The organism is Cognataquiflexum nitidum, assembly GCF_022538055.1.
In the GTDB taxonomy this organism is placed as follows: Bacteria; Bacteroidota; Bacteroidia; order Cytophagales; family Cyclobacteriaceae; genus Cognataquiflexum; species Cognataquiflexum nitidum.
Map to the genome: position 1 here is coordinate 57,672 of NZ_JAKZAM010000003.1, position 57,671 is coordinate 115,342.

51 protein-coding genes and 1 tRNA gene (2 of these 52 cut by a window edge) are annotated in these 57,671 nt (G+C 39.7%); 28 read left to right on the plus strand and 24 right to left on the minus strand.

Translation table 11 applies throughout. The annotated features are described in order from the left end of the window. The 5 genes from atpD to hpf all read left to right on the plus strand — a co-directional run. A protein-coding gene (gene atpD, locus MMU07_RS02570; protein ID WP_241124271.1) for a F0F1 ATP synthase subunit beta crosses the window boundary here: on the plus strand, positions 1 to 571 show its 3' end. It extends 932 nt beyond the left edge of the window; 571 of the gene's 1,503 nt are visible here — the last part of the coding sequence; its start codon lies beyond the left edge, outside the window; the stop codon is at positions 569 to 571. Between the two features lie 42 nt (positions 572 to 613). Then, complete coding sequence (locus tag MMU07_RS02575) at positions 614 to 862, plus strand: FoF1 ATP synthase subunit delta/epsilon (RefSeq protein ID WP_241124272.1); 249 nt, start codon at positions 614 to 616, stop codon at positions 860 to 862. A 164-nt stretch (positions 863 to 1,026) separates the two neighbouring features. Continuing rightward, positions 1,027 to 1,221 (plus strand): 30S ribosomal protein S21, encoded by a 195-nt coding sequence (rpsU, locus tag MMU07_RS02580; protein WP_241124273.1) that lies wholly within the window; start codon positions 1,027 to 1,029, stop codon positions 1,219 to 1,221. Positions 1,222 to 1,442: 221 nt separating this feature from the next. Beyond that, positions 1,443 to 2,327, plus strand: coding sequence for a tyrosine-type recombinase/integrase (locus MMU07_RS02585; RefSeq protein ID WP_241124274.1), 885 nt, complete (start codon positions 1,443 to 1,445; stop codon positions 2,325 to 2,327). Positions 2,328 to 2,356: 29 nt separating this feature from the next. Next, positions 2,357 to 2,662, plus strand: a complete 306-nt coding sequence (gene hpf, locus MMU07_RS02590; protein WP_241124275.1) for a ribosome hibernation-promoting factor, HPF/YfiA family — start codon at positions 2,357 to 2,359, stop codon at positions 2,660 to 2,662. A gap of 440 nt (positions 2,663 to 3,102) precedes the next feature. Here the strand turns inward: hpf and chrA are convergent, their stop codons facing one another. Both chrA and MMU07_RS02600 read right to left on the minus strand, forming a co-directional pair. Continuing rightward, positions 3,103 to 4,302, minus strand: coding sequence for a chromate efflux transporter (chrA, locus tag MMU07_RS02595; protein ID WP_241124276.1), 1,200 nt, complete (start codon positions 4,300 to 4,302; stop codon positions 3,103 to 3,105). Between the two features lie 3 nt (positions 4,303 to 4,305). Continuing rightward, positions 4,306 to 5,286, minus strand: coding sequence for an isopenicillin N synthase family dioxygenase (locus tag MMU07_RS02600; RefSeq protein WP_241124277.1), 981 nt, complete (start codon positions 5,284 to 5,286; stop codon positions 4,306 to 4,308). Positions 5,287 to 5,361: 75 nt separating this feature from the next. On the opposite strand from MMU07_RS02600, the gene MMU07_RS02605 reads away from it, so the two are divergent. The 3 genes from MMU07_RS02605 to MMU07_RS02615 all read left to right on the plus strand — a co-directional run bounded on the left by MMU07_RS02605 (position 5,362) and on the right by MMU07_RS02615 (position 8,060). Continuing rightward, positions 5,362 to 6,129: a hypothetical protein gene (locus MMU07_RS02605; protein ID WP_241124278.1), complete on the plus strand. Its 768-nt coding sequence runs from the start codon at positions 5,362 to 5,364 to the stop codon at positions 6,127 to 6,129. An 84-nt stretch (positions 6,130 to 6,213) separates the two neighbouring features. Beyond that, on the plus strand, positions 6,214 to 7,491 hold the full coding sequence (gene serS / locus MMU07_RS02610; RefSeq protein WP_241124279.1) for a serine--tRNA ligase: 1,278 nt from the start codon (positions 6,214 to 6,216) through the stop codon (positions 7,489 to 7,491). 146 nt (positions 7,492 to 7,637) lie between these two features. Beyond that, the gene (locus tag MMU07_RS02615; protein WP_241124280.1) at positions 7,638 to 8,060 is read left to right on the plus strand and encodes a nuclear transport factor 2 family protein; all 423 of its coding nucleotides are present in this window, start codon (positions 7,638 to 7,640) and stop codon (positions 8,058 to 8,060) included. 185 nt (positions 8,061 to 8,245) lie between these two features. On the opposite strand, the gene MMU07_RS02620 is transcribed toward MMU07_RS02615, so the two are convergent. From MMU07_RS02620 to MMU07_RS02630, 3 genes are all read right to left on the minus strand, one after another. Then, a complete protein-coding gene (locus tag MMU07_RS02620; protein WP_241124281.1) occupies positions 8,246 to 10,360 on the minus strand; it encodes a glycine-rich domain-containing protein in 2,115 nt (704 codons plus the stop codon). A 474-nt stretch (positions 10,361 to 10,834) separates the two neighbouring features. Next, positions 10,835 to 12,310 (minus strand): hypothetical protein, encoded by a 1,476-nt coding sequence (locus MMU07_RS02625; protein WP_241124282.1) that lies wholly within the window; start codon positions 12,308 to 12,310, stop codon positions 10,835 to 10,837. Between the two features lie 161 nt (positions 12,311 to 12,471). Next, complete coding sequence (locus tag MMU07_RS02630) at positions 12,472 to 13,770, minus strand: hypothetical protein (RefSeq protein WP_241124283.1); 1,299 nt, start codon at positions 13,768 to 13,770, stop codon at positions 12,472 to 12,474. 37 nt (positions 13,771 to 13,807) lie between these two features. Between MMU07_RS02630 and MMU07_RS02635 the strand changes: the two genes are divergently transcribed. Further along, on the plus strand, positions 13,808 to 13,972 hold the full coding sequence (locus tag MMU07_RS02635) for a hypothetical protein (protein ID WP_241124284.1): 165 nt from the start codon (positions 13,808 to 13,810) through the stop codon (positions 13,970 to 13,972). Positions 13,973 to 14,715: 743 nt separating this feature from the next. On the opposite strand, the gene MMU07_RS02640 is transcribed toward MMU07_RS02635, so the two are convergent. The 7 genes from MMU07_RS02640 to MMU07_RS02670 all read right to left on the minus strand — a co-directional run bounded on the left by MMU07_RS02640 (position 14,716) and on the right by MMU07_RS02670 (position 25,430). After that, positions 14,716 to 17,196 carry a glycine-rich domain-containing protein gene (locus tag MMU07_RS02640; RefSeq protein WP_241124285.1) on the minus strand — a complete coding sequence of 827 codons (2,481 nt, stop codon included), beginning with the start codon at positions 17,194 to 17,196 and terminating at the stop codon, positions 14,716 to 14,718. Between the two features lie 301 nt (positions 17,197 to 17,497). Then, positions 17,498 to 19,129, minus strand: a complete 1,632-nt coding sequence (locus MMU07_RS02645; protein ID WP_241124286.1) for an LVIVD repeat-containing protein — start codon at positions 19,127 to 19,129, stop codon at positions 17,498 to 17,500. 86 nt (positions 19,130 to 19,215) lie between these two features. After that, the gene (locus MMU07_RS02650) at positions 19,216 to 21,330 is read right to left on the minus strand and encodes a T9SS type A sorting domain-containing protein (RefSeq protein ID WP_241124287.1); all 2,115 of its coding nucleotides are present in this window, start codon (positions 21,328 to 21,330) and stop codon (positions 19,216 to 19,218) included. 363 nt (positions 21,331 to 21,693) lie between these two features. Beyond that, entirely contained in the window at positions 21,694 to 23,523 is a 1,830-nt protein-coding gene (gene rho, locus MMU07_RS02655; protein ID WP_241124288.1) for a transcription termination factor Rho, read from the minus strand. 193 nt (positions 23,524 to 23,716) lie between these two features. Continuing rightward, entirely contained in the window at positions 23,717 to 24,409 is a 693-nt protein-coding gene (gene recO / locus MMU07_RS02660) for a DNA repair protein RecO (protein WP_336246159.1), read from the minus strand. Between the two features lie 106 nt (positions 24,410 to 24,515). Beyond that, on the minus strand, positions 24,516 to 25,097 hold the full coding sequence (locus MMU07_RS02665) for a thymidine kinase (RefSeq protein WP_241124290.1): 582 nt from the start codon (positions 25,095 to 25,097) through the stop codon (positions 24,516 to 24,518). A gap of 6 nt (positions 25,098 to 25,103) precedes the next feature. Then, complete coding sequence (locus tag MMU07_RS02670) at positions 25,104 to 25,430, minus strand: 2Fe-2S iron-sulfur cluster-binding protein (protein WP_241124291.1); 327 nt, start codon at positions 25,428 to 25,430, stop codon at positions 25,104 to 25,106. Between the two features lie 38 nt (positions 25,431 to 25,468). On the opposite strand from MMU07_RS02670, the gene MMU07_RS02675 reads away from it, so the two are divergent. Continuing rightward, a complete protein-coding gene (locus MMU07_RS02675; protein ID WP_241124292.1) occupies positions 25,469 to 26,626 on the plus strand; it encodes a hypothetical protein in 1,158 nt (385 codons plus the stop codon). Between the two features lie 584 nt (positions 26,627 to 27,210). Then, the gene (locus MMU07_RS02680; protein ID WP_241124293.1) at positions 27,211 to 27,795 is read left to right on the plus strand and encodes an HD domain-containing protein; all 585 of its coding nucleotides are present in this window, start codon (positions 27,211 to 27,213) and stop codon (positions 27,793 to 27,795) included. Here MMU07_RS02680 and rodA read toward each other — a convergent pair. From rodA to MMU07_RS02705, 5 genes are read right to left on the minus strand one after another with little or no spacing between them, the layout of a single operon-like run. Continuing rightward, positions 27,792 to 29,066, minus strand: a complete 1,275-nt coding sequence (rodA, locus tag MMU07_RS02685) for a rod shape-determining protein RodA (protein WP_241124294.1) — start codon at positions 29,064 to 29,066, stop codon at positions 27,792 to 27,794. The genes MMU07_RS02680 and rodA overlap by 4 nt on opposite strands. Position 29,067: 1 nt before the next feature. After that, positions 29,068 to 30,867 (minus strand): penicillin-binding protein 2, encoded by a 1,800-nt coding sequence (mrdA, locus tag MMU07_RS02690; protein ID WP_241124295.1) that lies wholly within the window; start codon positions 30,865 to 30,867, stop codon positions 29,068 to 29,070. Beyond that, on the minus strand, positions 30,867 to 31,388 hold the full coding sequence (locus tag MMU07_RS02695) for a rod shape-determining protein MreD (RefSeq protein WP_241124296.1): 522 nt from the start codon (positions 31,386 to 31,388) through the stop codon (positions 30,867 to 30,869). The genes mrdA and MMU07_RS02695 overlap by 1 nt, the downstream gene beginning before the upstream one ends. Then, a complete protein-coding gene (mreC, locus tag MMU07_RS02700; protein WP_241124297.1) occupies positions 31,381 to 32,214 on the minus strand; it encodes a rod shape-determining protein MreC in 834 nt (277 codons plus the stop codon). Before mreC ends, MMU07_RS02695 begins: the two co-directional genes overlap by 8 nt. Before the next feature lie 7 nt (positions 32,215 to 32,221). Next, complete coding sequence (locus tag MMU07_RS02705; RefSeq protein WP_084118681.1) at positions 32,222 to 33,250, minus strand: rod shape-determining protein; 1,029 nt, start codon at positions 33,248 to 33,250, stop codon at positions 32,222 to 32,224. A gap of 212 nt (positions 33,251 to 33,462) precedes the next feature. Here MMU07_RS02705 and MMU07_RS02710 point away from each other — a divergent pair, with 212 nt between their 5' ends. The 6 genes from MMU07_RS02710 to MMU07_RS02735 all read left to right on the plus strand — a co-directional run bounded on the left by MMU07_RS02710 (position 33,463) and on the right by MMU07_RS02735 (position 41,862). Beyond that, entirely contained in the window at positions 33,463 to 33,933 is a 471-nt protein-coding gene (locus MMU07_RS02710) for a ribosome maturation factor RimP (RefSeq protein ID WP_241124298.1), read from the plus strand. 5 nt (positions 33,934 to 33,938) lie between these two features. Further along, positions 33,939 to 35,183, plus strand: coding sequence for a transcription termination factor NusA (nusA, locus tag MMU07_RS02715; RefSeq protein WP_241124299.1), 1,245 nt, complete (start codon positions 33,939 to 33,941; stop codon positions 35,181 to 35,183). 65 nt (positions 35,184 to 35,248) lie between these two features. Beyond that, positions 35,249 to 38,194 carry a translation initiation factor IF-2 gene (infB, locus tag MMU07_RS02720; protein ID WP_241124300.1) on the plus strand — a complete coding sequence of 982 codons (2,946 nt, stop codon included), beginning with the start codon at positions 35,249 to 35,251 and terminating at the stop codon, positions 38,192 to 38,194. A 459-nt stretch (positions 38,195 to 38,653) separates the two neighbouring features. Next, complete coding sequence (locus MMU07_RS02725) at positions 38,654 to 39,094, plus strand: hypothetical protein (protein WP_241124301.1); 441 nt, start codon at positions 38,654 to 38,656, stop codon at positions 39,092 to 39,094. 293 nt (positions 39,095 to 39,387) lie between these two features. Beyond that, positions 39,388 to 40,308 (plus strand): transporter, encoded by a 921-nt coding sequence (locus MMU07_RS02730; RefSeq protein WP_241124302.1) that lies wholly within the window; start codon positions 39,388 to 39,390, stop codon positions 40,306 to 40,308. A 12-nt stretch (positions 40,309 to 40,320) separates the two neighbouring features. Next, positions 40,321 to 41,862: a vanadium-dependent haloperoxidase gene (locus MMU07_RS02735; protein WP_241124303.1), complete on the plus strand. Its 1,542-nt coding sequence runs from the start codon at positions 40,321 to 40,323 to the stop codon at positions 41,860 to 41,862. Positions 41,863 to 41,925: 63 nt separating this feature from the next. On the opposite strand, the gene MMU07_RS02740 is transcribed toward MMU07_RS02735, so the two are convergent. Beyond that, on the minus strand, positions 41,926 to 43,560 hold the full coding sequence (locus MMU07_RS02740) for a carbon starvation CstA family protein (RefSeq protein WP_241124304.1): 1,635 nt from the start codon (positions 43,558 to 43,560) through the stop codon (positions 41,926 to 41,928). A 226-nt stretch (positions 43,561 to 43,786) separates the two neighbouring features. On the opposite strand from MMU07_RS02740, the gene accD reads away from it, so the two are divergent. The 7 genes from accD (at position 43,787) to MMU07_RS21810 (ending at position 51,174) form a co-directional block, all read left to right on the plus strand. Beyond that, complete coding sequence (gene accD, locus MMU07_RS02745) at positions 43,787 to 44,629, plus strand: acetyl-CoA carboxylase, carboxyltransferase subunit beta (protein WP_241124305.1); 843 nt, start codon at positions 43,787 to 43,789, stop codon at positions 44,627 to 44,629. Between the two features lie 138 nt (positions 44,630 to 44,767). Then, positions 44,768 to 46,072 carry an NADH:ubiquinone reductase (Na(+)-transporting) subunit F gene (nqrF, locus tag MMU07_RS02750; RefSeq protein WP_241124306.1) on the plus strand — a complete coding sequence of 435 codons (1,305 nt, stop codon included), beginning with the start codon at positions 44,768 to 44,770 and terminating at the stop codon, positions 46,070 to 46,072. An 89-nt stretch (positions 46,073 to 46,161) separates the two neighbouring features. Next, entirely contained in the window at positions 46,162 to 47,313 is a 1,152-nt protein-coding gene (locus MMU07_RS02755) for a formimidoylglutamase (protein WP_241124307.1), read from the plus strand. Beyond that, positions 47,313 to 47,543, plus strand: coding sequence for a cytochrome b5 domain-containing protein (locus MMU07_RS02760; protein WP_241124308.1), 231 nt, complete (start codon positions 47,313 to 47,315; stop codon positions 47,541 to 47,543). The genes MMU07_RS02755 and MMU07_RS02760 overlap by 1 nt, the downstream gene beginning before the upstream one ends. 1 nt (position 47,544) lies before the next feature. Continuing rightward, complete coding sequence (locus tag MMU07_RS02765) at positions 47,545 to 48,387, plus strand: N-acetylglucosamine kinase (protein WP_241124309.1); 843 nt, start codon at positions 47,545 to 47,547, stop codon at positions 48,385 to 48,387. Further along, positions 48,384 to 49,199, plus strand: coding sequence for an N-acetylmuramic acid 6-phosphate etherase (gene murQ / locus MMU07_RS02770; RefSeq protein ID WP_241124310.1), 816 nt, complete (start codon positions 48,384 to 48,386; stop codon positions 49,197 to 49,199). The genes MMU07_RS02765 and murQ overlap by 4 nt, the downstream gene beginning before the upstream one ends. Before the next feature lie 109 nt (positions 49,200 to 49,308). Then, the gene (locus tag MMU07_RS21810) at positions 49,309 to 51,174 is read left to right on the plus strand and encodes a pseudouridine synthase (protein WP_418884500.1); all 1,866 of its coding nucleotides are present in this window, start codon (positions 49,309 to 49,311) and stop codon (positions 51,172 to 51,174) included. A gap of 70 nt (positions 51,175 to 51,244) precedes the next feature. Here the strand turns inward: MMU07_RS21810 and MMU07_RS02780 are convergent, their stop codons facing one another. The 6 genes from MMU07_RS02780 to MMU07_RS02805 form a co-directional block, all read right to left on the minus strand. After that, complete coding sequence (locus MMU07_RS02780; protein WP_241124311.1) at positions 51,245 to 51,838, minus strand: hypothetical protein; 594 nt, start codon at positions 51,836 to 51,838, stop codon at positions 51,245 to 51,247. Between the two features lie 427 nt (positions 51,839 to 52,265). Next, a complete protein-coding gene (locus MMU07_RS02785) occupies positions 52,266 to 52,745 on the minus strand; it encodes a DUF4252 domain-containing protein (RefSeq protein WP_241124312.1) in 480 nt (159 codons plus the stop codon). Positions 52,746 to 52,760: 15 nt separating this feature from the next. Further along, positions 52,761 to 53,297: a DUF4252 domain-containing protein gene (locus tag MMU07_RS02790; RefSeq protein ID WP_241124313.1), complete on the minus strand. Its 537-nt coding sequence runs from the start codon at positions 53,295 to 53,297 to the stop codon at positions 52,761 to 52,763. Beyond that, the gene (locus MMU07_RS02795) at positions 53,294 to 53,725 is read right to left on the minus strand and encodes a hypothetical protein (protein ID WP_241124314.1); all 432 of its coding nucleotides are present in this window, start codon (positions 53,723 to 53,725) and stop codon (positions 53,294 to 53,296) included. Before MMU07_RS02795 ends, MMU07_RS02790 begins: the two co-directional genes overlap by 4 nt. Further along, the gene (locus MMU07_RS02800) at positions 53,715 to 54,200 is read right to left on the minus strand and encodes an RNA polymerase sigma factor (protein WP_241124315.1); all 486 of its coding nucleotides are present in this window, start codon (positions 54,198 to 54,200) and stop codon (positions 53,715 to 53,717) included. Before MMU07_RS02800 ends, MMU07_RS02795 begins: the two co-directional genes overlap by 11 nt. Before the next feature lie 207 nt (positions 54,201 to 54,407). Further along, positions 54,408 to 54,480 (minus strand) — tRNA-Phe (locus tag MMU07_RS02805). A 105-nt stretch (positions 54,481 to 54,585) separates the two neighbouring features. Between MMU07_RS02805 and MMU07_RS02810 the strand changes: the two genes are divergently transcribed. The 4 genes from MMU07_RS02810 to MMU07_RS02825 form a co-directional block, all read left to right on the plus strand. After that, a complete protein-coding gene (locus MMU07_RS02810; protein WP_241124316.1) occupies positions 54,586 to 55,926 on the plus strand; it encodes a 4Fe-4S dicluster domain-containing protein in 1,341 nt (446 codons plus the stop codon). A gap of 227 nt (positions 55,927 to 56,153) precedes the next feature. Next, the gene (locus tag MMU07_RS02815; protein WP_241124317.1) at positions 56,154 to 56,945 is read left to right on the plus strand and encodes a (Fe-S)-binding protein; all 792 of its coding nucleotides are present in this window, start codon (positions 56,154 to 56,156) and stop codon (positions 56,943 to 56,945) included. A gap of 156 nt (positions 56,946 to 57,101) precedes the next feature. Beyond that, positions 57,102 to 57,593, plus strand: a complete 492-nt coding sequence (locus MMU07_RS02820; RefSeq protein WP_241124318.1) for a hypothetical protein — start codon at positions 57,102 to 57,104, stop codon at positions 57,591 to 57,593. A 52-nt stretch (positions 57,594 to 57,645) separates the two neighbouring features. Beyond that, positions 57,646 to 57,671, plus strand: partial view of a CHU_0125 family OmpA-like outer membrane integrity protein gene (locus MMU07_RS02825; RefSeq protein WP_241124319.1) — the beginning only. The gene runs 1,900 nt beyond the window's last position; the window shows 26 of its 1,926 coding nt (coding positions 1-26); the start codon lies at positions 57,646 to 57,648; its stop codon lies off the right edge, out of view.

Consider the following 57,671-nt stretch of genomic DNA (forward strand, 5'->3'; position numbering starts at 1 on the left):
GGGTCAGATGCAGGAGAGAATCACTTCTACAAAAAATGGTTCAATCACATCAGTACAGGCCGTTTACGTACCTGCCGATGACTTGACTGACCCTGCTCCGGCGACTACTTTCGCCCACTTGGATGCTACTACGGTACTTTCCCGTAAAATCGCCGAGTTGGGTATTTACCCTGCTGTGGATCCTTTGGATTCTACTTCCAGGATTTTGAATCCTTTGGTATTGGGTGATGAACATTATGGTTGCGCACAAAGAGTAAAAGAGATCCTTCAGAGATACAAAGAACTTCAGGATATCATTGCGATTTTGGGTATGGAAGAACTTTCTGACGAGGACAAATTGGTTGTACACAGAGCGAGAAGGGTTCAACGTTTCCTTTCCCAGCCTTTCTTCGTGGCAGAAGCATTTACAGGTTTGAAAGGTGTACTTGTTGACATCAAAGATACCATCAGAGGGTTTAACATGATCATCGATGGAGAATTGGATCATTTGCCGGAAGCTTCCTTCAACTTAGTAGGCTCAATCGAAGATGCGATTGCCAAAGGTGAGAAGATGCTTGCCGAAGTAATGTAATTTCATCCCGATATTCGGATACATTTAATGTGTTAACACAACATGATACAATTAACGATCATTACACCGGACCAAAAGGTATTTGAAGGGGAAGTTTCGGAGGCTACTTTTCCAGGAGCTAACGGATCCTTTCAGGTATTGAACAACCACGCGGCGATTGTTTCCGCATTGGGAAAAGGAACGGTCTCATATACAACAAAGGCAGGGAGAAAAAGCCATACCGTCGAAGGGGGTGTAGTGGAAGTCAAAGACAATAAAATTGTCCTCCTTGCTGAGAAAGTTATCGATTAATATTAACCTAAATAGAATCAAAACCCGACTGAAAAGCCGGGTTTTGTTTTTTTTAGCCAATTCTAAAAATCATTTGGAAATGGAAGTCAGAAGATGAATGGAAATATTTTGGTATTGGCAAATTATTATCCTACTTTTGCAACCCTGAAAGGAGGTGTATACATATGATCATTGTCAACGTAAAAGAGAACGAATCAATCGAGAAGGCGCTAAAGCGTTTCAAAAAGAAATTTGATAAAACAGGTGCCGTAAGAGAGCTCAGAGCGAGACAGCACTTTGTAAAGCCATCTGTAAAAAACAGAGAACAAGTTATCAAAGCAGCATACAAGCAAAAAATGCAAGAGGCAGAGATGAAGTAATTTTGACTTTTGAAATAAAATCAAAAAGCGCATCTACGAAAGTGGATGCGCTTTTTTTGTCCACCCATACAGCAAGTTTAAATATTCAGGAAACTCGATTCCATAAAATTTTTTAATCCTAAGGATCCTATATTGTTCAAAAATCCGGATACTATGATGCAGAATAGATTCCTTTCTTAGGAAATTTATACTAACTTCATTGCAACATCTTTCTCGCTTCAATGACCGATTCTTTTATCAATTACCTTGAATTCGAAAAAAGGGCAAGCCGACATACTGTCTTGGCCTACAGAAAGGACTTGGAGCAATTCACTGAATTTTGTTTACTCTCCTTCGAAAAAGAAGACATTAGCACCGCAGATCACCCGGAAATCCGTGCTTGGATCATCGATCTCGTCGATCAGGGACTGAGTTCAACATCAGTTAATAGAAAAATAGCCACCCTCCGTTCTTTTTACAAATTCCTGATGCGCTCGGGAGAAATCACCAAAGACCCGACTTACAAACTCCGCGCATTGAAGACGCCGAAGCGGCTGCCGGAATTTGTCCAGGAAGATGCCATTGATAAAGTCTTGGATGAATTGCAGTTTGAGCCTGATTTTGACGGACAGCGGGACAAGATCGTCATGGAATTTCTCTACCTGACAGGTGTCCGTCTCTCCGAATTATTGGAACTCAAGTGGAAGGATATCGATTTGGCAGGGGAAGCGGTGAAAGTTCTCGGAAAGCGGAAGAAAGAAAGAATAATCCCGATCACAGCAGGACTCAAAAAGAATATTGTTTCGTACAGAAAAGTATTTCAGGAAACGTTTTCAAATCTACAAGATAGTGACTATTTTATCGTTATAAACAACAAGGAACAAGCTTACCCGATGAAGATTTACCGCATTGTGAAAGAACATTTAGACCTTTTTGCTCAGACTACCAAAAGAAGCCCACATCTCTTGAGACACACATTTGCTACTCATTTACTCAACAAAGGCGCTGACCTCAATGCTGTCAAAGACCTTCTCGGGCATGCCAGCCTAGCCGCAACGCAGGTATACACACACAATTCCATGGAAAAACTCAAGGCTGTGTTTGAACAGGCACATCCGAAAGCTTAATATAAGTTTAACTTTAAACCATTTACGTTATGAAACTTCAAATGCATTCCATCCATTTCGATGCTGATCAAAAACTTATCGATTTCATTCAAAAAAAAGCCGATAAACTTGACACCTATTTTGATCGAATAATCGACGGTGAAGTTTTTATGAGACTCGATAAGCATGAAAAAAATGAAAATAAAATTGTTGAAATTAAATTGAATGTACCGGGCAAAACACTTTTTGCCAAAAATCAAAGTGATTCATTTGAAGCCGCTACAGATGAAGCCATTGAGGGACTTCGCCGGCAACTCAAAAAATTTAAGGAAAAAGTAGTCTTGGCAAACCAATGAATATTAAATCCCCGCCGAAAGCGGGGATTTCCATTGTAAATAATATTTTATGTATATCCGCCTTCTTACCGGTATAGGGTTACTTACAGAATGGTCTTGTCCACGATAATGATCGGGATCGACAACCAGAATTTATTGATATTGAGATCTCGCGATATCCGTTCACCGAGGCAAAGGTGGAGAAAAATGATATTTGGCTACCGGCATAAAAGCGGATAATCATATAATATTTTTTTATGTAAGCTTTATCCCCACAAACCACAATAAAACTCGGATTGAAGTTCCATTTTAGTAGCCAAATGCTGTCGACCGTGGGCAAGCCCGCATCCGATAAAAGTCCTGCCTAGCCCAACCTGCAACATTGGGGATTCTTATAATATCTTTTGATTGTTGATAACTCCACAATTACACGAATTGCATTTTTTTGACCCCAATAAAAGTCAAGCAAACAGCCAATTGAATCCAACTCCTGCTAAAATCCCCACAGCAATAATCAGAGGTGAAGAAAGCTTTGTAAAATTCAATAACAGGTAAGTTCCCAAAATCGCTGCTATATTAAAAAAATCAGGTTCCAAAGGCTCAAAAAGCAAGTAAGCTGCAGCGATCAACATCCCGCAACTGACTGCATTTATACCTTCCAATGCTGCCCGGACGGGACGGAATTTTTTCAATTTATCCCAAAATTTGATGACAAAGAATATCAGGAAAGTTCCGGGAAGAAAGATGCCCGCCGAAGCTATAAATCCACCTGTCAATAAACCCAATACACCCTGGTCGCGCATTGACAATGCTCCTACATAAGCACTGATGCTAAAGGTCGGACCGGGAATCCCCTGGGATATGGCATATCCTGTCAAAAATTCCTGTGATGTAAGAAATTTCTTAAACTCAACAAACTCAGTGAAAAGGTAAGGTACCAATACCTGTCCTCCCCCGAATATCAGACTACCGTTTCGGTAAAAATTTTCAAATAGAAGCACTGCCTGATTTTTGGTCAGAGCACCCAAAATAGCTGCAAATATCAAAATCCCTCCCCATAGGTAAAAATTTGCCCAAGTAATTACAAGCTTTTTGTCACCCTCTTCTTTGGGTTCATTTCTGTACTTCAAGGAAGTGGTCACACCGCCAACAAGAAGTAAGAGAGGGAAAATAAAGGGAGAATTGTAGAAAAAGGAAATAAAAGTAGAGAACATCATCAGGACAGATGCTTCTGTGGTTTTGACCATTTTGAAAATGGTCTTTTGGGCGGCATAGATGATAAAACCTATTGCCATAGGCTGAATAAATTTAGCGAAACTCAAAGCTCCAGGGGTATTTTCCTGCAGAAAATCAATTAAAAAAGCTGCAGTAATCATCAATAGCGTAGCAGGCAATACCCATACAAAAAGCGAAAGGTAGGCGAGATTTGGCCCGCCTACCCTGTATCCGATGGCAGAAATCGTCTGTGTCGAAGTAGGTCCTGGAAGGATCTGACAGAGTGCATTCAACTCCCAAAGTTCCTGTTCTTTGATATATCCCCTCCTTGTCACCATCGTATCCAAGACCATGGCAAGAAAAACCTGTGGACCTCCAAATGCAGTCAGAGATAGTAATAAAACATCTTTGAGATAGAGATAATACCTGACCTTCCTGACTGACACGGCTTATTTCTTTAAACCCAATTCCCGGAGCCTTTCATCTAAAAACTCTCCGGCAGTCGCATCTTCAAATTGCTTGGGATGCTCGGAATCCACACAGCTGTCGAGACAAGTCAGGTCCATTTCAGACCTTGGGTGCATGAAGAACGGAATAGAATACCTGCTGGTATGCATCATTTCTCGAGGTGGGTTTACTACCCTATGTATGGTAGACTTCAGTTTTTTATTGGTCAACCTTTCGAGCATATCACCTACATTGACCACCAACTGGTCAGGTAGTGCAGTGATAGGAATCCATTTCCCGTCTTTTCTCAACACCTGCAGTCCATCTGTGCTTGCCCCCATTAGGAGGGTAATAAGGTTGATATCTCCATGTTCGGCAGCACGGACTGCATCTGCAGGGACAGCGTCCGGGTTTTCGATAGGGAAATAATGGATTTGCCTCAAAATGGAATTTCCATAAGCCACTTTATCTTCAAAGTAATTTTCATCCAATTCCAGATAAAGGGCTATTGCTTTGAGCATGTTTTTTCCCGCTGCTTCCAATGTTCTATACGCTTCATTGGCGATTTCTTTAAATTCGGGGACTTCCGATGGCCAGATATTTCCGGGATATTCTTTTTTGGTTTCGTCGCTGTCAGGGATAGCATCCAGCTCTTGACCCACATGGTAAAATTCCTTTAAATCACCGGTATTCCTCCCCTTGGCATGTTCTTTTCCTTTACCGGTATATCCTCTTTGAAAGCCGATTTCAGGTTTCTCGTATTTTGACTTCACCTCGTCAGGCAATAAAAAAAACTTCTTGATCACAGCATAAAGCTTGTCCTGTAGTTCTTTATTGAGTCCATGGTTTTTGATGGCCACAAATCCGATGTTGTTGTAAGCTTCTCCCAACTTTTGGACAAATGCCTGCTTTTGGTCAGGGTTGCCCGAAGTGAAATCCGCAAGATCCAAAGAAGGGATTTCATTAAATAATATATCTTTCATCAGCGAAACTTTGATTTTTATTATTCAGCAATATATCCCAAATTTAGATAATTTCGCTTTCAGACCTTCATCACTATGAAAAAAACGACCCTCTATTTTTGTTTGCCAATACTGCTTTTGGTTTTTGATTCTTGTGGCTTAAAAGAAAAGCGGGAAGAAAAAATCTTTGAATTGGTAGGTGCAGACAGTCTAGAAATGGAAAAAAAAGAGGTCAGCTTCTATTTTTATGAAGAAGAAAAAGAGTATCCGGACGCGATCATAGAAATGTTTGCCCCACTCAGCAATCAGAAATTCAGTTCCGGTAGAATACCCTTTGAATTTAATATCAAAAATTATCCATTCGGCGAAAATCTGGATGGATTTAAATTGAATACAATCTTGAATTCCGGGGATCCTGTAGGACATAATTCTCCGATCTTTCAACAGGAATTGAACGAAGGTACCTACAGGATAGTGGCTTATCTGGTAGACAGTCAGGGTTTGGCACTCAAAGAATTTGGCAATTATGTCGATAGGGATTTTATGGTGGGAAATACAAGGCCATTTCCATACTCGGCCGAACCCTATCTCGCCCTCAACTTACCAGCCAACGGACAAACTTATTTGGAAGGGGAAGAAGTTACCATAGATTTTTTGGTCATTGGTGGAGATATGCTTCTAGACAATCTAAAAGTGGAAATTAAGGTAGGTGATTTTCATTATGAAATTACCGAAATCAACCCTGTCAGGATTTTAAATCTCCCAAAAGGTGAACATTTGGTACAATTGAACCTTTCATATCAGGACGGCAAAGAGTTGGATGGTCCTTTTTCAAGTGTCCAAAAGACCATAATAGTCCAATAACAGTCAGGAGATAGTCAGGGTTTCCCGATTGGATTTGGGGAACATCCTTATCTTTGTATAAGCAACAGAACATTATTATACGCCATGCTACTTGTAAATACAATCAGGGATAACTTTGAGAATACTTTGGCGGGATTACAAAAGCGTAATTTCCCAAATGCCCAAGACACTTTAGTTCAGGTTTTGGACCTGGACAACAAAAGAAAAGAAACCCAATCCCAAAGGGATGCCCTGCAGGCCGAATCCAACAATTACTCCAAAGAGATTGGTCTTTTGATGAGGGAGGGAAAAAAAGAAGAAGCGGAAAAAATCAAAACTTTTACCTCCGAGATCAAAGAAAAAATAAAATCCCTAGAGGACATATTCACGCAAACAGAGGAAGATCTCAAGCAGATTTTATACACCATTCCCAATATTCCACACTTTTCAGTACCAAAAGGAAAGTCAGCCGAGGACAATGAAATCATCCTGACGCAGGGAGAAATTCCTGCTTTGCCCGAAAGCAAACAACCTCATTGGGAACTGATCAAAAAATATGATATCATAGATTTTGAGCTTGGAACCAAAATAGCCGGTGCGGGATTTCCTGTGTATAAAGGTAAAGGAGCAAGATTGCAGCGGGCGCTTATCAATTTCTTTTTGGATGAAGCCCTGAAAGCAGGTTATTTGGAAATACAGCCACCTATTTTAGTTAATGAAGATTCCGGTTACGGCACAGGGCAATTACCGGATAAAGAAGGTCAAATGTATGAGGCTACAGCGGATAAGCTTTTCCTGATTCCCACCGCAGAAGTTCCGATTACCAACATATATAGAGATGTAATTTTAAATGAATCGGATTTCCCCATCAAAAATGTGGGCTATACCCCTTGCTTCAGAAGAGAAGCCGGGAGTTGGGGGGCACATGTAAGAGGATTGAACAGACTGCATCAGTTTGACAAAGTGGAGATAGTCCACCTATCCCATCCTGAGCATTCTTACCAAGCTTTGGAGGAAATGAGCCTTTATGTACAGGGATTGTTACAAAAGCTCGAGTTGCCGTACCGGGTTTTGAGACTTTGCGGCGGTGATATGGGATTCACTTCTGCGCTTACCTATGACATGGAAGTATTCTCCGCCGCGCAGGAAAGGTGGCTGGAAGTAAGTTCTGTGAGCAATTTTGAATCATTTCAGGCCAACAGGCTTAAGCTCCGCTTTAAAGGTGAGGATAAAAAAACCACTTTGGCCCATACGCTCAACGGCAGTGCTTTGGCATTACCGAGAATTGTAGCCTCCATATTGGAAAATAACCAAACCGAAACCGGCATCAAAATGCCAAAAGTTTTGGTGCCATATCTCGGATTTGATACCATAGGAGTCTGATATCTTTAATTTAAATCCTCCAAAACCTAGAATAACTTTTCCAAAACCTAGAACACCTTTTCCAAAGTTTTAAACTTTGGAAAAGATTTAAAATTTGAAAAAGATTTAAAATTTGGAAAAGATTTTACCCTCAAAATCCCATTCCGATGAAGTATCTTTTTGCTACATGCCTATTTCTGTTTTCTCTTCAGGCTTTTTGCCAATCAGAAGAGTTGGAAAAGGAGGCAATTGCAGTCACCGTGCAACTGTATTTTGATGGAATGGTCCAAAGGGACAAGGGGAAACTTGAAGAAGCCTTTATCCCTGAAGCAAGGTTGATAGGTTACCGTGGGGAGAATTTTACGGTTACCACTTTCGAGGATTGGGCAATGGGAACGGCAAAGGGAGAAAAAAGGGATCCTTCAAAGTATAAAAACATGCTATTGGAGATTGAAGTGAAGGGAAATACTGCTTTGGCCAAAACCGAACTTTTATGGCCGGGGATCTACTATTTCGATTTCCTGACATTGGTCAAAAAGGATGGCCAATGGAAAATCGTCCATAAGACTTGGTATGAAGAGAAGAGGTAATTTGGGATATTGATTGATACTGGATATTGATTGATATTGGATATTAATGGATATTATTCAGGACGCTGGTTTTAGATGAACATGATTGTCAATTAAAAAATTTCAACATCAGCTTAAGCTACTCCAACAAAAAAGCCTCTAAAAGTGGATGACTTTTAGAGGCTTTGTTTCAAATAGGTTTCTGATTATTTCTTGAGGACTTTGATATGTTCAATTTTTTGACCCCACTTCACTTCTATCACAAAAACTCCAGTAGGAATATTCCCCACCAATTGAGCGATCACTTCATTCATTTGATTTTCTGAGTTTACAGTAAACTCCTTTGAAATGGATGTAGGATGAATTATTCTGAAAGTGATTACTTCCTGATTGTATTGTGACCTGTCAAGCAAGTTGACACGCAACTGCCCTCCACTTGTGGGATTAGGATATGCCCTCCACACGCCTTGTGTAAATTGAACTCCCGAAACCCTTACCGAAAGCACTTTGCTGAGGCTTGAGGTTCCATCAAAATCAACCTGATTCAGACGGTAATAAATGATTCCCCCTGAAATACTAGGACTCACATCCTCAAACTTATAAGCTACAGGAGCATCAGACCAACCCATTCCATCGACATTTCCTATGACTTCCCAGGTTTTCAATCCGTCTGTTGACCTTTGGACTTCAAAATGGGAATTCTCCCTTTCCATAGATGTCGTCCATGTCAATTCCGCTTTCCTCTCTTCAGCTATGAATTCCACTTCAAGTGAAGCATATTCTACAGGTAAAATATTTGCATTGGCATAACCAATAAATACAATTCCCTTGGAACCGTTGCCTCCTCCTCTGTTGACATTCCCACCTCCACCGCCTCCTGCACCTGGTGTGTTTCCGTTTAGGCCAGTTTGATTTCCATTTCCTCCACTTCCACCAGTACTGAAGAAGCGGTTAAATGAATCAAAACTGGAGAATTGTAAACCTGCACCACCATTTCTTCCCTGAGCATTACCTCCGGCTCCTCCACCCCCTGCTCCTCCACTACCAGTGATTCCACCATTTCCTGCACCATTACTTCCCGTTCCTCGATTACTGCCATCTTTACTTCCGCCTCCCGATCCACCTCTTAATAGCTCAGATCTAAACCCGACTGTCGTAGAATTCAAAACGGAAGGTCTTCCATTTAAACCACGCCCATCATTATCCGAACCACCACCACCACCTCCGCCAGCAATGATTCTATACAATCCTCCTGGATCAAAAGCACTGTCTTCACCATTTCCACCCCAATTGTTATCATTTACTGCACCAAGTCCCCCATTCCCAATCAAAACTTCAAAATTGGTTCCGGCAGGCAATCCTGTCACTATTCTGTCTTCGATGTTGACTCTAGCGTGCACAATACCGCCGCCGCCGCCACCGCCGCCATTGCGAAAACCTCCACCTCCACCACCACCAATCACCAATACTTCAAAATCCAAAAGACCTTCAGGAGCTTCCCAAGTACAATCATCGTTAAACCGAATGATAGTCACTCCCGATAAGGCTCCATTGTCCAATACAGTATAGCATGGGCAAGAATAGGAAATTATTATTTGACCGTTACCGCCAGAGCCGCCAAATCTGGTAGGATTACCAGAACCTGATCTTCTGGCTCCGCCTCCACCACCACCAGGACTTACACCAGGTTCTCCATCTGCATTGCCACCATTACCACCGTTACCACCATTACCACCACCTAAAGGAGCTATACCACCTGTTATTGTACTCGTTCCTGGATTCCCATCTGAGCCTGAACCTGCAGATGAACCGCCACCACCTGTATTATTACCTGTATTTCCAGCCTGCGCACCTGCTCCTCCACTATATTTAACATCTCCAACTCCCGCTGAAGCTTGACCTCCGACAGCACCTGTTGTAGTATTGATAACTGCTGATGCACCGCCTTTTGCCATTAGCAAAGCAGGAGAACCAAACCAAGTATCCCCGCCGGAAACAATGTCAGTACTTGTTGAGCTTGTACTAGATCCCTCCCCAACACTATAATCAAACATTTGTCCGGGTGTTACAGAAATAATACTCCTAGAATAGGCTCCTCCACCTCCGCCCCCACCCCTGCCAGTGGTACCTGTTGATCCACCCATACCTCCTGCACCCCAAACCTCTACAGTAATGGAAGTAACACCAACCGGAACCCTGAATTCGCCACTAGCAGTGATAACCTCCTGACATTGCGCAGAAGCTTCTTCCACAAAAAAGAAAGAATTAACCAAAATAAAAACCGGTACAAGAATAGAAGAAAATATGTAAGACTTATTCATTATATGGGTGATTGAGACTTGAAAAAAGAAATACAGATTTATTTTCCTGTATTTCAAATACAAATTAACGTATTTTAAATTAAATAAAAAAGAAGCCAAAGAAGGGTCAAATCTTTAATAATTATTTATGTTATTATTTTTTATTCTTTTTATTATATTTTATAATAAATTATATTTTTTAACCCATATTTAATCTATTTTATTCATATAAAGAACTTATCATAGTTAATATAAAATAAACTAATGGATATTATTTGATAATTAAATGACTGATATAGATTGAAAAATGGCATTTGTTACCAAAAAAAGCAGTGGCGGGCATGTATGCATCTCTGTATGGGAAGGAGTACTATTTAAAAAATAAAGCAAATACATTATCTAATGTGTTATTCTGCTGTTTTTCAGCAACTTAATTCCAAATAATCCAAAAAATAATGTTCCTTTTGGTCCTTACTTTTGAATAAAAAAGTTATTCTATCTTTGTTTTAGCACTTTGATATGTTCCAATTTTTGCCCCCATTGGAGTTCTACTACAAAAACCCCACTTGGCATTGAAGGTATAATTTGGCGTAAGTATTCATTCAATTCATTTTCAGAATCAACAGTAAGGGATTTGCTTACATGATTTGGCTGAATTATTCGGAAGGAAATTTTTTCCTGATTGTACTGTGACCGGTCAAGTAAACTTATCCGCAATTGATGCCCCTCAGTCGGATTAGGGTATGCCCTCCATACGCCTTGGGTAAATTGTACCCCGGGAATTTTCAAAGACAATACTTTGCTCAATATGAATTCCCCATTGATATCTACCTGCTTCAACCTGTAATAAATATTGCCCCCTGCCAAAGGCAGTCTGGAATCAAAATACTCATATTCAGTGATGTTGTCTTTCCAACCCATACCGGAAACCTCACCGATCTTTTCAAAATGATCTATGGTGCCTATGGCCCTTTCAATCTCAAATCGGCTATTTTCCCACTCTTTGCTTGTCGCCCAGGTAAGGGAGGTAGAGTTGGAGGCTTTTGAATATGAGGATTCGATATATAAGTAGTCGACGGGTAGAACACGGCAGGAATTGATAAATTCCGAGCTGCCCGTACCTTCCTTGACAGCATTTTTAGGCGTTTTAATTATTCCACAAAAGTAAACCTTCGCATTATCTGATGCAATTATTTTTGCCGATCCTGAGTTATCAATATTTCCTCCAACATCGATCTCACTATCCCCATTGAAAGTTATGTCAGATGTTACTCCAAGAATAATATCCTCTTCCACAATTATCCTAGCACTTCTATAAGAATTCAATTGATGATTGCTTCCTCCCTTTATTTCCACCTCTAATGTTCTGAAGAAGCCATATACATCAATCCTAGAACTATTACCGTTATACTTGGTCGGTCCATCGCTAATCAAGGAACCCCCATCTTCAACCAAAATAACTGCCCTGCCTCTTAGGTCAATACTATTTACTACCACGCTTGAGGATCCATCCCCATCAATAACTAACAACGTAGAATCTGATGATGAGCCTTGAGAAACAATAAGCTCGTTAGTAATTCTAAAAAAACTGCTTTCTACCAAATCGAATAAAACCTCGCTGTCTGAACTTATTGAGGCATCTCCTATAATTTCAAAGTTTGCCCCATTTTCTACCCTTACACTTTGCAGAGAACCCCCAAAACTAATTGGGATTCCTGATATCGAAACATCTCCCCTAATAATAATATCCACAGGGCATGTCGTGGTCGGATTAGTTGAAGGTGGTGAAGTTTGATTCGTAAAACCTCCCAAGACACTACAAGAATTTAAAACATCCCAACAATCACCGTCAGCCCATGTCCCATCACATCCAGCCCTGGATGTATCAAACACAAAAGTTTGTCCATACCCTTCCCATGAAGCAAAAAAAAGTATTGAAAACATCAAAAGCACTTTAAAAAGTCTAAACATTATTTTTTTAGTTAAATAATTATTCAAAACTCTTTAAATGTAGTATTTTGATTTTTATAATCAAACAAATGCTTTTAATTTTCTTTTTTATTCATTTTATTTCTAAATAATTTCAAGCACTTTATTTATATTTAATTTATTAGTCTTAAAAATATTCGGATTTATCCTTTCTTCAATACTTTGATATGTTCTACTTTGTCTCCCCAAGAAACCTCTATCACAAATAATCCGGACGGAATGCCGGGAAGCAATCGACTCAAGTACTCGTTTAGCGAATATTCTGAATCAACGGCTACAGCTTCGGAGGTATAACTTGGGTGAATGATTCTAAAAGTGATTGTTTCCCTTTTATATTGTGCCCCATCCAAAAGATTGATCTTCAACTGATCACCCATAGTAGGATTGGGATAGGCTCTCCAAACTCCCTTTGAATATTGGATATTGGACACTTTTACAGAAAGTACTTTGCTATAAGTATGTTTCCCATCAAAGTCTACCTGCTTCAACCTGTAGAAAATGTTTCCACCTGTCAAAGGGAGGTTGTTGTCCACATAAGCATATTCTGTAATGGATTCTTTCGAACCCATTCCCCGAATTTCTCCCACTTTTTGAAATTCCTTGATACCATCTACAGACCTTTCGATTTCAAAATGACTGTTATTTACTTCCTTGGCTGTTGCCCAATAGAGATTTGTATTCCTTTCAAACGAGGAGATTTTTGCTTCACAATATAACATCTCAACCGGAAGTACTCTACAGCTTACATAAAACCCTCCATTAGGACAATTATTTGGATCTGAACATTCATTGAGGCCATCTTTATCAACAGTGGGAGGAGCAGGACTAGTTTGGGTATTTTCACCACAAACGACAACCTTTGCATTATCTTTAATAATCAACCTATCATCGGCCCCATTAAGAATCACATCACCATCAATGTACACATCACTGTCTCCACCGAAAGTAATTCTACCACTCCCATCAACCCTTACATTTCCGTCCACCACAACCTCAGCGCTTCCAAAAGTATTTAATTGCTTTCCGCTTCCTCCACTGACCTTTATAGATTCTGTTCTAAAAAAGCCCCAGACATTGATTTCGGAATCATTTCCTGCATAGTTGGTTTCACCGTAAGAAATCACTCCTCCCCCGAGACGAATATTTAAAAACGCTTTTTGGGCCAATTCAATAAGTCCCACTTCCATGCTGAATGAATCATCGCCTGTAACTTCAGTTTGGGTATTTCCTTTCAAATCTAACCTTCCTGTAACATTAAAAACACCATTATTCTTTAAATCAATATTCAGCAAGGTTTTTGTACCGTTGTTTGCACCTGCATTCACAATTAAAGACCCTGCAATATTCAATTCCCCACCATCAATTTTAATATTTGCTGTTGTTTGACTTGTTTGAGTAATGTTTCCAGTAATATTGAGGATACCATTAGGACCTATTTCCAATGTATGGAAGTTGTTTAGGTTTAAAGAAGGAACCGTAATGACAGAATTAATTACAATAATTATAGGACAAGCTAAAGTGCCAGCTGTTGAAGGAGGAAAATTTGAAGCATTACAATTATTCCCTGTCTTAACCCAACAATTGGATGAAGTAAATGGATTGCCTGAACTAGGGGTACAGGCTTGCGAGGTATATGTGACCTGAGCTTGGGTGCTTTGCGCAAAGGCAAAGAACAAAAAGGCGGACAAAAAGACGTAAAAAACTTTCATATAATTGAGACACATATATAATTGTATTACAAATATACATTTTTGTATTTCATATAAAAAAATAAAAAATAAAAAAAGTGACTTTTATTTACTTTTTTGTACTTAAAATTCAAAAAATCACTGAAAAACAGGTAGATGTTGAAAAAACTACGTTTTAAAGAGATGATTTAGGGATCATAATTGTCTTTTTCAAGCTAATTTTCTAAGTCCAGGTTTTGGGTTTTGATGCAGCTTTTGCCAGCCTGAATGAGGTGAAATTTTCCAATAGATAAAGAATAATATGTATGTACGCAATGATCCAAGTAGGTATGCAATCTTTTCAAATTCTTGGCTTCGGACTTAAATACACGGAACATCCCTGCCCGGCGACAGGCGGGGGTCTTCCGACTTCGTCCCGCTATCGGGATCCGTCCCGACTGAAGAAGAATATAGGGTTACTGGCAAAGAAACGTATATCCATGAAAAATAAAATTGATTATTGGACATTGAGTTATATCCGTATAATTGGACTTTGATGCGGGACCGACGAAAGGAAAAAAATGATTTGCAGCCGTCTTACTGCAGGTAGCAAAAAAATAATGGCAGGGGAGCAATTAGGTTTCAGTGGCCTGTCTTCAGTGGAAGAGTATCCTATAAAGTATCCCCAAAACCGAATACAATTATGGGGGTATTGATTTATTACTTGGCGATTTTGAGGTATTCAGTTTTTTTCCCCGTTGAAATTTTTAAGATATATACTCCGGGTTTAGAATTTTGAATTTCTTCTGACAGCAAATCAGAAATTAAATTTATATCACCTGCAAAGGTGACAAAACTACTTCCAGAAAAATTCATCAACGTGATAAAAACTTCCTCATCTTGATTAAAAGTTGGATCCAAGCTTTCCAGAGTAAGTCTTTCTCCTTTCACAGGGTTTGGATAAACGCTCCAAGAAACGCCTGATTTAGTATAGGCTGGAATATTTTTGACAGAAATAATTTTGCTGTAGGAAAAGGAACCATTGAAATCTATCTGTCTCAATCGATAATAGACCAATGCTCCCGATTTGGGGATATTGATATCTAAGAATTCATAATCCTTTGGAGTATCCGACCACCCAATGCCCTCTACTTGTCCTATACTTTGCCAGTTATGGGCATTGCCTGTGGACCTTTCTATTTCAAAATGAGAATTATTCCACTCTTTTGATGTGGCCCAATTCAAGGAAATTTCACGGTTTGAATTAATTAAACCGGCCTTGAAATAAAGTATATCCACAGGCAAGATTCTAAAGGATTGTTTAACAATAATGATGCCGTCAGCACCGTTTCCTCCAGAGCCACTACTTGTAGCACCTCCTCCAGAGCCAGTATTGGCTAGTCCATTTCTGGAAGCCCCAGAAGCATTTGCACTTCCCCCTACTCCAGACGAACCGCCAATCCCTTGAGAAACACCGGGACCGGAGGCAGTTCCTCCTCCTCCCGCTGCATAAATCGCGGTTGACCCTGAAATATCAAAAGATCTTCCATTACCACCTCTAGCACCCGCTTGGGAAGATCCATCAGGGCCTAATCCTCCATTTGCATCTGCGCCACCTCCACCTCCGCCAAATCGCCTTCCTCCTCCTTGAGGAGTATTATTGCCCCGTCCACCATCATTCCCCTGAGTACCTGATCCGGCAGTGCCATTTGGATTTCCAGCAACAAAGGCACCTCCTCCTCCGGAACCTCCTGCATTACCATTTCTACCACCTGCACTAGAGGATCCCCCACCACCTCCACCAATAGCAACATTGGAGACAAATCCTGAATTTCCTCCATTTGCACCAGGGGATGACGCAGAGGTTGATCCCAAACCACCTGACCCAACTATTACGGGGATGGTGAATCCCGGACTCAATGTGAATGTTGAAAAATACAACAATCCACCGGCTCCGCCGCCACCAGCACTTGCGCCTCTGCCACCGCCTCCACCACCTCCTACTATCAAAACCTCCGCATCAAGTAATGTTTCGCCGGGAATAGAAGAATCCGGGATAGTCCAATCTGTGCTGCATCTAAAAATGTAAATTCTTTCCAGTAAATCTTCACCTCCAGATTGATATGGAATTTCTATCAATTCCAAACATCCCGGATTTCCACCTATGTAAACTTCATCATTAATGCAGGACCCGCCTGATTGGAATTTATTTATAAAAAGTACGCCATTTGTTCCATTGAGACAGCCAGCACCTGAAAAAGCAGCACCAACAGATAAGTAATTTGGCTGGTCAGCGTTTGCTGCAGAAATATTGGAACCGCCGTTCATAGTTAGATTTCCATTAATGGAAAGTTCTCCGCTGATATTAATAGTACCATTGTTGATGGCGTTTCCACCAACAGAACCACTAGCAATATTCAAAACACTACCCCCATTATTGGTAAGATTACCGCCAATACTGATAATTCCCAAAGCTGAATTGATCTGACTGTTATTGGTTAATGAACCCGTAATAGTCAAACCCCCGGAATTATTCAGTTGAGAACCACTGTTGGTAGCCACGTTACCTGAAATGGAAATATTCCCATCATTATTTAAAACACCATTGATATTTACCCCGGCAGAAACTGAAAGTGTCGCATTAGAAAGATTGGAAAAAATAGAACCACTGTTAGAGGTCAATCCTGAAAGGTTCAAAATACCGAAATTGACAACCGTACTCCCACTATTCATGGTTAGTGACCCGGTATGGATACCTGTATTATTGTAGGTAGCATTGGTGGAATTAAGTGTTATGGCCCCCGAAATTGAACCTGAGTTATTGATGCTTGCACCGTTGTTTGATGTGATATTACCTACTTGACCTCCAAAGACATTTAAAACGCTACCAGTTCCAAGAGTGAAGGCAGATGAGTTAATCCCATAAATATCAATGGTTATTGGATTACCGATATTTTGTAGCGCACCTGACATGGTGATACCATTTGAGATACAAACAGTCAGTCCTGTCCGATTATTGAGATTCAAAGGAGCCGATCTGTTGACATTGATACAGATTACGTCATTGTTTGATATTGCAGGATTTCCGGTAGCGCCTACGATTACTGTACAACCTGTACATTGAGCAAAAACAATGTTTTGAATTGTGGAAATTGCGAATACTAAAAAAAAAATGAAAATACTGGTTGGCTTAAAATTCATAATATATATCAATATTTATTATTTATATTTTCATGTAAATAATAAAAATGAAGGATGACCATCTGTTTTACCTGCAGGATGAATCAAGGATATACAGAGGTAATTGCTTAAATCAGACAGAATATGTTCAAAAATAACAATAGCATTCTGATAAACCTATAGTGTATGACTTTTAACCACGTATTGCTTAACAATTGAAAGAAAAAACATTTATGTTCTTTTATTTATGTTCTTTTATTTGAGTTCTTTCATGATACCAATGATTTTAAACTAAAAATTAATCTTACCTAAGAATTAAAGCTTATTTCAACTTATTTTCGGTATCGACAAAGTCACCTTTGATCGTAACATTTTGTCCTTTTTGTACTCTGCCAAAAACCGTGACATTATTACCTTCACCTACAAACTCTATTGTAGCACCGGAGTTGAGGTTTAGGTCCCCATAAATAACGACAGAGCCTGAGATTTTAAGAGTAGCATTGCTATTCACAGTCAACTTGTTGTTTCGGTTCCATTGTCCAAAGACAAAAGAGCCATTCATCATAAACAATCCTCCCGTATTGATGTTAAGGCTACTTTCAATAGCAAGTGAGCCACAATAGGTGAGTTCTCCTCCTATGTTGACGTTTTTAAGGGAATTTGCTCCGGAAAACCGGAATTTTTCATTGGAATTCACATTCAAATTAGAGCTCCCTGAATAAGGTGAAAGACTACCGCAGTCAATCCCGGGATTTAATGGAAGTTCATCTTTTTCAGCAAGGCTTAGTATTTGTAGTCCCTGACGACCCGAAGCAACAAATATGTACCCCTTGTGTGCCTTTATGAAATTTGAAGACCCACTTATTCCCAATATTCCAATTTCCTCCAATACATCATTTTCAACTAATTGTGATACAGATATCCCTGCACCACCATTGGCCATGTATACTTTTCCATCATCAAAAGAAACTGCATTCGTTACAATGTCTTCCTCCTCTACTCCTTCAGGTTTTAGTGGGATAGGTAGTCTTTGCAGATTCGAACCCAAGGCTATTGAATACACCCCAACCCCTCTTGTACCTTCAGAGGCAAACAATAATCCAGGCCCCATGTCCAAAGTTCTTTTGGACTCTGCAATGTCTTTTTCAAGGCTGATAGAAGAAATCACCTTCAAAGTGGAAGGCTCTAAAATCTTGATACCATCTGTACCGCTCAAAACCCCAAGAACACCGTTCCCATATTTGACAGACCTGAGGTCGGAAAGAGGAAATTCATTTTTCATTTGACCCTTTGAGTCAAACAGTCCTACCAAACCATTGCTTCCACTAGCTACAGCAATATCTTTTTCAGTGGTGGATACGTCTACTGCGGCCCAACCCTCTATGTTAAATTTGGAAAACTCAGAAGTAAAAGATCCATTACTAGCATTGACAATTACAAGTTGGGCGGGTGTTTTGATCCCGTCTTCTTTATCAATATCAAACGCTGCTGCTGCATAAATCCTTCCTTGCTTATAAGTGATTGAATTTATATCCGCATTTTTGAATATAGCTTGGCTTGTGATTTTAGGATAAAGCGGATCTGAGATATCGAATATTTCGATGGCACCAAGAAATTCTGCTCCCTCAGTGTTATAACTTACATATGCGTAATTTTCAGAAATATCTACATGAGTAGCTTTTAGTATTTTACCCTCATATTTGGGAGGATCGACCTGCGAAACCATCATCAAGGGTACTTTACCGGCAGGTTCTTCATCCTCCTTCAAACGCCCATTAATAACATCTGAGGAAATAATCCCAACGACTCCCGCTCCTTCAAGAGAAAATCTGGTATTTAAAGATTCGGTATCCGAATTGACCAATACGGTAGGGTCAGCAAGAGGCCCGTCTGCGTCAGGTTGACAGGAAAACGTGCCCAAAATCAAAAATGCAAAAGACAAAAATTTACGCATGATTTTAAATTTAAATAAATTAAGAATAAACAGTTAGATTAAAATTTGTTGGTCAATAGCCCAGAAATATTTGAAACTTCATTTCATCAATCCCTTTTAATCAGTTTTTTGACCAAGGTTTTTTCTTCATTAAATACGTAGACCAGATATAGTCCGGCACTGATCTCCTTCATGTCAAAAACCAATTTATCTTCAGTCAACATTTTGGCCTGAAGAGGTATTTTGGCCCCTTGACTATCGACAAGTACTACTTCAAGTTTATCCACATCCTTAGTTTGAATAAATAATTCGTCAGAAACGGGATTAGGATACAAGTGAATTTCCCAATCAGGGATAAAATCGACTCTTATAACACTGGTATAGTCTTCTTTGCCATTAAAATCGATTTGCTTCAGCCTGTAGTAGTTTGGACCTACCATGGGACTGGCATCCCATCCAAGATAATATACAGGCTTTTCGCTGTTTCCTTCCCCTTCAGTTTCAGAAATGTCCGTCCAGGACTTTCCATTCTTAGACCTTTGAATGACAAATTTTTCATTGTCTTTTTCTTGTGCAGTGCCCCACTCCAACCTGATACGGTTTTCAATGGCCTTGCCCCGGAAATACAGCCATTGAACAGGCAATATTCTAAAGGACCCCTGAACTTCTGTATTGTATGAGCCTGCCCAGGTATTGATAGTGATATTGTTGCTAAACCCATTGTCACCTGATGCCCACCAAATATGATCCGGACCTAAAACTCCGGTAGTATTTACCATCAAAGATTGTGGGCTATCACTTGGCGTCAATCCGGTTCGGGGAATCAAAGAATCATCCCAAAATATGCTGTTGTTCACTACCGACCCGGGCCTGATATTGGTGACTTTCATGCCAAGGCTTTGCTCTAGGTCAAAAATTGGAAAGTGGACAGGAAAGAAAACAACCGTAGCCACAACCTCTACATCACTGTCAGGAGGAACCACATTGCCATCCGCATCCTCTCCATTCCAGTATATTTGATAGGTGCCGGGCGAGTCATATTTTTCAGAAATAACAATGTCTATTCCTTCATCATAGGTTAGGTTTCCGTTTAGGTCTATCAAAACATCGACTACTGCAGGCAAGCTGATAGTCAAGTTCACTGTAGCCTCACCTCCGACTTCGGGTGCAGGCTTGGGTTCATATTCTATCAAAAGACTGGCAGAAGGCGGTGCTGTAGATTTCCAAATAGATGGATCGGGATCCGAAATAAACAATGGGTATTGGAAATTAGAGGAAACCCCAGGTCTGGATCTCCTGTTTTCCTCAAAAGACAAATCATTTCTTGGCCCATCTTTATTGGCAAAAAAATTGGTCCAACCACCACTAGATCCTCCAAAATTGATGTATTTGACAAAATAATCATCTCCTGCAGCGGTAAATGTATTATCCACCGGCACATAAAATCCAAAGTTATCATGAAATGAATAGCTGTCAGGGAGAGACTTTGTAAGTGTCAAAGTGGTACCATTGGGGTCTTGCCTAGAATTGGCAATACTCCAGAATCTAGAATATACCCGGCCTGTATGTTCATTAAACCCACCTGATGAACTTGAGGCCACAGTGATGTCCCAAAAGTTTATATTAAATCCGGCTGTAATATGGTTATTTGAAGTATTGGATATTTCAACCCAAAAAGCCCTTGCAGCCCCTGTATTATTCACAAAGGAAAAAGCCTGATACCCTGTGCCTGTGATTTGAGAAGGGCCATTCAAAGCACTTGAAGCATTACTAGGTCTACCCTGAACACCACCACTACCATGTGCATTATATTCCTGAAATGAAATCTGTGTCCTAGCAGAACCTGAAGTACCTGTAGGAAAAAAGTCAGAGGTATTGGCGTCATAAAACCACCTCACCCGGATATTTCCTGTACCAAATCTTCTGAATCCCCAAAAAACCGTTTCACCTGCTTTAGCATAAACGTACAACCTGTGCCCGGCATTATAGCCTGAGACTGAGGACGGCAAAAGCATATACCCCCTGCTATCAAATCCCCCGGAACCTGAATTACCTGGATACCATAGCATACTTTGCCTGTTACTTTGAGTACCCCAATTCCCTGATCCCTCTCCAAAGGATAATCCGGTGATGAATAAAAAAACTATCCCTAAACTGAAAACTTTGAAATCGCCTGATTTCAAAAAATGGGAAGTCAATAATTTTATAAAAATAAATTTCATTTTTTGTAATTCTAATTAGTTTGGCTGACCCTAAAAGCTATGAGGTATATCTACACCCCAAAAAAACTTCTTAAAATAAATCAATGAAAATCAATAAAAAAAATCTTTAGTTTACATAACAAAAATCCTGCTATGAAATTCATTTTTTTCTACAAAAAAGCCCCAAACCAATAAGGAAAGGGGCTTTCAATAAAACATTTGTAATTTTTTTATATGTGTATCGGCTTTCTTGCACGTCGCCAAACAATAATTTGTTGGAGGAGCCATTAAACCCCCAGTGGACTGTCGTCTGTGGACGATTATCCACATTTGATACAACCTCCTATAGCCTAACGTGCAACATTGAGGATACTCATGTTTTTTTTAACCATTCATACTGATCAAAAACTCAGTATTATCTCTGGTACCCTTCATTCTTTGAAGCAAGAATTCCATAGCTTCTTGAGAAGTCATGTCAGACATTAGCTTCCTCAAAATCCAGACTCGCTGCATTTCTTCTTTGTCCATCAGGAGCTCTTCTCTTCTTGTGCCGGATCCTGTAACATCAATAGCAGGATATATTCTCCTATTGGAAAGTTTTCTATCCAAAGCCAGTTCCATGTTACCAGTTCCTTTGAATTCTTCAAAGATAACTTCATCCATTTTAGAGCCTGTCTCTACCAAAGCGGTGGCAATGATGGTTAATGAACCTCCATTTTCTACATTTCGGGCAGCACCGAAGAATCTCTTTGGCTTGTGAAGGGCATTTGCATCTACACCACCTGAGAGGATTTTGCCTGAACTTGGGACTACTGTATTGTAAGCCCTTGCAAGTCTGGTAATAGAATCCAACAGGATGACCACATCGTGACCACATTCAACCATCCTTTTTGCTTTTTCCAAAACTATGGAAGCGACTTTTACATGTCTTTCAGCCTGTTCATCAAAAGTAGAAGAGATTACCTCTGCCTTGACCGAACGTGCCATATCAGTAACTTCTTCAGGTCTTTCGTCGATCAGAAGGATCATCAAATGCACTTCAGGATGATTTTCGGAGATTGCATTGGCAATTTGTTGCAATAGCATGGTCTTACCCGTTTTTGGCTGGGCGACGATCATACCCCTTTGTCCTTTACCTATCGGTGCAAACAAATCCAAAACTCTGGTAGAATAATTGTCATGCTTGGTGGTAAGCCTGAGTCTTTCTTCAGGAAAAAGTGGCGTAAGGTATTCGAATGGAACCCTGTCACGGATTTCTTCAGAGGTTTTTCCGTTGACAGTAATGACTTTTAATAGCGCAAAATATTTTTCTCCTTCTTTTGGAGGTCTGATAGATCCTTTGATATGATCGCCGGTTTTGAGACCAAAAAGTTTGATTTGAGAAGGGGATACATAAATATCATCAGGAGAAGCCAAGTAGTTATAGTCCAATGAGCGGAGGAAACCATAGCTCTCAGGCATGATTTCCAATACACCTTCATTTTCAATAATTCCTTCAAATTCCTTTACGCTGACATAGGGCTTTCTTTTGGTTTGAAAAACCTCGGCTGAAGGTATGTGAACTTCTTCAATATCCTTGAAGTTTTTCCTCTTTGGAATTTCAACTTCCGGTTCATGTACTGAAGTGATCTTTTCAGTGGAAGTATTAAAAGCTATAGGTTCAGGATCATCTACTACTTTCCTTCTTGGTCTGATAAACTTTGGTTTCTCATCTTCGGCAGTAAGTACAGGAAGAGATTCTTTTGCAATCGGTTTTGAAGGTTCAGTTGCGATGGCCTTTTCAGGCTTAATTGGTTCCTGTTTTTTGAAGGATTGTTCTTCAGGTTTTCTTACAGGACGGTCTTCATTTCTTTTTGGAGGACGGTCTTCACTTCTAGGAGAAGGTTTGGCCTTAGATTCGACGGGGATTTCTTCTTTGGGAATCGCTGTTACATTTTCCCTCCTGAATTTTGATTTATTCTCCTGTGAAACGGCTTGGGGTGATTCAGGAGACTTTTTTGGTTCAGGTTTGGACGTTTGTTCTATAGCTTCAACCTCCACTACGGTAGGTCTTTTTTTCGGAAGTGCTTTTTCATCTGTGATGGCTTGCTGGTCCAAAATGGCGTATACAAGTTCATCTTTTTTAAGCGCTTTGAAGTTTTTTACGCCTAATTCTTCAGCAATTTCCTTCAATTCAGAAAGTAGCCTGATTTTTAATTCTTCTATGTTATACATAAAAAGCTTATGGAATTATAAATAAGATGTGTGAATGTGTGATGATGTGTCTTGAGTATTTCTGAACTGAATGAAAAAGGGATTCAGAATAGGTAAAATCCAAGGGGAGAAGGACTCTGCGATACTACGATGTTACAATATTAAGGTTTCATCAATTAAATAACAAATATTTCCTAAGAGATGACAATTTATTTTAGGACATCATTTGCCTCAGGACCTTTACGGATTTCCAATCATAGGCCAAATCAAGGTGATTTCCATAGAATAGCAAAAAATGATCCAACATATTCCTTCTGATTTTGGAAGGGGCCTTGTCATCACAATCAAATGATTTGGAAATTACCGACTTAAGGTAATCCTTCTCCTCCTCCATGACATCAGGACCTTCAGGATACTGCTTCAATTCCATAAAAAAAGACTCCGAATCCTCAGGTGCAAAACCTAGGTACTTTGAGCTTTCCCACAAAAAAACCAATGGGAAATGGACAAGAGATGTTTCTTTGTTATCCAATAATTGAATTGTTGATTCTAAAAAATCAAAAAACTCTTCATTTTGATACCCTTCAAAAACTGATTTCCCCATAACCTCCGCCATAAACATGGCAATTCCTGACCTTAGAAAGTCAAAAGGAATTAGCTGGAATGGAATGAGCAGTTTGGCCTCAGAAATTCGGTTGAGATTACTGCCTTCTTTATCATAGATCACCAAATCAAGCAGGGTCAATGGCTGATAAAATGCCATTTTGCTTTTGGAGGTTTTTGACCTTGCCCCATTGATGATGTAGGATTTGAGCCCAAATTCCCTTGTAAATATCCTTACAATGATAGAGGTCTCACTATATTTAATATAAGACAAAACGATACCTCTCGATTTTTTCAGTCTCACAACGCTACAGAATATCTGAATAAAAACATTCCTCCTGCCTTTTCCGATAAAAATCCGAAACAGAAAACCATTTGGAGACTTAATGCTGACATATCTTTTCTATGCATCATAGTTTCTCTAAAAAACATTTTCTACACCTTGCCTCATATGATTCTTTTTCTCCTAGCACAACCTTTTCTTTTGTCCCGACGAGTCTATAGGAATAAGATGCCAAATCCCCACATTTCATACAGATAGCATGTACTTTGGTCACATATTCTGCTATAGCCAATAATTGGGGCATTGGTTCAAAAGGGTTGCCCTCAAAATCCATATCCAAGCCGGCAAGAATTACTCTTTTTCCGGAATTAGCTAAAACATTGGCCACATGCACAATTCTATTGTCAAAAAATTGTACTTCATCTATACCTACCACATCGCAATCTCCCGCAAGTAGGATAATATCATCTGCAAAATTGACAGGGGTAGAACGGATTGCATTGTCATTGTGAGAAACCACGTCTGTATCATGGTACCTTTTGTCTATCGAAGGCTTAAAAATCTCCACTTTTTGTCTGGCTATAAAAGCCCTATACAGCCTTCTGATCAGTTCTTCAGTTTTACCCGAAAACATAGATCCACAAATGACCTCTATATGCCCCTTCCTTTCGGGACCCTTCGATTTGCCGATGGTACTTTCTATAAACATGAGCTGCTATTCACTGTAGGTCATATGTGGAAACTTATTTTCTTCTGCAACACGAATGATTATTTTTCCTTTTGTCAATTTTGCTTGGCAAGATAGTCTTTCATATTCTGTTAATCTTCCATTTTCTTTGAAAAATTCCTCCCTTTCAGTGGGTGCGGATAGGTTTTCTATCCCTTCAAGGACTATGATTTTACAGGTGGTGCATCTCCCTTTTTTTCCGCAAGCATGCATCCAATCAATGCGGTTTTCATGGATTAAATCAATAACTTTACACTCCTCAAGAGGTGAAAATATCTCTTTTTGGAATAAATTTTGGATAATAATTTTCAGCATGATTTGTGCTTAATTCATAAAAAATACAATAAATAAATATGTCTGCTAAGTTAAACAGCAAATACGTAGAAAACTACGCCAAGGAATTCAGCAAAAAAATCTGTGAGGGGTATTTTCCAACCAAAAAGTACATGACAGGTCAGGATATAATCACCCTTACACCAAGTGTCCAAGTCAATTTCTTCATTATCAAAACCCTTTTTGAGGCATGGCAGCTAGAGCTGGAAAAATTGAAAAGCAATCCTTTTTTTGATTATAGAGACAAAGCGGTTCACGAGGCATTGAGGGAATTTATGAATGTCCTTTCAAGGACCATCAAGATTGAGCGGGTCTATTTTGAGCCGCTGCTCGAGCAAGCTGTAAAAGAATCCGTTTTCTTAGCCGTCAACCCGTTGGATTTTTATAAAAATGAATTTGGAAAATTAAAGGGAAATGAAATAAACCAATACCTAAAGGAAAATAAAAAATACATCAAGTGGCACAGCAATCTGATCACCAATCTGATTGATAAAGCCGGATTATCATACACCCATGAAGCCTATGAGGATGCTTTAAAGACCAACTTTTTGAACCAAAAAGAAAAATTGGAGTCCTACAAAATACTTCTGAACAGCATGGATCAGGTGGTATTTCTTGATTTTGATCAGGTTACTGAGGTTGACTTTACATCACCAAAGCCAACCCCAAAAACAGAACCTGCTCCTGAAGCCAAAGAACCTGACACCTCTTTCTTTGACACTTTGGAAGAAATCAAGGACTCTGAATTTGAAATGCAGGAAGGACCAAATCTAGAAGAAGGGCTAGAAGGATATATAGTCCAGGAAGAAGAGCTTGTACTTGAAAACATCCCCGCTGAAAAACTTTTCAAAACCATAAAGCCCGATCAGGGAATAGATCCGGCAAAGGTCTGGGCTAGATTTGAAACAGAGCAATACTCAATTATGAAAGGCAGCATCAAAGAACTGTCGGAAAGTATCGGGCTAAATCAAAGATTCATGTTTACGAAAGACCTTTTTGACGGAAATCCAGATTTATTGAAACATGCCTTAAAATCAATAGATGAATGCGGAAGTTTTGTGGAAGCAATACATTTGTTGAATGAGAGATACGTAGGTGAACTTGGCTGGAACAAGGACAATGAAGTCGTGGATGAATTTCTTCAGCTTATATTCAGAAAGTTTGATATCCGAGGATAATCCGAATTTTTTTCGGACAAAATTGGGGGCCTGAAAAGTGAAAAATTAAATATGTATGTCCACAATCATGCAGTAAGACAAGATATCCATTTTAATTCTTGTCTGCATACTTAATTTCCCGGCATACCCTTGCCCGACGACAGGTTGGGTGTACCGACTTCGTTCCGATAGCTCGGAATTCCGTCCCTGATAAAGAAGAATATGTGTATCCGCATTCTTGCACCTAGCCAAACAATAATTTGTTGGAGGAGCCATTAAACACCTAGAGGACAGTGGACTGTCGTCTGTGGAAGAGTATCCGCATTCGATACTACCTTCTATAGCCCAAAGTCCGACATTGCGGATACTCATAAAAAGAATAAAGGGTTACGGGCATAGAAGCGTATATCCATGAAATTCAATTACCCAATGATCAAATTCTTCTGTTTTTAAATCTTTAAGCCGGTTTCTTCAAAATTTTCAAGCAATAAATTTACAAATCCTATAAAATTTTTAGCTGAAAGTGTAGTTTTGATATTTATATTTCTTAATATTCAACGCACATGGTCAATAAGTTGACTTTTTGATGAAATTCAAAGATAATAATGACGGGTTATTTTAAGCTAAGGCGCATTGTTTTGGAGCAATTGAAAAATGGCCTCCCAGGAAATTTAACATACCACGATGTAGATCATGTGTTAGATGTATTGAATGTATGCAACCAATATATCAAAAGAAATAAAATCAAAGGTATAGATGCATACCTATTGAGGATTGGGGCATTGGTCCATGATTTGGGATTTACCAAATCCACCCAAAACCACGAAGAGGTAGGTGCGATGATGGCCCAAGAAATAATGGAGTCATTAAAGATGGATCCTGCCCATATTGAAATAGTAAAGAGTCTCATTATGGCTACCAAAATCCCCCAAAATCCCAAAACTGATCTTCAAAGGATAATTTGCGACTCAGACTTGGATTATCTTGGGAGAAAAGATTATATGGAAATCAGTGGCAAACTCTATGAGGAATTGAAATCTACCGGCATGATCAAAACCAGGGAAGATTGGGTGGAGCTTCAGATCAAATTCTTGAAAAATCACACATTTCATACAGAATTTGCTCAAAAAAACCGCGAGCCCAAAAAACAATTTTGGCTAAAACAGATCATTAAAAACGAAAATTATTAGCCAATCCTGCTGAGTAACTGAATCCTTTGGGAATCAAGTTTGATAAAAATAAATAGGAGAATAGTGAATGACCAAAGCGAAGAACCTCCATAGCTGAAAAAAGGCAAGGGAATACCTACAACAGGAAAAAGACCAATAGTCATCGCAATATTGATCATAAAATGAAAGAGTAGGATTGAAATCACACAATACCCATAGATACGCGAAAATCTATTTTTTTGACGCTCCGCCAAGATCACCAATCTTATCAATAAGGCACAAAAAAGAACGATTACAACCAGACTTCCAACCCATCCAAACTCTTCCCCGAGAGTACAAAAGATGAAATCTGTGTGTTGTTCAGGTACAAAATCAAATTTAGTCTGTGTTCCTTCCAAATAACCCTTCCCAAAAAAACCTCCTGAACCTATTGCTATTTTTGATTGCGTCACGTTCCATCCAACCCCGAGAGGATCAAGATTTGGATTGAACAAAACCATAACTCTATTTTGCTGGTGTTCGGGAAGTTTTGAAACCACAAGATCAATACTATACGAATATCCCACGATCAAAATCCCAATCCCAACAAGACTGACTATTCTTGAAACCTTCTTTTTTCCTAACAAAATAAGTATTAAGATAATTACTCCGACTCCGATGGCGAGGTATAAGTTGTTTTCAATCCCCAAGGATAAAAGTGTGATTGCAATAAATGACAATCCAAATGCATAGTACCACTGTGGCATTCCCTCTCTATATAGCATTATGAAAAAAGCAAAATAAACCATTGCTGTCCCGGTATCGGGCTGAAGCATGATCAATATGACAGGCACCATAATCACACCTATCGCCTGAAGTTGATATTTGATTTGGTTCAGATCAAAAGCTGATCTTTCCATCAATCTTGCCAATGCCAGCGCTGTGGCAAATTTGGCAAATTCCGCCGGTTGAATTCTGAATGAACCAAAACCAACCGAAAGTATCTGTCCATTTACTTCCTTTCCTATAAATGGTGTGATTATGAGGAGAATAATAAAAAATCCGTACAAAATTAAAGAGAGGTTCTCAAAAAGTCTGTAATCTGCCACCATGATTACAGTAATCAACAATATGGCTGTACCAATCCAAACAAGTTGTTTACCAGAATTAATTGAAAAATCAAAGATACTCTTGACAGATTGCTCATCATAGACAGCCGCATAGATATTGATCCATCCTATAATTACCAAAACGGAATAAATAGCGATAGAAATCCAATCTATTTTATTGATATAGAGGTCGTCTTGTCTCACATTACATAAATTTCCCTACCAAGACATATTCTTCCAAATCAAGTCTTTTCACTTCCCTTCTGATATACTTTTCTATCATCAAGCTTGCGGTGCTTGCCGCTGCCCTGCCGCCCCAACCGGCATTTTCCACATAGACTGCGATGGCTATTTGGGGATTTTCTTTGGGAGCAAAGGCAATAAAAACAGAATGGTCTTCACCTTGCGGATTTTGGGCTGTACCTGTTTTTCCCGCAATTGTGATATCAGGTATAGCCGCTCTTGCGGCAGTCCCATAGATTGCTTCTGCCATTGCATCTTGAATCAGGTCAAAATGATGGGCATCTATCCCTACATTTTTTCTTGTACGGAATTCCTCAGGTATTTTATTTGAATCGCCGTCTATGGCTTTGATCATATGCGGTGGATAATAATAACCTTTGTTAGCGAATATTGCCGCGAGGTTTGCCATCTGTAGGGGGGTGACAAGCATCTCTCCTTGCCCGATAGATAGTGAGTAAATGGTAGAATACTTCCATCTGCCTTCACCATACTTTCTGTCATAAACAGTGGAAGAAGGAATTGACCCTCCCTTTTCATTTTTGATATCAATTCCGAGAGGAGAACCTAACCCAAATTTCAAAACTGACTCCCTCCAGGTATTCAATCCCAATTCAGTATCCTTGAAAGTATTGCGAGAGACCTCCCTATTGATCATAGCACGGTAGGCCTGATGATAATAGGGATTACAGGAATTCCGAATGGCCCCAAAAAGATTTACAGGACTAGGATGGTTGTGACAGGCCACCAAGGACCTATTGCAGCTATAAGTAGTATTTGGTGTCAATACACCCATCTGAAGCCCAACCAAAGACTGGACAATCTTAAATATAGATCCCGGAGGGTACATTGCCATGATTGGCCTGTTAAACAAAGGCTTGCTTTCATCTCTGTTTAATTCCATGTAATTGTTCCCAAAAAGAGCCCCAGTCAATAAGTTGGGGTCATAGGTAGGCGCCGAAATCATGGCAAGGACTTCACCTGTTTTGGGCTCAATAGCTACTACAGATCCTCTTTTACCTGCCATAAGCATTTCGCCATATTGCTGCAATTCCAAATCAATGGTTGAAACAAGGTTTTTACCTGCCACCGATGCGGTATCAAATTCTCCGTCTTTAAAAGAGCCCTTATCTACGCCCCTCACATTTACGAGTTTGTATTTTACACCTTTTACCCCACGAAGGTCATTTTCATAGAATCCTTCAATACCACTCAGACCGACATAATCCCCCTGTTTGTAGTATTGGGAGGAATCTCTTTCAAGTTGGCCTGAACTTATTTCTCCAATGTAGCCTAATGCATTAGCAGCACTTGGCTGGGGATAGGACCTAACAGATCTTGTCATCACAAACAAGCCGGGATAATCAATCAAAAAATCCTGAATCCTTGCAAAGTCCGTGGTCGAAATCTGTTTGATCAAAGGGGAAGGTTTGACTGAGGAATATTTCCGTGCAGCATTATAAGTGTCTATAAGGTATTCTTTACTGATCTTAAAAATCTCACAAAACCTGGTGGTATCACCAACCTGAAATTCCCTGGGGATAACCATCAGGTCAAAAATAGGATAGTTGTAGACAAGTATTTTGCCTGTTCGGTCATAAACAAGACCACGATAAGGGTGGTCTACAACTCTTTGAATGGCATTACTTTCAGCCTTTTTCAAAAAACTATCGTCAACAACCTGTATCAAAAACAATTTTGTAAGGAGCACCACCCCTATGACAATGATGACGACAATAATTGTAATCGGCCTTTGCTCGTTCATTAAATCCCTCTCCTTCTCCTGTAAAATAACAGTTGAACAATAATACTCATTACTAGGACAAAAATAACACTAGCAATTATTTTTTGAAGAGATGTGATGAATAAATCTGTACCTAAACTCTCAATGTAAAAAAACAAAATATGATAGACTAGCACCAAGGGTATACTGTAGGAAAGAAACCAACCGAAACCCATATTTAGCAAGCTTGGCTGAAGGTCATCTTCGTATCCACCTGTTGGCACCAAAACCATTAACCACCGGTGCCTTAAAAAAGCGATCAGCAAAAGGGAAGCCGTATGAATCCCCAAAGTATCATAAAATAAATCCACACCCAATCCTAAGAAAAAACTGATCAATAGTACCGGTATTGTCTTTAAATCCAAGGGAAGTAAAATAATATAGATCACATACAAAAAACAAAAGGCAACACCGAAAAGCACTAGATTCTTAAGAACCAATATCTGAAACAGGAGATAAAGGAATCCGGTAAGCAAGATTGTGATAATCCTTATACTATTCATTGCTTATTTCGGTTGATTGGTATAAGGAGTCAAGTTCTTGTTGTTGAAAACTTTCCACCAAATAGACATAAGATATTTTTGAAAAATCCGTATCAAGCTTGAGCGTAATGTCAAGATAATTGGTATCGGTTCCCGGCTTGACTTCAATAACAGTACCAATCGGAATTCCTTCGGGAAAAATCGAGTTGTAACCCGAGGTCACGACCTGATCACCCATCTCTACCACCACATGTCTGGGCACATACATAAGTTTTGCCTGCTCGGGATTCAAACCATCCCATTTAGTCGATCCGAAGACATCATTTGACTTGATTTTGGAGGAAACCAATAAGTCAGTATGCAACAAAGATATGATGGTAGAAAAATTTCGGCTGACGCTTTTGACTCTCCCGACAACTCCTTGTTCATTTATTACCCCCATCCCTGTTTTGACCCCATGATTTGAGCCCTTGTTGATGGTCAAATGATTTTGAGAAAGCCTTAATGAGTTATTGATAACCTTTGCTCCTTTAAATTGGATGGTAGCAAACAACGCACTGTCAAGGGGAATGAAGATAGAATCTGCCGGTCTTCTAAGCGCTTCTAGTTCAGTAAGCAGCTCTGCGTTTTTTTCCATCAGACTTTTATTCACAGAAGAAAGGGAAAAATATTCCACAACGTTGCTCTGCGTCTGAAACACGGAGCCACTCAATTCATTTGAACTATTAAAAAAAGCTGAACCTTGTTGAGAATTACTAGATACAATCAACGAAACCGCTACTGCCTCCAATAATACAAACAACAAAAACGCCCTTATTCGGTATAAAAAGAGGAATATCCGCTGCATCCAATAATTAAGTCATCAAAACCGTCCTGAAATTATTGATATTTTTCAGCGCTGTGCCTGTTCCTCTCACTACTGCCCTCAAAGGATCTTCAGCAATGTGGATGGGCAATTTGGTTTTTTGGTGTAGTCTTTTATCAAGACCTTTCAATAATGCGCCTCCACCTGTGAGGTGGATGCCATTGTCGTAGATATCGGCGGAAAGTTCCGGAGGAGCAATTTCTAAAGCTTTCAATACCGCTTCTTCAATTTTGGACACCGATTTATCCAAGGCAAATGCAATTTCAGAGTAGGAAACCTTAATGACTTTTGGAATTCCGGTCATCAAATCCCTTCCTCTGATTTCATAATCCTCCGGAGCATCGTCAAGTTCTGTCAAAGCAGACCCTATGGCTATCTTTACCTTTTCAGCAGAGCGCTCGCCAATCAACAAGTTGTGCTGTCTCCTCATGTAATCCAGGATATCTTTGGTAAAAGTATCTCCTGCTACCCTGATAGATTGGTCCGCCACGATACCCGAAAGGGCGATTAGCGCGATTTCGGTAGTACCTCCTCCGATATCCACAATCATTGAACCCATCGGTTTTTCGATGTCGATCCCAATTCCTATGGCTGCAGCGATAGGTTCATATATCATGTAGACTTCTTTGGCTCCTGCATGTTCTGCGGAATCCCTTACAGCTCTTTTTTCGACTTCAGTAATTCCTGATGGGATACAAATCACCATTCTGTGGGATTTGGGAAACATCCCTTTTTTGTGCCCCGGGATCATTTTGATCAATCCACGTATCATCTGCTCGGCGGCATAAAAGTCTGCAATCACACCGTCTTTAAGAGGTCTGATTGTCCTGATGTTTTCATGCGTTTTTTCGTGCATGTTCATTGCGTCCTTTCCCACTGCTAGAACCCTGTTATTGGTCCGGTCAATCGCTATTATTGATGGTTCATCCACCACAATTTTATCCTTATGTATAATTAAGGTATTTGCAGTACCTAAATCAATCGCAATATCACTTGAAAAAAAATCGAATAATCCCATTATTTTTTGATTGAGTTGATGATAGATAATCTTATAAATTTAACAATGAAGTGCAGAACTTCTAACGTGGGTGGGCAAAATTATTATCTAATTCCCAATTTATTACAAGAATCCAATTTTTTTTTGTGGGAATAAATTTATTACCTTTGCAATGTATTACCAGAATTGAGGGGGGACACAAGTCCCCTCTTTTATTTCATATACCTGAACAAATGAGCTTAAAAAGTACCCTTGAGGAAATTGTATCCAAACATCTACCAGACGAAACCTATTATTTAGTAGATGTTCAATTGGTAGAGAAAGGTCCAAAATCCCAGTTGACAATTCTCATCGATGCCGACCAAGGTGTGAACATAGAGGCCTGTGCCAAAGTAAGCAGGCAGATAGCTGAGGAAATTGAAGCAAAAGAGCTTTTGGCCGATGCCTACATTTTGGAAGTATCCTCCCCTGGTTTGGATTTTCCGTTGTCTTCCAAAAGACAATATACCAAAAATGTCGGAAGAAAATTGAAGTTGACCTTAAATGATGGAAAAGAACTTGAAGGTCAACTTCAGGAGGTAGGAAATGCGGAAGTTAAAATTCTTTGCAAAATCAAAGAAAAAGGAAAAAAAGCTGAGGATAGAGAAATTACAATCCCCCTCGACGAAATAAAAAAATCAATAGTGTTAGTCTCTTTTAAATAAACAAAATGGATGCTAAAGTACTCATAGAATCATTTGCAGAATTTGCAAAGTCTAAAAATGTGGACCGCCCCACCATGATCCGCATACTTGAAGACGTATTTAGGGCGATGATTCGCAAAAAATTCGAAACTGATGAAAATTTTGATGTGACCATCAATGCAGACAAAGGTGACCTTGAAATCTTGAGGATCAGAGAAATTGTAGACGACAATTCCGAAGACATTTGGGATTTTGACAAAATAAGCCTGACTGAAGCCAGAAACATCGAACCGGATTTTGAAGTAGGTGAAGATGTCTATGAGAAAATCGAATTGGAAGAATTCGGAAGAAGGGCAGTGATGATGGCAAGACAGACTTTGATCCAAAAAATCAAAGACCTTGAAAAGGATTTGCTATTCAATCAATATGAAGAATTGGTAGGTGAAATCATTTCAGCAGAAGTTTATCAAATCTTGGGAAGAGAAACTCTCCTAATCGATGGTGAGGGGAATGAACTGATTCTTCCTAAGGGAGAGCAAATCTCTAAAGACAGATTTAGAAAAGGTGATTCAGTCCGAGCTATAGTACACAAAGTGGAAATGGTAAACGGTAATCCAAGAATTATTCTTTCGAGAACGTCCCCGATTTTTTTGGAAAGACTATTTGAAAACGAAGTTCCTGAAGTTTTTGATGGTTTGATTACCATAAGAAAAATTGTAAGGGAACCGGGAGAAAGAGCAAAAGTTGCAGTCGAATCTTACGATGACAGGATTGATCCGGTAGGTGCATGTGTCGGTATGAAAGGAAGCCGTATCCATGCAATCGTCAGAGAACTTCAGAATGAAAATATCGATGTGATCAATTACACAGACAACCTTGACCTTTATGTCTCAAGGGCATTGAGCCCTGCAAAGGTATCTTCATTGACCATAGACAAAGAAAATAAAAGGATTTCAGTGTATCTCAAGCCCGACCAAGTCTCCATGGCCATCGGAAAAGGTGGGTTTAATATCAGACTTGCATCGAGATTGGTTGGTTATGAAATCGACGTCTTTAGAGAGCTCAATGACTACGAGGAGGAAGATGTGGATCTAGAGGAATTCGGTGATGAAATCGACAATTGGGTAATTGACGAATTGAAAAAAACCGGTTTGGATACTGCCAAGAGTGTTCTTTCACTTACAAAAGAAGATCTTTTGAGAAGAACAGAGCTTGAAGAAGAAACAATTGACGAAATATTCAGAATATTAAAACAAGAATTTGAACAGTAATTTAGGTCAGAAATACCCAATAATTGGCCTATATTTGCCATCAAATTAAGAAAGTGCTTTAGTGTATGTCAGAAGAAAAAACGATGCGACTAGGCCAGATAGCCAGAAAACTCAACGTAGGTATTTCTACGATTGTGGAATCAATGGCTAAGAAGGGCTTCGATGTCGAAAATAATCCCAACTCCAAAATCAGTCAAGAGCAATTTGATATGCTGGCCAAGGAGTTTAAATCCTCTGCGCAGGAAAAGGAAGAGGCCTCCCACCTTTCGATAGGGAAGAGGCATCATGAAACCTTTACCATCGAAGCAGAATCTGAAGTAAAAGAGGAAAAGAAAACAGAGCCTGTTGCTGAAGTCAAAAAACCTGAACCGGTAAAGCCAAACATTGAAATTCCAAAGGCAGAAGAACCAGCACAAGAAAAAGTGGTAATTGACGCTCCGAAATTACAGGGGATAACGGTTTTGGGTAAAATTGATTTAGAAGCCCAAAAGCAAGCCCCTAAAAAAGAAGAGGTAAAACCCCAGCCTCAAGCGCCTGTAACCCCTCCTTCACCTCCGGTAATACAAGAGGAGAAAGCTCCGGTTCAAGAAAAAGTAGAACCGAAACCTCAGGCTGTGAAGCCTCAAACAGAAGACATCACTAAGAAAATTCAGGAAAACATTGTTCCTGAAAAAGCACTAATTGAATCAAAACCAAAAACTGCTCCTGAAAATAAACCAGTACCAGAAAAGGTAGAAAAAGCAGAAAAGCCTGTAGAGAAAGTAGAGTCTAAACCCGAAGAAAAGGTGATTGCCGCAAAAGCTGATGCTTTGAAGGGACTTACTGTTTTGGGTAGAATTGAACTCCCTGATGACAAATCAAAGAAAAAGGGGAAGCCTGTGGCTTCTTCTGACGAAAAAGGCAAGGACAAGAAAAAGAGAATTAGAAAAAGGATAGATAAAAAAGGCGGACCTGCACCGAAAGGCCCGGAAACTGATCCAAATAAGCCACGACCTGCCGGTCAAGGCCAAGGCGGGCAGGCTTCTGCTCCCGGCCAAAGGGATAGAAAACCAGCCCAGCAACGTCCGCAAAGACCGGGTCAGCCCCAGCAAAATACCAACAGGATACAAAAAGCTGAGCCTACTCAAAAAGAAATCCAAGATCAGATTAAACAAACTCTTGCAAGATTGCAGGGAGGCGGGAAATCTGGAAGTGGAAAATCAAAAAGAAGGGATAAAAAAGCAGACCGATACAGAGAAGAACAAGAGGGAATCGAAGATTCTAAAATTCTTCGGGTTACTGAATTCATTTCCGCCAATGACTTGGCGTCCCTGATGGACATATCTGTAAATGAAGTCATTTCAGCATGTCTTTCTCTAGGGATGTTTGTTTCCATCAACCAAAGACTTGATGCAGAAGCCATCACAATCATTGCTGATGAATTCGGTTTTGAAGTCGAATTCACAAAACCTGACGAAGAGTTTGAGGTTGAAGAAATTGCAGATACTGCCGAAGAATTACAAGAAAGAGCACCAATTGTGACCATTATGGGTCACGTCGATCATGGAAAAACCTCTTTGCTCGATTTTATCAGAAGATCAAAAGTCACTGCTGATGAAGCGGGTGGAATCACCCAACATATCGGGGCATATGATGTAACGACCACAGATGGACACAAAATTGCGTTTTTGGATACTCCTGGACACGAAGCATTTACTGCCATGAGAGCTAGGGGTGCAAAAATCACAGACGTTGCCATCATTGTAATTGCAGCTGATGATAGCATCATGCCGCAAACCAAGGAAGCCATCAACCATGCGCAGGTAGCAGGAGTTCCTATGATTTTTGCCATCAACAAAATTGACAAACCAAACGCCAATCCAAATAAAATCAAGGAAGAATTAGCCAATATGAACCTATTGGTAGAAGAGTGGGGAGGTAAATACCAGTCCCAGGATATTTCTGCCAAAACAGGTTTGGGAGTCGATGATCTCCTTGAAAAAGTGTTGTTGGAAGCTGAGATCCTAGAATTAAAAGCAAACTACAATAAGAAAGCTGTTGGTACGGTAATCGAAGCTTCCTTGGACAAAGGTCGTGGATACGTGACAACGGTGATGGTTCAGGCAGGAACATTAAATATCGGTGATATCATGCTTGCAGGCCCACATTATGGCCGTGTCAAAGCCATGACCGATCATAAAGGAAAGAAACTTACCAAAGCAGGACCATCTACGCCGGTTCAGGTATTGGGATTGGCAGGTGCGCCACAGGCAGGTGATACTTTCAAAGTTTACGATTCTGAAAGAGAAGCAAGAGAAATCGCCAATTCAAGGGAACAGATCTTGCGAGAGCAAAGTATGCGTACTAAGAAGCATATTACCTTGGATGAAATCGGGAGACGTCTTGCAATCGGAAGTTTCAAAGAACTCAATATTATTATCAAAGGAGATGTGGATGGTTCTGTAGAAGCACTTTCAGATTCCTTATTGAAACTTTCCAAAGAGGAAGTATCTGTCAGTATTATCCATAAGGGTGTGGGTCAAATATCTGAGTCAGATGTACTTTTGGCATCAGCATCGGACGCCATTATATTAGGTTTCAATGTCAGACCTTCTACCAATGCCAAGAAACTTGCTGAACAGGAAGAAATCGAAATCAGACATTACTCTATTATCTACGATGCCATCAACCAGATCAAGGATGCCATTGAGGGTATGCTTGAACCTGAATTTGAGGAAATTATCACCGGAAATGTACTTGTAAGGGAAGTTTTCAAAATTTCAAAAATCGGAACAATAGCAGGGTCCTATGTTACTGATGGCCATATCACCAGAAAGAACAAAATCAGAATCATCAGGCAGGGTATTGTTATTCATGATGGCGAGATTGACCAATTGAAGAGATTCAAAGATGATGTTTCCGAAGTGAAAGCCGGTTATGAGTGTGGTATTTCTATCAAAAACTTCAATGACATCGAAATCGATGATACTATGGAAGGTTACATGATGCAGGAAATCAAGAAGAAAAAATAAAGGATTATAAATAATTTAGGAAAAAGGAACGGCCAAAGCTGTTCCTTTTTTTTATTTTGTCGCTATGCTAAATGCCCTACTCTCATTTATCCAAATCTTGGTTTTCCTTTCCTTTTTTTGCCTAATAGTAGGACTGTTTCGGCCTGTTTTGGTTTTATGGTTTTTGGATAGATTCAATAGGCTTCTTGTCATTAAGATTTATGGATCATGTACATTAGGCCTATTGATAGTTTGGGTAGTAATGGAATTTCTTATAAGTCTCAGGTAAAATACCCCATCAGATCACAAAAACCTGACAACCCTCATGTTTTTTTGGAGAAAAATTCTAAATTTAGAATTCATTAATCAACTCTCTTGAGAAAAACGATTTCCATATTACTTTTGTGTTGCTTCGCATTGTACCATTTTGGATATTATGTGGCTTATTTTTCTTTTCGGTTACAGATCGAAAATCAATGGATGGAAAAAATTTACAGTGAAGATCAAAATGATTTAAGCGAAAAATTATTGGAAATTCCACTATCTATGCCCTATATGGCAGATGAGGAGGAATTTAGAGCTACCAATACCATTTTTGAAAAGGACGGCCAAACATACAGGGCCATCAAACAAAGGTACCTGAAAGATACGCTTCAGGTAGTTTACGTTTTGGATACCGCGACAAAAACACTTGACAATACAATCAAGCTTTGGGTAAGTTCTTTGGTTCAAGATGAAATGCCTGACTCAGGTAATAATTCGCTTCTCGTAAAATTATTTACCAAGGACTATACCCAGCCATCCAACGTTTTTGATTTTTGTACCAAGTCTAAAAAAGAAAAAAATTATTCGCTTTTTATTCCTTCGGCTTTTGTCGGCATCGAGGGCAATCTCAATTCTCCTCCTCCGGAGTTTGTTTGATTTACAAGACCAGATACCTTTCTTTTGAAGCGATTCAAAGCTGCGAAACATCGACTACAGTTCATTTAACCATTACCGGTTAAACAGTTTAGATGCTGCCATAAAAATAACTTGAGGCAGATTATCATCCATTTTCATTTCGGTTTAGACTGAAATGATACCGCAGCATGATTTCTTCCAAATTTAAAAGTGGTGTCCCTTTATCACTTGGTAGTCTTTCTGAAGATTCAGATAAGGGACTTTGGTCTGCGACAGTATTTTTATCCAAAATCAAACATTTATTCCTTATAAAAATGAAAAGATATATACAGTCAATATTTCTATTGACATTGATGAAACTATGCATATCAAACCTAAATGCCCAAACTCCTTGGGATGAAGTCATGATGGGCAAAGGAGAAATTTGTACAGCTTTGCTATACGAGCACTCCTCTTGGAATCAATATTGGGAAGGTACATACCTCCGAGAAAATGCGAATATCGGAACCTTTACCCGACAAATGGCCATGCCCATGGTAGCAATGGGCATTTTTAAAAAAATCAATATCATAGCAAGCCTTCCATTCATCAGCACTGAGGCTTCCGGTGGTACACAAGTTGGCCAATCAGGAATCCAAGACCTCAGCATCAATGCCAAGGTTGACTGGCTTCAAAAACAACTTGGGAGCGGAAGATTACTTTTCCTTACAAATGCCCATTTCAGCACCCCAGTTGGGAATTACCTATCAGATTATATGCCTTTTAGCATCGGAGGAGGTGCCCCAGAACTAGGTTTGAGAGGTATTGGGGGGTATAAAATGGATAATGGCCTTGTTTTTAGAGCAGCACTTGCTTACTTATGGAGAGGGCAAACAGAAGTGGAGAGGGATTATTATTACGAAAATGGAAGTGTATATTCTTCATTTATGAATGTACCTAATGCCCTAAATATTCATGGTGCTATTGGATATTGGGCCTTAGATAATAGACTAAGATTAGAAGCTACATATATGAGCCTCAATTGTCTGACCGGAGATGACATCCGCTCCTATAATAGACCTCAGCCAACAAATAAAACCGAGGTAAGCCAAGTAGGAGCATGGATCCAATATTTTATAAAGTCTGAGCAAGGTCTGGGTGCTCTGGCATATTTCAGCCAAACCATCAATGGCCGAAACATGGGAAAAGCCACCACCATCGGCTTGGGTCTTACTTATCAGTTTAAAGTCTATTAATCTCAACTCGAAATGAAAAAGCTCAAAATATTCTATAAATATCTGTTTTTACTCACCTTCATCGTAAGTTCTTGTATTGAGGAAACCCCTAATTATTATGAATTCGAGGGTTATACTTTCGAAAATCTTGATGAAAACGGAGGGACTTGGAAAACAATTCTGGTCAGCGCTCCTACCCAAATAATTATTCCACGGCCAGAGGCAACAAATTCAGCAGTCTACCAAAATGAAGTGAATGAAGTGAAGCTACAAATGTCAGGATTGACACCCTCCGAGACAGCGGCTGTAAAGTATTGGACCAACAATCCCATTTTGAGATGGAATGAAATCGCACTGGAACTCGCAGCCAAATACAACTTAATCCCCGGTCCCAATGCAGACGGAACTTACACACTCCCAAATCCGGCCAATCCTGTAGGACCGCCGTCATTTCCATTTGCCCATCCACCCTACACCAGCAGGATGCTGGCCTATTTGAGTGTAGCTCAATTTGATGCTTTGGTCGTCGCTTGGCACTACAAATACGAGTTTAACCGTCCTGCTCCATACCAGATCGACAATACGATTCAACCTGCATATTCCCAAAGCCAACTTCCTTCCTATCCATCCGATGGGGCATCCATTGCCACAGTATCCAAGGAAATCTTAACTGTCATGTTTCCGCTTGAGGCCATTTATCTTGAAAATAAGTACCAAGAGCATCTTGCCAGTCTGGTCCATGCTGGGATCAACGTCCCAAGTGACATCACTGCCGGTAATATCATTGGTACGGAAGTCGTCAAATTGGCCAAGCAACGGGCATCTACTGATGGGATGGCCAAAGCCCAAACTCCAAAATCTGTTTCAGATTCAATTACAAATGCGGCTTTTGAGAGATTTGGGTGGAAATGGGAAAATATGGAAACTCCCAAAAGACCAGTCGGATTGACTCCTCTATTCGGTCAAGTTAGAATGTGGAATGTCCCTACTGTGGAAGAAGTCAGACCCGGTCCCCCACCCGCTCCCGGTTCTATGGAATTTGAAAAAGATGCTGCAGAGATTCGGAAGTTTGCTTCTCACATGACTGTAAGCCAACGCCGAATTGCCAATTGGTGGGAAGATGGCCTTGGTTCATATACACCTCCGGGACATTGGAACAAGTTTGCCAAAGAAGCAATAGTAAAGGCCAAACTCAATCCACTTAGGTCTGCAAGAGTTTTTGCTTACATGAACACTGCCATCATGGACGCAGGCGTGGCATGTTGGGATACAAAATATTACTACCATTACCCAAGACCTATAGAGACGATTGCAGGATTCAAAACCATTCTAGGCACACCCAACTTTCCTGCTTACACTTCAGGACATAGCACTTTCTCTGCGGCAGGGGCGGAAGTACTTGCGCATTTTTTTCCTTCAGATGCAGCCCAGTTTAGAGCTAGGGCAGAGGAAGCTGCTGTTTCAAGGCTATATGGAGGTATTCATTACCGGTTTGATGCAGAAGTAGGTATCACACAAGGAAAAAATGTCGCAGCATATGCAGTAAGCAGAGCCAAAAATGATGGTGCAGAGTAAAGAATTAAAAAGGGTTTGATTGGTTTACAACCCCGGCTAGGATAATAGGCCGGGGCTGTTTTTTTATCCTACTTTGACAGGCTGTTCTATTTCTTTCCTCAGACTCTTGGATGCCAATACAATCAATGCAATGGAAAGAACAAAAAGCAAGGCAGCAATTACTGAAAGTACATATACTTCCTGCTTGAAATTATTCCAGGCAAACAATCCCAATGAAGTCAAAGTGACTGTAAACATAAAGAACATAGGAATGGTCACAAAAGTAGCATTCACCTTTTGCCTAATCAGCCAAACTGCAATGGTCAATAATGCCAAAGCGGCCAACAATTGATTTGCCGAACCGAAAATTGGCCAAAGGGTAGTAAAACTTCCTGATGCCAACAACAGAACGGAAAGAATGACAACTACCGAGGTGGATAAATACCTATTTTGGGAAAGTTTATTCCCAATAGGGTTTTTTACATCTTCAAAATATTCCTGTAAAGTAAATCTAGCCAATCTCGTGCAGGTATCTAAAGTCGTGAGGGCAAAAGCAGAAACAGTGAGGGCGACAAAACCTACTGCAAATTGTTCGGAAATCCCCATAGTAGATATCATACCTCCCAATCCGGTTGAAAACAAACTTACCGGCCCTTCATTCCCAATTCTGCTTAGGTATTCTCCCCTAGACAGGACCACTACAGCGCCTACAGAAATAATTGCCAAAAAAGATTCAATCAACATCCCTCCATAGCCTACTATCTTTGCGTCGCTCTCTTTATCCAGTTGCTTAGAAGTAGTACCTGAGGCCACAAGAGAGTGAAAACCTGAAATAGCACCGCAGGCAATGGTGACAAACAATACAGGAAACAAGTAACCTAAATTTTCAGCAGAGATATGAACCTGATTGTCCATTTTGATTTCCGGATTGGATATAAATACGCCTATAACAGCAGAAATCATCAATCCATACAACAAAAAACTATTCAAATAATCTCTTGGCTGAAGCAAAAATGTCACAGGAGTGACAGAAGCAAAAAAAGCATACCCAAGCAGTAAATAAATCCAAAGCTGGTAATCAAGTGCAAACGGAAGCTGCATTCCCAGATATACAAAATAATACATCAAAGCCACGCCTATGGCAGTATTGATCACAAAAGCGGTTTTGTTTCCTCCGAGAAATTTATTCACATAGCCAAAAACAACTGCAAGTATCATAAATAAAATAGATGCGGAAGCCACACCGGGATTACTGACAAAAGTCTTGGCAATAATATCTGAAAAAACCCCAATCACGAGAATCAGCGTAGAGAAACTGAAAATAATAAAAAGCTGCTTTCCGCTTTTTCCAATATTGTTTTGAATAATCACTCCTATGGATTTCCCTTGGTTTCTCAGAGAAGCGGCCATACTCCCCAAATCGTGGACAGCACCAAAGAAAATCCCTCCCACCAAAATCCAAATCACAGCCGGAATCCAACCAAATGTCACCGCAATGATTGGACCTACTATGGGGCCTGCCCCGGCGATAGAAGCAAAATGGTGACCCAACACCACGATTGGCTTGCTAGGAACATAATCTATGCCATCCTCATAGAGGTGTGAAGGTGCCTTCCTTTTGTCATCAAGACCAAATTTTTTATAGGCAAATTTCCCATAAGTATAATAGGCAAGAAACAGAATAGTGGCAGATATAATCAGTAAAATTGAAAGTGTCATTTTATTTTGGGCTAATAAACCTTGAATTTCCCCTAAATCGATCAAATAACAAATTATATTCTCGGGATTTAGGACCATGCAGGTAAAAAGTTCTGAATTTCTCTGTTTTTAGCCAATCTGTCATAGAGCTTGGAAAAATGAAGTTAACCATCAGGTTTTATTTAACGGATAATACCTATAAATTTGTACTCCCCGAAACGCAGGTTTTGGCGTAAAAAAATAAAATATGGCTTGGTTCAAAAGGACAGATAAAGGAATAAAAACCTCGACTGAAGAAAAAAAAGATACCCCGGATGGTTTATGGTTTAAAACCCCTCAGGGAAATATCATCCATACGAGAGAACTCAAAAATAATTCATATGTATGCCCTGACGATGATTTCCATGTCAAAATAGGGTCAAAAGAATACTTTGAAATTCTTTTTGATGGAAACAAGTTTAAAGAACTTGACACCGAAATGAAGTCCGGCGATCCATTAAATTTTGTGGATACCAAACCTTATAAAGGCCGAATTACCGCCACTATCCAAAAAACTGAATTGAATGACGCAGTCAGGACAGCAGTTGGAAAGATGAATGACTTGGATCTTGTGGTGGCCTGTATGGATTTTAATTTTATCGGCGGTTCCATGGGGTCAGTAGTTGGTGAAAAAATCGCAAGGGCAATTGACTATTCCCTAAAAAACAAAATCGCCTTTTTGATGATTTCCAAATCAGGGGGAGCAAGAATGATGGAAGCCGGATTCAGCCTGATGCAGATGGCCAAGACATCTGCGAAGCTCGCTTTGTTGGAAAAGGCTGCAATCCCTTACATTTCGCTGTTGACTGACCCTACTACCGGTGGTGTCACTGCTTCCTATGCCATGTTGGGTGATTTCAATATAGCAGAGCCTGAAGCCTTGATTGGATTTGCCGGTCCGAGAGTTATCCGCGAAACTATTGGTAAAGATTTGCCAAAAGGGTTCCAAAGTTCTGAATTTGTGTTGGAACACGGGTTCTTGGATTTTATCATCGATAGAAGGCAGTTGAAAAACAGATTAACGACACTTCTAAACCTTCTGAGGAATTAAGAAGTTATCTATTGAAATTGAAAAAAAGGAATACCTCAAAAATCAGGTTCTTTTTGGTCAATTATATTGATTAATAAATATATTTGTGTTCCCGAATCGGGTCTTAATGCTGAAATTAAAAAGTAAAATAATCATTAAATGGGTTCAGTAATTATTACATCTATAGTAGCATTTACGCTTATCATTTTGCTACTCGTTTTTATCCTGTTGTTTGCCCAATCCAAGCTGGTTGCCTCAGGTGATGTCAAAATCATTGTAAATGGCGATGAAAGCAATCCGATTGTCGCTTCGGCAGGTTCTACGCTCTTGAGTACGCTCGGAGGGAAAAAAATATTTCTTCCCTCAGCATGTGGCGGTGGCGGTACTTGTGCTATGTGTAAATGCGTCATTGAAGAAGGCGGAGGAGAAGTGTTACCAACTGAAGAGGGACACCTCAGCAGGGCTGAAAAGCAGGGCAACGTACGGCTTTCTTGCCAGGTAAAGGTAAAACAAGACATGAAAATCAGGATTCCTGAGGAAATCTTTGGAATCAAAAAATGGGAGTGTGAAGTTTTATCAAACTACAACGTATCCACTTTTATCAAAGAATTCAAAGTAAAACTTCCTGAAGGAGAAACACTCCACTTCGAATCAGGGGGATATATTCAGATAGATGTACCTGTAATCACTGTCAATTTTAAGGACATTGATATTGCTCCCCACCCTGAACTCGGACACCCGGCAGATGTGTACAAGAGCGACTGGGACAAGTTTGGACTTTGGGATCTGGTCATGAAAAATGATGAAGAGCTCTTCAGGGCATATTCTATGGCCAACCACCCCGCCGAAGGCAACATTGTAATGCTTACCATACGTATTGCTACCCCACCTTGGGATAGAGCCAATAATAAATGGATGGATGTCAATCCGGGTGTTTGTTCGTCCTATGTTTTCTCAAGAAAGCCAGGTGATAAAGTGACAATTTCAGGTCCTTATGGTGAATTCCATATCAACCCTACCCAAAGAGAAATGATCTACATAGGTGGTGGTGCGGGAATGGCTCCTTTAAGATCTCATATTTTCCACTTATTCCACACAGAAAAATCCGACAGGAAAGTATCTTATTGGTACGGTGGTAGGTCTAAAAAAGAACTTTTCTATGTCCCTCATTTCAGAGATATCGAAAAGGATTTTCCAAATTTCAAATTCCACATAGGTCTTTCGGAACCCTTACCTGAAGATAATTGGACAATCAAGAAAGAACTGGGAGATGCTGAAGCTGACGGTTATGTGGGATTTATACACCAGGTGCTTTATGACAATTACTTAAAAAATCATCCTGAACCAGACGAAATCGAATACTACCTCTGTGGTCCCCCATTGATGAACGCTGCAGTATTGAAACTGTTAGATGATATGGGAATTCCCAAAGAAAATATCAGGTTTGATGATTTTGGAGGCTAACATAGATATCAAGAGTCCCGCAATAGCGGGACTTTTTTATTTCACTCTGGATTTTTTAATTATTTTTGGATAGTCTTTAAATCACGTCCATGAATATTCGACAATACTTTGATCCGATTCCGGAATTCATCACCACCCAAACATACAGCTCCAATTCATTTTTCAATTTCATACACTTTCATGGAGAAACTTTTCCTGATTTGAAAGGCTTACAGATAGCCATTGTTGGACTGGGTGAAAATCGTGGTATAACAAAAGGAGAAAGTATTGAAAGAAGTGCCTCAGAGATCCGTGACAAACTTTTTCACTTAAAAAAAGGACATGGTCTATACAAAATAGCAGACTTGGGGGATTTGAAAAGGGGAGCAACAAGGGAAGAATCTATCCAAACGATGGCTACCGTTGGAGAATATCTGATCAAAAAACAGATTTTACCTGTTTTTATTGGAGGCTCACATGACTTGGATTTGGGACAATACCTTTCGTACCAAAACCTGGATAAACTTGTTTCCCTGGTGACCGTCGATGCAAAAGTGGATATGGAAGAAGTAGGGACACCTTCAGAAAACCATTCCCAAGAAATTATTTTGCATCAACCCAATTTCCTTTTCAATTATAGTCACTTAGGCTATCAAAGTTTTTTGGTAGACAAAGACCTTACCGGTGTGATGGAAAAACTTTATTTTGACCATATCCGCTTAGGACATGTCAGGAGCAATTTCAAAGAAATAGAGCCCATTATCAGGAATGCGGATTTGCTGAGCTTTGACATTTGTGCAATACAATCATCAGATGCACCCGGTGCGGCAGATGCACAGCCATTTGGACTTTCCGGTGAGGAAGCCTGCCAGATCTGTAAGTTTGCAGGTATGAACGAAAAACTTTCCTCTTTTGGGATTTTTGGATACCAGCCATATTACGACGATAACAGAAACAAAACCGCCTCAGTCATAGCCACGATGGTATGGTACTTCATAGAGGGCTTCTATGACAGAAAAGACACTTTGTCTTTTAAAGGCAATGACTATATCAAATATACGGTATCATTGGACATGAAACCTTCGACTTTAGTATTTTATAAAAGCAAAAGGAGCGAAAAATGGTGGATGGAAATCCCCCACCAAGATCTGGATAAATTTGACAGAAACACTATTATTCCCTGTAGCTACCAAGATTATCAGATGGCCCAATCAGGGGAAATACCAGAAAGGTGGATCAATGCCCAGTTAAAACTTCTTTGATGAAAACTTATACCAAACAACAATTGGCGCTACGCAATGGTCAGGATAAACCGGAAATATGGGTCGCTTACCATGGTGAAATATATGATGTTTCTGATTCAAGGCTTTGGAAAAACGGAAAGCATTATGAGCATTGGGCTGGACAGGATCTAACAGACGAACTGCCGGATGCACCACATACGGCTGAGGTTTTTAGAAAATTTAAAATAATTGGGCTTTTGACAGAATGATATGATATTGATTGCAGATAGCGGTGCCAGTAAGACAGACTGGAGAGTGATAAATGAAAAGGGAGAAATCAGCCAACATAGAGGAATTGGATTTAACCCCAATTACCAAACGGCTGAAGAAATGGCAAATGAACTTCAGGAGGATTACTTAATAAACCTAAGGGATGATATCGATACCATCTATTATTATGGAGCAGGCTGTGCTTCTCAAAAAAATAGGCTACAGGTTACAAATGCCCTCCGGAGTATTTTCAAAAAAGCAGAAATAAACGTAGACCATGACCTCATGGCGGCAGCAAGGGCCACATGCGGTAACCTGCCGGGCATAGCCTGCATTTTGGGAACAGGTTCTAACAGCTGTGATTATGATGGTGAAATCATCATCAACAAAAGACCTGCACCAGGATATATCCTTGGTGATGAAGGCGGTGGAGCGTACATTGGAAGAAAATTTCTACAGGATTTTATACATGAAGAAATGCCCAATAAACTGCGGGAGAAGGTAATCGACAAATTCCATCTTGATACCCAGACAATTATCGAAAATGTCTATCAAAGGCCATTTCCGGGAAGGTATATGGCGAGTTTTTGCAGGTTTATTTCTGAGCATGCTGCAGACCCTTATTGCTATATGCTTTACTATAATTCATTTCAGGAGTTTTTCAAAAAAACTGTCTTGAAATATGATGATTATAAAAATAAACCCGTGAGTTTTGTAGGCTCTATTGCCTTTTACAACAGTGACATTCTGAGGAAGGCCGCTTATGATGCCGATATCCACGTCAATTTAATTTTGGAAGGACCTATTGCTGGATTAACCCTTTACCACAAAGAACTACTATGAATACGACCGAAAGCAGCTCACTTTACGACAATCTCGAGCATATGGACACTCTTTCATTGCTAGAAAAAATCAATGATGAAGATAAAAAAGTGGCAATAGCTGTAGAGAAGCAAATCAAGGCAATAGAGGCTTTGGTGGAGGAAATTATACCTAGGATGAACAAGGGAGGAAGGCTTTTTTACATCGGAGCAGGTACCAGCGGAAGACTTGGAATCTTGGATGCTTCTGAGTGTCCGCCTACTTATGGAGTGCCCCATGATTGGGTTGTAGGAATTATTGCAGGCGGGGATTCGGCCATCCGAAAAGCTGTCGAAAATGCTGAAGATGATGCCAATCAGGCTTGGATCGATATTCAAAAATTTGGATTCAAGAAAGAAGATACAGTCATTGGAATAGCCGCTTCAGGGACCACACCTTATGTAATAGGTGGTGTCAAATCCGCTAGAGAAGCCGGGCTTCTTACAGGATGCATTACCTGCAACAGTGATTCTCCACTTTCCAAAGCCGTTGCGTTTCCTGTTCAGGTAGTAGTCGGCCCTGAATTTGTCACAGGAAGTACACGAATGAAAGCAGGAACAGCCCAAAAACTGGTGCTGAATATGATCTCCACAACGATCATGATCAAACTGGGAAGGGTAAAAGGAAACAAAATGGTAGACATGCAGCTATCCAACAGAAAGCTAGTCAACAGAGGAATCCGTATGATCATGGAATCAACCGGCAGCCCTGAAGATGAAGCCAAGGATTTACTTTTGAAATATGGATCAGTACGTTCCGCGGTAGAGGCTTTCTTTCAAAAGAGTGAAGGCTGACTCTGATTATGATCTAACTTTTCTTATCTTTGCATCCCTTTTAAATTCAGCAACTTAGTACCTGAATCAAAAAGATTACATCTTAATACAGCAGAGATGCTGCAACACAATGAAAAAAGAAAATAACAGAAGTTCGGGCTCCAGAAATGAAGGTGGTTCCAAACCTTATAAAGGAGGAAGCAAATCTGATGGAAAAAAGAATTATTCTGACAAGAAAGATTTTGGAGGTTCAAAGCCAACCGGAGAAAGAAAATTTGACAAAAAGTCCAATCACTCTAGAGGTGAAGGACCTGCCCGTCCTTACGGAGACAAAAAGTTTGAAGGAAAAAAAGATTATTCCGACAAAAAGGAATTCAGAGGTACCAAACCTGAGGGAGAAAGAAACTTTGACAATAAGCCAGGCTATTCCAAAGGTGAAGGTTCTTCCCGTCCTTATGGAGACAAGGGAAGATTCGAAGGAAAAAAAGACTATTCCGATAAAAAGGAATTCAGAGGTTCCAAGCCTGAAGGAGAAAGAAAATTCGACAAAAAGCCGGGTTATTCTAAGGGTGAAGGTTCCCCCCGTACTTATGGAGACAAAGGAAGATTTGAAGGAAAGAAAGATTACTCTGAAAAAAAGCCTTTTCCCAAATCCCAAAATGAAAAACCGGATAGACGATTTGGAAACAAGAGCGATTCGCCTTTGAGCAGCAGAAGAGCTGATGAATTTGATGACTTTGAAGATTTCAACCAAACTTCAGAAAAAAAAGGGCCGAGAAAACCAAGACTTGATGAGGAGAGAGCATCAAGAAGAGCAGAAAGCAGAAATGATTTTCCAAGGATAGCGCAAAAGAACAGCAAGGATAAGGAGGAAGAGGAATTTGAAGGAATACGAGACTTATCAGAAAAGAAAGGACCTAAAAAATCTAAGTACGAAGGTCAGTTCCCTGAAAGAAAAAAAGAGAATACCGACGAATCGCGCACAGACCAATCTGATTACAGAAAATCAGAGAGATTCTCAAAAGATGACAAACCTGCCTTCGGCAAAAGAAATGCCGAAATAGGATTTAATAAAAGACCTACTGCAGAGGAAGATTTCAAAAGCGTTTACCGTGGAAGAGGAAAGGATGAAAAACCTATTTATGAAAAAGTCCTAAAATCAGATCTTCCAAAAGAAACAGGCTTTCAAAAAAAGATAAGAAAGCCATTCACAGACGACACCTCGGGGGAAAGGCCAAATTATAATTTTGAAAAACTTGAGAAGAACCATAATCCAAAAGTTCAATCAGACGCTCTCAGATTAAATAAATTCATTGCAAACTCAGGAATATGTTCAAGGAGAGAAGCGGATGTTTTGATCCAACATGGAGAAATCCAGGTCAATGGTGAAGTAGTCAAAGAATTGGGTCACAAGATAAACCGGACAGACAAGGTAATCTACAAAGGAAAAAACATCAATCCTGAAAAACCTGTCTACTTGCTTTTGAATAAGCCAAAGGATTTTATCACCACTACGGAAGATCCCTTGGCCAGAAAAACTGTCATGCACCTTATTTCCAATGCCTGTGAAGAAAGGATCTTTCCTGTAGGAAGATTGGATAGAAATACGACAGGTTTATTGTTGTTTACAAATGATGGTGAACTTGCTGCGAAACTATCTCATCCCTCCAATAATGTCAAAAAAATCTACCAGGTTACGTTAAACAAGCCCTTGACCGCCAATGACGAAAAGGAAATCCTAGAAGGAATTACTTTAGAAGATGGCCCGGCAAAAGTTGATGACATGCAAGTACTTTCTAAGGACAGAACTATCCTTGGTCTGGAAATACATTTGGGAAGAAACCGGATCGTAAGAAGGATATTTGCACACTTCGGTTATGAGGTTGAAGCCTTGGACAGGGTTATTTTTGCCGGATTGGATAAAAAAGATCTTCCAAGAGGAAAATACAGGTTCCTTTCCGAAAAAGAAGTGATTAAGCTCAAATACTTCTTATAAATCCTTTAGTAAAAAATAAAGGCCTTGGATTGATCCAAGGCCTTTTTTGTTGGTTTAGCTTTTATAACAACTATTTAGCAGCCATCAATTGGGCAAATCCATCAGTACTTCTTACATAGAATTCAACCCTAGCAGAAGGACTGACACGCTCAAATGTGTAAAGTTTTTGGAATCCGATTGAATTATCGATTTTTTCCTCATGGACCAATTTGTCATTTTCAAAAACCATTACTGATAAATCAGATGGAAGCAGGGCGTTTACTAGCAACTTATACTTGTTGTTTTCAACCTTTTCAAGTTTGGAATAGATTACCGGAGAGGCTACAACATCATTGAGATCTATATCCAATTGATCTATCACGACATTGTTTTCATAAACCTCCATGGAATAAATTCCCGCTTTGAGTTTTGAAAAATCATAATACTTTGCAAAGGCATTTTCAGAAACAATCTTGTCCCTTTGGACCAAAAATTTGTTTTCATCATAAATCTTTACTGTTACTGTTTTAGCTTGGTTTAGTCCATACAGAAGTTGAACTTTCTTTTCATCCACTTTTCTAAGTGAAACCGGTGATTTTGTAGGTTTTTCAGAACCTGCCTCGTTTGCCATAGCGCTTACTGAAACGCCCGCAGCAATAATCATTGATGCAATAAATGCTTTCATGGTAATAAAATTTAGTTGGTTTAAGAGATTTTTTATGAAGTTTACCTCGGTTGGATTTCTCCGTTTTCAAACAATATGAGGTCGGTTACTCAGGGGTGGGATGAAGCCATTTGGTATTTGACTTCGATACAAACTTAGATAGATTGCTTATTTATTGCAAATAATTTAACAATTATTATTTTTATTACATTTTTTATAATAAAATAAAATAATTTTTAATGATTTAATAATTGTGTTTTATTTTTTCGGAATCGATGTCATTTAGTTCCTATATGTTGGATTTCCTCATAAAACCAAATAATATTTTTTTGTGTATACATCTAAAAATATTTAAATATACTGTTCATTACTATCCAAAAAATAAAAAAAGAGCATGGATTTGGCTCCCTGCTCTTTCAAATCAGTCCCTATTGGGCTATTTTTTTGTTTATTTCATACTTTTTCCGGCCTCAGCCAAGGACTTAGAATCAAAATTTCCAAGCAGTTCGACGACCATTAAGTCCCCTCCCTTATCATTGAGAAGTACGACGACATCGCTGATCATCCTATCCCCTTTGGTGAAAATCAAAATTCCATTTCCCTTGTCACTTGTTTCCATCATCAATTCGTATTTCTCTTTTTCCAAGGCTTTATATAACGTTTTGAACTCCGCCTGACCTGTGGGACTATTTTCAGGGAGTTTGAAAAGTTTGACCCTTTCTAGGGATTTGACGATTCCTTCCACTTTTGCTTCATCCAATTTCACATTGAATCCTTCAGCAAAATTCATAAAGTTGCCTCCTATGTCCATGTGAAAGAAATCATCATTGGCTTTATACTTTTGATAAAGTGCATCTACACTTTTGCTTTGGGCTTGGGCCATGTGCACAAACATGACAAGAGAGATAATCAACAGAAGTTTTTTCATTGGTTTATGATTTGTTTATTTCTTTTTATTTCCGCTTTGGTATTCCTTCATTCCGGGCATGTTGGTCTTTTCAGCGAGAATGTTAAGGTCTTGATATGTAAAACTTCCCAACATACTAAGTAAGGTGAAACTTTCGCCGGAACCGGATATCATCAATAATTCCTTTACTAAGCCATTTTCTTCCCTCACCATAAATTTGACATTGGAACCTTTATCTGCCACATCCATCAAGTCCTCATACCTGTTTTTATTAAGGGTGGCCATGGCTTCTTGGTAGAGATTTTTTCCGTTGGGAGTATCCGTAGAAAGGATTCTGATTCCTCTGACTTTGGATATCAACTCTCCTAAATCCTCCGCCTCCTGATCTAAATCCTTGCTTGCCGATTTCAGGAATCCTCCGGCCATCTGCATCATTTTTGGACTGATGTACACCCTTGAAAAATTCTCATCCTCCATGTATTTGGAAAAGAATTTGCTGATAGCATCATCCTGTGCATTTGCTCCGGTCACCAAAAGTGTCAGCACAATCAGTGGTAAAATTTTCTTTATCATTGTTTTTGTTCTTTAAGATTAAAGATTTCTTGGGTCGTATTCAAATGCCTCATTTCTCCCATGGCACCTAGATTTTCAGTTCCTTTTTGCATATTGGTTTGAATCAGGTTGAAAGCCTCCATGACCTGCTCAAAAGCCTCTCTTTCGGCTTTCTTCATTTGGTATCTATACAATATGGCCCCAACTGCAAGAAAGATGATAAACAAGGCTGCTATTTTAATCCAATGAAATGATGGCTTTTTAATGTTGTTTTTTAATTCAAATTCTTTGGGCTGAATTGAGGAAATTCCGGCAATTCCCAAAAAGAACTTCTTTTCCTCTTCAAAGTCTTTCGCGTTTTGAAGAAGGTTTTTGATTTCTCTTTCTTCTTCAAGGCTAGTTTCGCCTTCCCAATATTTTTTCAATAATGAGCTTAACCTATTTTCCATTTTTCTGCTGCATCAAATAATCCTTCAATGTCTTTCTTGCCCTGTGCAAATTGACCTTCACCTGATCCAATGAAATTTCGAGGTACTCCCCGATTTCCTCATACGTCAATCCTTCTACTTCCCTCAACTGAAATATTTCCCGCTGCTTTTCAGGAAGTGATTCCAAAAACCTGAAAACGAGCTTCACTTCCTCACTTCTGTCAAGACTTTCTTCACTTGCTTCAATATCAAAATCCACTATGGAATCAAACTTTTTTGATATCCGAAAGTGCTGAAGGCTTTCATTTTTCAGACTTCTCACCAGCCAACCGGTAGGATTTTCCATTCTTTGAAGTTCATCTTTTCGGAGCCAAGCTTTTTCAAAAACAGCCTGCAATATATCCTGAGCAACTTCTCTGTCTTTGACCCAGAGAAAAGCCATACGATACAGTTTGTTTTTTAGCGACCAGATGTGTGCTTCAAAAAAAGTCTTCATTCAGGTAGATGATGATCGGGAAATTGGAATGTTACAGCAATTTGAAAAAAAAACTGAACTTTAGATTAAATTTAAATTAGGCAAAAAATAGTATGCATGCCTACTATTTATTATTTTGCAATGCAATGATTCAACAAATGAAAACCAACCTCATCCTTAAAAGACATCAATTGGGCATAAAAAAAGCCCTGAAAAATTCAGGGCTTGTGGTGATAAGTGGACTCGAACCACCGACTCACGGATTTTCAGTCCGATGCTCTACCAACTGAGCTATATCACCGATTCCGTTAAAGTGATGCAAATGTAGGTAATTGAAACATTGATCCAAACCATTTGATTAAAAAATTTAGACTAAACCCAACCCAAAAACGCTAATACAAACAATATGAGCATTTTACCCCAAGTAATTTTTCTCCTTGTTTTTGCGGTAGCAGGCTATATTCTTTTCAAAAGAATCAGCTTCCTGCGCAGAAACATTTTCCTAGGAAAAAGAGAGACCAGAAATGATCTCCCTGATCAGCGATGGAAAACCATGTTATTGGTAGCATTTGGACAACAGAAAATGTTCAAAAAGTTTACCCCTGCGATTCTGCATCTTCTAATTTATGTAGCTTTTGTCATCATCAATCTTGAAGTACTGGAATTTGTCATTGACGGTATTTTCGGTACGCATAGGGTTTTTGCCCCTTTCTTAGGATCAGCCTATGGAGTGGCCATGAATATTTTTGAGTTTCTGGCCATTGCCGTGTTGGTTTCTTGTTTCGCCTTTTTGATCAGGAGAAATGTCATGAAAGTGGACCGCTTCACCAAACCTGAATTGAACGGTTGGCCTGCCATGGATGCCAATCTCATTCTGGTCATCGAAATCATTTTGATGTTTGCCATTCTCACTATGAATGCTACAGATCAAATCTTGGCTTCCCGCGGGGTTCCACATTATACCCTATTGAATGGATTGTTTTTCAGCAATTTCCTTCAGCCAATTTTTCAGGGAATGTCAGACAGCACTTTGGTATTTATTGAGCGGTTTGCTTGGTGGTTTCATATAGTAGGAATTCTGGCTTTCGCCGTGTATGTGACCTACTCCAAGCATTTGCATATTTTCCTAGCCTTCCCCAACACTTGGTATTCCAACCTCAAGCCAAAAGGAGAAATGAACAATATGCCTGAGGTGACCAATGAAGTCAACATGATGCTAGGTATAGCTCCTGAGACAAGCGCAGAACCTCCTGCCGAGATCGGAAGGTTTGGAGCCAAAGACATCAATGACCTCAGTTGGGTCAACGTCATGAATGCCTACAGCTGCACTGAGTGCGGTCGCTGTACAGCAGAGTGTCCAGCCAATATCACAGGCAAAAAGCTTTCTCCTAGGAAAATCATGATGGATGTAAGGGACCGGGCAGAAGAAGTGGGGAAGAGCATGGATGCAGGTGGACCTGGATTGGCTGACGGCAAATCCCTGCTTGGGGATTATATCAGCAAAGAAGAAATCAATGCCTGCACTTCCTGCAATGCCTGTGTGGAAGCTTGTCCTATCAATATAGATCCGCTGTCCATCATACTTCAGATGAGAAGGTATGTGTCTATGGAAGAATCCGCTGCACCTGCACAGTGGAATGCCATGTTTCAGAATATGGAAACGGCTTTTTCCCCTTGGAAATTCCCTCCTTCTGACAGGTTCAATTGGGCAGAAAAATTAAAAAATGAAGAAATAAAGGAGAATTGAGACTTGAGACTAGAGATTTGAGATTTTACTCCACTGAGGTTTAAATATTCTTGAATCCCAAACCACTTGTCCAAATTTCCATGGCTCACTTTCATCAATTCTACATCAAAAACTCTACTTGAAATACCTTCTAATAATTTATTCTTGATTTCAATGTCTTGTTTCTCTGATCTCGTTTCTTGTTTCTAAGGTCTCATATCTCATATTTCAAGTCTCTTATCTATATCATGTCAACATATAAAATACCAACTATGGCCGAAATGGCCGCTTCGGGGGAAACCCCTGAAATTCTTTTTTGGGTAGGTTGCGCAGGTTCATTCGACGAGCGCTATAAATCCGTTACGCAGGCATTTGTAAAAATATTGAATAAAGTAGGGGTAAGTTTTGCAGTTCTCGGACCAGAGGAAGCCTGTACCGGTGACCCTGCGAGAAGGGCAGGAAATGAATTCCTGTTCCAGATGCAGGCGGTTTCCAATATTCAGGTGATGAATGCCTATGAAGTCAAAAAAGTGGTGACAGCCTGCCCTCATTGCTTCAATACCATCAAAAACGAATATCCTGCCCTTGGCGGAAACTATGAAGTCATCCACCATTCCCAGTTTTTGCAGCAGCTGATCAATGAAGGGAAGATCATCCTTCAAGGTGGCGGGGAGTTCAAAGGCAAAAAAATCACCTTTCACGATTCCTGTTATCTCGGAAGGGCAAATGATGTCTATGAAGCACCTAGGGATGTCATCAGAGCTTTGGATGTAGAACTTGTAGAAATGAAGCGCTGCAAGACCAAAGGGCTATGCTGTGGCGCCGGCGGCGCGCAAATGTTTAAAGAACCTGAGCCCGGGAAGAAAGATATCAATGTAGAAAGAGCAGAAGAAGCCTTGGCAACAGGAGCTACTACCATAGCCGTTGGCTGTCCTTTTTGCCTGACGATGATGTCTGACGGTGTCAAGAATAAAGAAAAGGAAAATGAAGTTAAAGTCTATGACCTTGCAGAAATGCTGGCCAAAGACATGGGCATCTGAAAACCTGAAAATTCTAAATCAAAACCCCAAGTTTAAAATTTGGGGTTTATTTTTGAGTTTTGTTTGATTAAAAGAACCATTTTCTCAAAAATTACCGTTAGGTTAAAGAAATAAAAGCAGCCCTAAATACTTTACTGTAGCTAAGCAAGACAAATTATGTACAAGCCCTTTGATCAGATGCCTGCCAATGCCAGAATCTGGACATATACCTCAACCAGAAGATTTGACAAAGACGAACTGGAGATTTTATCTTCGAGATTGTCTGCTTTTTGCGAGCAATGGAATACCCACGGCGCCTTGATGCCCACTTCCTTTGAAATCCAGTTTGATCAAGTCATCATTTTGGCAGTGGATGAAAGCCGGTTGGGAGCAAGTGGCTGCTCGATAGATTCTTCAGTCAGGGTTTTGAGAGATATAGAAAATGAATTGGACATCGACCTGCTCAATCAGGGGAAAGTTTCATTTATCAAAAGTGAAGGGGACTTGGAAGTAAATCCTATCCTCGGGATCAAATCAAAAGTAACAGAGGGAATCCTTCAGGCCGAAACCATCGTATTGAATCCTGTGGTGAAGAATAAGGCGGATTTGGAGAATAATTGGAAAATCAAGGCAAAAGAATCCTGGCTGAACAAATTCTTTGAGAATTAATTTTGATAAAAATCCTATATTTAAAACATTAAGAAAACATTCCAAAATAACTATGAAGCGAATTGCTTTATTTCTTGT

Excerpts from the sequence above, each read along its gene's own strand:
- MMU07_RS02605 (WP_241124278.1), top strand. The coding sequence starts at position 5,362 with ATGAAAAAAACGACCCTCTATTTTTGTTTGCCAATACTGCTTTTGGTT.
- MMU07_RS02740 (WP_241124304.1), bottom strand. The coding sequence starts at position 43,560 with ATGACACTTTCAATTTTACTGATTATATCTGCCACTATTCTGTTTCTT.
- MMU07_RS02615 (WP_241124280.1), top strand. The coding sequence starts at position 7,638 with ATGAAGTATCTTTTTGCTACATGCCTATTTCTGTTTTCTCTTCAGGCT.
- MMU07_RS02675 (WP_241124292.1), top strand. The coding sequence starts at position 25,469 with ATGTCTGCTAAGTTAAACAGCAAATACGTAGAAAACTACGCCAAGGAA.
- MMU07_RS02800 (WP_241124315.1), bottom strand. The coding sequence starts at position 54,200 with ATGAAGACTTTTTTTGAAGCACACATCTGGTCGCTAAAAAACAAACTG.
- MMU07_RS02780 (WP_241124311.1), bottom strand. The coding sequence starts at position 51,838 with ATGAAAGCATTTATTGCATCAATGATTATTGCTGCGGGCGTTTCAGTA.
- MMU07_RS02710 (WP_241124298.1), top strand. The coding sequence starts at position 33,463 with ATGAGCTTAAAAAGTACCCTTGAGGAAATTGTATCCAAACATCTACCA.
- MMU07_RS02765 (WP_241124309.1), top strand. The coding sequence starts at position 47,545 with ATGATATTGATTGCAGATAGCGGTGCCAGTAAGACAGACTGGAGAGTG.
- MMU07_RS02620 (WP_241124281.1), bottom strand. The coding sequence starts at position 10,360 with ATGAATAAGTCTTACATATTTTCTTCTATTCTTGTACCGGTTTTTATT.
- MMU07_RS02730 (WP_241124302.1), top strand. The coding sequence starts at position 39,388 with ATGAAAAGATATATACAGTCAATATTTCTATTGACATTGATGAAACTA.
- MMU07_RS02810 (WP_241124316.1), top strand. The coding sequence starts at position 54,586 with ATGAGCATTTTACCCCAAGTAATTTTTCTCCTTGTTTTTGCGGTAGCA.
- MMU07_RS02725 (WP_241124301.1), top strand. The coding sequence starts at position 38,654 with ATGGAAAAAATTTACAGTGAAGATCAAAATGATTTAAGCGAAAAATTA.
- accD (WP_241124305.1), top strand. The coding sequence starts at position 43,787 with ATGGCTTGGTTCAAAAGGACAGATAAAGGAATAAAAACCTCGACTGAA.
- MMU07_RS02600 (WP_241124277.1), bottom strand. The coding sequence starts at position 5,286 with ATGAAAGATATATTATTTAATGAAATCCCTTCTTTGGATCTTGCGGAT.
- MMU07_RS02665 (WP_241124290.1), bottom strand. The coding sequence starts at position 25,097 with ATGTTTATAGAAAGTACCATCGGCAAATCGAAGGGTCCCGAAAGGAAG.
- nusA (WP_241124299.1), top strand. The coding sequence starts at position 33,939 with ATGGATGCTAAAGTACTCATAGAATCATTTGCAGAATTTGCAAAGTCT.
- MMU07_RS02790 (WP_241124313.1), bottom strand. The coding sequence starts at position 53,297 with ATGATAAAGAAAATTTTACCACTGATTGTGCTGACACTTTTGGTGACC.
- rpsU (WP_241124273.1), top strand. The coding sequence starts at position 1,027 with ATGATCATTGTCAACGTAAAAGAGAACGAATCAATCGAGAAGGCGCTA.
- hpf (WP_241124275.1), top strand. The coding sequence starts at position 2,357 with ATGAAACTTCAAATGCATTCCATCCATTTCGATGCTGATCAAAAACTT.
- MMU07_RS02735 (WP_241124303.1), top strand. The coding sequence starts at position 40,321 with ATGAAAAAGCTCAAAATATTCTATAAATATCTGTTTTTACTCACCTTC.
- MMU07_RS02820 (WP_241124318.1), top strand. The coding sequence starts at position 57,102 with ATGTACAAGCCCTTTGATCAGATGCCTGCCAATGCCAGAATCTGGACA.
- MMU07_RS02585 (WP_241124274.1), top strand. The coding sequence starts at position 1,443 with ATGACCGATTCTTTTATCAATTACCTTGAATTCGAAAAAAGGGCAAGC.
- MMU07_RS02815 (WP_241124317.1), top strand. The coding sequence starts at position 56,154 with ATGTCAACATATAAAATACCAACTATGGCCGAAATGGCCGCTTCGGGG.
- MMU07_RS02755 (WP_241124307.1), top strand. The coding sequence starts at position 46,162 with ATGAATATTCGACAATACTTTGATCCGATTCCGGAATTCATCACCACC.
- serS (WP_241124279.1), top strand. The coding sequence starts at position 6,214 with ATGCTACTTGTAAATACAATCAGGGATAACTTTGAGAATACTTTGGCG.
- murQ (WP_241124310.1), top strand. The coding sequence starts at position 48,384 with ATGAATACGACCGAAAGCAGCTCACTTTACGACAATCTCGAGCATATG.
- MMU07_RS02625 (WP_241124282.1), bottom strand. The coding sequence starts at position 12,310 with ATGTTTAGACTTTTTAAAGTGCTTTTGATGTTTTCAATACTTTTTTTT.
- nqrF (WP_241124306.1), top strand. The coding sequence starts at position 44,768 with ATGGGTTCAGTAATTATTACATCTATAGTAGCATTTACGCTTATCATT.
- MMU07_RS02705 (WP_084118681.1), bottom strand. The coding sequence starts at position 33,250 with ATGGGATTATTCGATTTTTTTTCAAGTGATATTGCGATTGATTTAGGT.
- MMU07_RS02670 (WP_241124291.1), bottom strand. The coding sequence starts at position 25,430 with ATGCTGAAAATTATTATCCAAAATTTATTCCAAAAAGAGATATTTTCA.
- mreC (WP_241124297.1), bottom strand. The coding sequence starts at position 32,214 with ATGCAGCGGATATTCCTCTTTTTATACCGAATAAGGGCGTTTTTGTTG.
- mrdA (WP_241124295.1), bottom strand. The coding sequence starts at position 30,867 with ATGAACGAGCAAAGGCCGATTACAATTATTGTCGTCATCATTGTCATA.
- MMU07_RS02695 (WP_241124296.1), bottom strand. The coding sequence starts at position 31,388 with ATGAATAGTATAAGGATTATCACAATCTTGCTTACCGGATTCCTTTAT.
- infB (WP_241124300.1), top strand. The coding sequence starts at position 35,249 with ATGTCAGAAGAAAAAACGATGCGACTAGGCCAGATAGCCAGAAAACTC.
- MMU07_RS02795 (WP_241124314.1), bottom strand. The coding sequence starts at position 53,725 with ATGGAAAATAGGTTAAGCTCATTATTGAAAAAATATTGGGAAGGCGAA.
- MMU07_RS21810 (WP_418884500.1), top strand. The coding sequence starts at position 49,309 with ATGAAAAAAGAAAATAACAGAAGTTCGGGCTCCAGAAATGAAGGTGGT.
- MMU07_RS02645 (WP_241124286.1), bottom strand. The coding sequence starts at position 19,129 with ATGCGTAAATTTTTGTCTTTTGCATTTTTGATTTTGGGCACGTTTTCC.
- rho (WP_241124288.1), bottom strand. The coding sequence starts at position 23,523 with ATGTATAACATAGAAGAATTAAAAATCAGGCTACTTTCTGAATTGAAG.
- MMU07_RS02575 (WP_241124272.1), top strand. The coding sequence starts at position 614 with ATGATACAATTAACGATCATTACACCGGACCAAAAGGTATTTGAAGGG.
- MMU07_RS02760 (WP_241124308.1), top strand. The coding sequence starts at position 47,313 with ATGAAAACTTATACCAAACAACAATTGGCGCTACGCAATGGTCAGGAT.
- MMU07_RS02640 (WP_241124285.1), bottom strand. The coding sequence starts at position 17,196 with ATGAATTTTAAGCCAACCAGTATTTTCATTTTTTTTTTAGTATTCGCA.
- MMU07_RS02680 (WP_241124293.1), top strand. The coding sequence starts at position 27,211 with ATGACGGGTTATTTTAAGCTAAGGCGCATTGTTTTGGAGCAATTGAAA.
- MMU07_RS02635 (WP_241124284.1), top strand. The coding sequence starts at position 13,808 with ATGACAGAATTAATTACAATAATTATAGGACAAGCTAAAGTGCCAGCT.
- MMU07_RS02785 (WP_241124312.1), bottom strand. The coding sequence starts at position 52,745 with ATGAAAAAACTTCTGTTGATTATCTCTCTTGTCATGTTTGTGCACATG.
- MMU07_RS02650 (WP_241124287.1), bottom strand. The coding sequence starts at position 21,330 with ATGAAATTTATTTTTATAAAATTATTGACTTCCCATTTTTTGAAATCA.